This window comes from Polaribacter sp. Z022 (assembly GCF_023555495.1).
GTDB lineage: Bacteria > Bacteroidota > Bacteroidia > Flavobacteriales > Flavobacteriaceae > Polaribacter.
In genome coordinates, this window is the sequence record NZ_JALCZO010000001.1 from 346,028 (window position 1) to 403,698 (window position 57,671).

The following is a 57,671-nucleotide window of genomic DNA, read 5'->3' on the forward strand; positions in this document are numbered from 1 at the left end:
AATATTGCTCCAAAAAACTGTAATAAAGTTAATTGCTCATTTAAAAAAAATGAAGCTAAAACTATGGTAGATATTGGACCAATACCTGCAACTATTGCAAAATTTGATGAGCTAATTATTTTTATGGAAGCACTTACTAAAAAAGAAGGAATTACTGTAGCAAAAAAAGCTATTAAGAAACCTAATCCATAAACTTGCCAAGGTAAATTAAATAATTCTGTGTGACCAATAATACTAAAGTGTACAAATACACAAAAACAAGACACCAACATTGCATAAGCAGTAAATTTTACTACTCCAAACTTTGGTATTAACCAGCCACTACCAACTAAATAAGATGCATATGTAATTGCACTTAAGAGTATAAAAAAACCTCCTAAATAAACATTGTTTCCAGAAATATCTACTTCATCAGAAAAAGCAATTACAATTCCTAAATAAGATAATAAAATTGCTGTAGTTTGAATTTTGGTAATTGCTTGTTTAAAAAACAATCTATTTAAAATAATAACTATGGTTGGATATACAAATAAAATTATGCGTTCTAAACTTGCTTTAATATATGTTAAACCAACAAAATCAAAATAACTTGCTAAATAATACCCAACAAAACCAAATATTACAACCCAAGCATAATCTTTTTTTGTAGTAACAATTTCTTGCTTTTTGTTTCTATACAAATACGCAATAACAACATAAAAAGGAAAAGAAAACAACATTCTTAATAATAACATAGTAATAGCATCTACATTGTATTTATAAGCTATTTTTACCATAACTGCTTTAGAGGAAAAAAGTACAATTCCTAAAACACCTAAAAAAATACCAAACCAAAATTTTTTTGCTTTCATAAAGCCAAAGTAGGTTTTATGATTTCAATTAGTAAAAATAAGAATTCGCAATTACGATGTTCAGCAAGGAAAAAAATTATTAAAAATGAAGAAAAGCATCTTTTAAATGTTCTATTGTAATTTCTTTTTTATGAATTATTGCAATAATATCAAAACGAACTTCTACATCTAAATCTTTTTCAACTACATAATTATCTATTGCAGAAATTAAGAGTTTAATTTTCTTAGGATTCACAAATTCTTCTGGATTTCCAAAATAATCTGTAGAACGTGTTTTAACTTCTACAACTGCTAAAACATCAGCTTTTTGAGCAATAATATCTACCTCAGCTTTTAAATAACGATAGTTTTTTTCGAGAATAGAATACCCTTTTTCAATTAAAAATTCAATTGCAATTTGTTCTCCTTTTTTTCCTAACTCATTATGTTGTGCCATTGCATTAAATTACAAATTATTAATTACTTTTATTAAAAATTAAAGAAATGAATTTTTTAAAAAATCAACTGTTTTTTTTACTACTCTTTTTCTCATTTTTAAGAAGTTTTGGACAAACCAATTCTAACACTTTTGAACCTTTTTTAAGTCAAGGAAAAAGGAGTTTTCCTTTTTTATTATTTAGTCCAACAAATAATAGCAGTGCTTTTAAAGCTAGCCCTATAACTGCAAAAAATGCAAATGGATTCCAATTTAATTCTTATAAAGTATTGGTAAATTTAAAAGCCAATGTTTTTAAAAAAATCTATGCTAAAAATAATTATCAATTGGCTATTAGTGGTCATATAGACAATCAATTTGTGTTTAAAAAAGAAACTTCTAATCGTTTTAATGGTATTACACATTCGCTTTTTAATACAGATTATTTTATCTATGTACATAATGATTTTGTGTTAAGTGAAAACAAATTTTTAAGAATTAACCTATTTCACAGATCTTCTCATTTGGGTGATGATTATCTTTTAAAAAATGATATTTCTAGAACCACAAATCCAGATTATTGGGCAGAAGACCCTGCAAACTTTGAAACTTTAGAGGTTTTATATGCTTATAACAAAAAGAAAATAGGTTTGTATGCAGGTGCATCTTATATTATTAGAACTGATAGCAATCGAAAAAAATTAACTTTTCAAACGGGTGGCGTTTTTAAAAATTTTGAAACTAAAAATGATTTTCTAAATAGACTTTTTATTGGTTATGATGTTCGTCTTTTAGAAAACAATAATTACAATTTCGATTTTAATGGCGGAATTGGATATGCTTTTAAAAACAACAATAGTTTACGATTGGAATATTACAATGGTTATTTGCCTTATAGTAGATTAGAAAACGGAGTAAAAACGAGTTGGTTGTCTTTGGCTTTTTATTATAATTTGGAGTTGTAAAACAAAAACTATTCTATTGTTTTTTTAATTGTATTGTTAATGTTGTGCTATCTTCATTTTTTTAACATAAACAACATATTGTGAGTAGCTGTTGTATAGGACACTTTTTTAATTTCAGAGTTTAATTCAGTTACATTTGAGAGTAATCAACTCTTAAAGTAATTTTATGAAATTATATTCAAAATCAATTCTTAAAAAAACACTCTTTTTTTTATTATTAATTACTTTTTTTAATACCTCTTCTCAAACAACTGTTGGAAGTGGGAGTTATACAACTAATTATCCAGGAGCAGACTCAGCAGGAAGAAATGGTTTCCCTTCTGGAACTCCACAAACATCAGGAAAAGCAGCTACAAAACCTGTACCAACTAATGATTGGTGGTCTACTCTTATAAAATCTAATCACGCAGATAATTTGTTTAATTATCCTATGACAATGAAAACCACAAATAATGGTTTAATTGTTACTTATATTCCCTGGGGACCAATTGGAGATTCTTCTCCTATTGAAATTGGTTTAGAAAACTTGTCTACAACTAAAACCACAGTTTCCAATTTTTCTGATTGGACTGTTACAATGAATTGGAATGATGGAACTAATGAAATGGAAGCTACTTCTGGTATTGGAATGCCGTTTCTTTATTTTTCTAAAAACACAAATGCAACCGTTAAAATTAATATCAAATCTGGAAATGTATCAATTTCTAATGAAATGATAACGATTGAAAACGCTGTAAATGGAGCTGATTTTGTTATTTATGCGCCAACTGGAAGTACTTGGTCTAAATCTGGAACAATTTATTCATCGATTTTAAACGGAAAAAATTATTGGTCTATGGCAATGTTGCCTCAGTCTACAACCAATGTTAATTCAGTTGCTCAAGAATATAAAAAATACGCTTATGTTTTTCCTACTGAAACAACTACAAATTGGTCTTACAATGCTTCAACATCAAAAGTTACCTCAACATTTGCAGTAACCACAGATGTTAAAGAAGGAAGCAATACTAACGTATTGTTAGGTTTATTACCTCATCAATGGGCAAATTTAGCGCCTATTTCTGCTAATCCTTCAGGATATAGCTATCAAAATGTAAGAGGAGAAATTAAAACTTTAAATGGTAATGGGTTTATCGTTGAAAATACTTTTAGAGGTATTTTACCAACATTACCTAATTTATCTCAATATAGTAACTCTTTTAAACCTCATGAACTAAATGCTAAAATAGCATCTATAGAAAATGATGGTTTAGCAACATGGACAGATTCTTACAATGAAGGTCAGGTTATGAATAGATTGATTCAAACCGCAAGAATTGCAAATCAGAAAGGAAATATAGCAGCAAGAGATAAAATAATAGCCACGATTAAAGAACGATTAGAAGATTGGTTGAGCTATGAAAATGGAGAAGTTGCATTTTTATTCTATTACAATAATTCATGGTCTACAATGTTGGGGTATCCTGCTGGTCATGGGCAAGATAATAATATTAACGACCATCATTTTCATTGGGGATATTTTATTCATGCAGCAGCTTTTTTAGAACAATTTGAACCTGGTTGGGCTTCTCAATGGGGAGGTATGATAAATTTACTTATTAGAGACGCAGGATCACCAAATAGAAATGATGACACCTTTCCCTTTTTAAGAAATTTTAGTCCTTATGCAGGTCATAGTTGGGCTAATGGTTTTGCAACTTTCCCTCAAGGAAATGACCAAGAATCTACGTCAGAAAGCATGCAATTTGCATCGTCTTTAATTCACTGGGGAACCATTACAGAGAATGATGAAATTAGGGATTTAGGAATCTACATTTATACCACAGAACAAACTGCTATTGAAGAATATTGGTTTGATATGTACAAACGTAATTTTCAATCAAATCAACAATATAGTTTAGTTTCTCGTGTTTGGGGAAATTCTTACGATAATGGTACTTTTTGGACCTCAGATATTACAGCTTCTTACGTTATAGAATTGTATCCTATGCATGCTGGTTCATTATATTTAGGGCATAATACCAATTATGTACAAACTATTTGGGACGAATTAAAACAATATACAGGAATTTTAAACCCTAATGATACCAATCCTAATTTATGGCACGATACGATCTGGAAATACCTATCCTTTTTAGAACCAGATGAAGCTCTTAATTTATATGACTTGAGCCCAAACAGAACGCTAAAATTTGGAATTTCTGATGCGCAAACTTATCATTGGTTACACACAATGAAAGCTTTAGGTAGAATAGATGCAACCATAACTGCAGATTATCCTATTGCAGCTGTTTTTTCTGATAATGGTACCAAAACCTATGTTGCTCATAATTATTCAGACAATCAAATTATAGTAACCTATTCAGATGGATTTCAACTTACAGTGCCAGCAAATCAAATGGCAACTAATAGAGGAAATGCTATTTCTGGAATAATGGAAGCTGATAAAACGCAAACTAGTATTGGTGGAACTATAAACTTAACTCTAAATACATCTACAAACGGAATTTCAAAAGTAGAATTTTACAATAATGATGTATTGTTAGGTGAAGATACTGCTGCTCCATACAATTATTCTGCTGCGAATCTAACTGCTGGTATTTATGGTATGTATGCTAAAATTTATACTTCATCTGGTTTTAATTATACTAATGTTATTAATATTCAAGTTGGAGATCAAAAACCATATAATAATATTGTTCACTCAATTCCAGGGATTATTGAAGCAGGTCATTATGATGAGTTTGAAGGTGGTGTTGGTCAAAACATCTCCTATTTTGATGCTTCTGTAAATAATGAAGGTGATTTTAGAACCACAGAATATGTAGATGCTATAACTGTAGCTAATGAAGGAGCTACTGTAGGTTGGATTTCTGCTGATGAGTGGTTAGAATATACTATTAACGTGCAATCTTCTGGTTGTTATGCTTTAAAAATGCGATATGCTTCTGGCAACTCAAATGGAGGTGGCCCAATTCATTTTGAAATTGATAGTCAAAAAGTAAGTGATGACATCCATTTTAATGCAACAGGTGGTTGGAATAATTGGAACTCGAAAACTGTTAATGTAGAACTTCCTCAAGGAACTCATATTTTAAAAATGGTAGTAGATCAGGGTGAATTTAATATTGGTAAAATGGAATTTACCTCAAATGGCCCAAGTTGTCCTGTAGCACAAGAAAACAGTTTACCTTTTAATTTTGAAACGTTTCCAATCACATCAGATTTTAATAATTTTGATGGTGGAACAGCAACTGTAGAAACAGTAACTTCTCCTCAAAACAATGGAAACTCAAGTACAAATTTGGCTAAAATTGTAAGAAATGGTGGACAACCTTGGGCGGGTTCTTATGTAAATCTAACAAATCCATTAAATTTTAGTACTAATAAATATATAACACTTAGAGTTTGGACAGAAGCACCTATAGGTACTAAAATTCAAATAAAATTAGAGCAACAAAATGGAAATAGTGCATTTGCTTTAGTAACAAATACAACCGTTTCTGGAAATTGGGAAACACTATTTTGGGATTTTTCTCAATTAGGAGCAAGCCCTTATGACAAACTAGTTTTTATGTTTGATATTGATAAAATTGGAAACGGCTCTAATACTTCAACTTTTTACTTTGATGATGTACAACAAACCAACACCTTAAACACAGCTGTTTTTTCTATTGATGATACTCGTATTTATCCCAATCCAGTAAAAAACAGATTAGTTATACAGTCTAATAAAAATGAAATTCAAAAAGTTGAAATTTATTCGTTATTAGGGAAAAAACTAAAAGTGATAAAACAAAACTTTAAAGAAATTACTGTTGAAGATTTATCTAGTGGATTGTATTTGTTAAAAGTATATTCAGAAAATCAAAGCTTTACAACGAAGATTTTAAAAGAGTAATTTTTTATTTATCCAATATTTAAAAAATTAGTAAATTTAAATTTATGGATAATGAAACACTCATTAAATATTTAGAGTTTCTTAAAACAGAATGTTTAAGGCATTCTAATGATAAATCAGTTAAAGAAAATGAGTTGCAGCTTTTTAAGTTAGAAATTGAGAAGTTTAAAAAAATATTATCCAAGTCTGAACTTGATACTGAGATAAAAGAAAAAGTAAACTCAATCAATCTCGATTTATCTCTGCCTAATTTTAAGGGTTTTAACCTTATTGCTTATATCGTTGGTGATCATTGGAATAATGATCGCAATATGGAAGAAATAATGTCAAAAAGATTACTTGAAATTTCAGAAGAAATAGAAAATACAGTCTTTGAAATCAAAACTATTCTCTAAAAACAACTTTTGACTGTTTACTGCTACTGCTAACTGTCAACTTTACATTTCTCCCCAAAATTAAGGCTCTATTATCTGCTTCATGACCAGCAGGAAAGTCAAACAAAACAGGAAAATTGTATTCTTTAATGACATCTAAAACCAATTCTTCTATAGTACTTCCCCATTTGGTAGAATTTGTTTTTATTTTAGAAATATCACCAATAATTACACCTGCACAATTTTCAAAATAACCAGCTCTTTTTAAACTTTGTAACATTCTATCAATAGAGTATTTATACTCTCCTATTTCTTCAATAAAAATAATTTTTCCTTTCGTGTTTGTTTCACTTTTAGAACCTAACATAGATGCTAATAAAGCAAGATTTCCTCCAACAATTTGTCCTTCTACTTTACCTGTTCTATTATATTTAGAAGAAGCTATGTTATATTTTAATAGCTCTCCAAAAATTGCTTTTTTAAAACTTGCTAAAGTTTCTATTATTTCTTCGGGTTTATCATCTACACTTGTGCCCATCATTGCATGCATAGTTTCTATGCCTAAATTATGAAAATGACTGTGAAAAGCAGTAATATCAGAATATCCAATAACCCATTTTGGGTTTTCTAAAAACTTGGTGTAATCTAAATTATCTAAAAGTCTTACAGATCCATAACCTCCACGTCCAGACCAAATTGCTTTAATGTTTGGGTTATCTAAAGCTTCTTGAAAATCTGCAGCCCTTTCAATATCTGAGCCTGCAAAATGACCACTTTTATTAAAAATATGTTTTCCTAATCTTACTTTTAATCCCCAAGATTCAGCTAACTCTTTCGCTTTTTTAATAGTTTCTTGTCTGTTTTTTAAAATTCCTGCAGGAGCAAGAATAACAATAGAATCTCCAGGTATTAAATATGGAGGTGTAATTAATGTAGTTGTTTTTACTTTAATTGAATCTACTTTAGTTTGCCCAATAGCTTTACAATTCATCATTAATAATGATAAAAATAGTAAACCAAAAATTTTCTTAGTACTCATAAAACATGTTTTTGTAAATGTATCAAAATTCAATGGTTTTTAAAACTCCCTTTTTTGTACTTTTGCACTTCAAAAATCAGTCCAAAAAAAATACGAGAAACTCATGAGTGCTCCAAAAAGATATACAATTACAGCAGCTTTACCTTATACAAATGGTCCTATTCATATTGGTCATTTAGCAGGTGTTTACGTTCCAGCAGATATTTATGCACGTTATTTACGTTTAACGGGTAATGATGTTGCTTACATTTCTGGTTCTGATGAACATGGAGCTGCAATACCAATGAGAGCTAAAAAAGAAGGAGTTTCTCCTCAAGTTATTATAGATAAATATCATGGAATTATCAAACAATCTTTTGCGGATTTTGGTATTTCTTTTGATAATTACTCAAGAACTTCAGCTAAAATTCATCATGAAACTGCCTCTGATTTTTTTACAAAAATGTATAATGATGGTGAGTTTGTAGAAGAAGTTTCTGCGCAATTATATGACGCTGAAGCAAATCAGTTTTTAGCAGATAGGTTTGTAATTGGTACTTGCCCTAAATGTGGATTTGAAGAAAGTTATGGAGATCAGTGTGAAAACTGTGGAACTAGCCATAATGCAACAGATTTAATAAATCCAAAATCTTCAATTACAGGAAATACACCAAGCTTAAAAGAAACTAAACACTGGTTTTTGCCTTTAGATAAACACGAAGCTTTTTTACGTGAATGGATTTTAGAAGGTCATAAAAACGACTGGAAACCTAATGTTTACGGACAAGTAAAAAGTTGGGTAGAAGATGGATTAAGACCAAGAGCTGTAACTAGAGATTTAGATTGGGGAATTCCTGTTCCTGTAGAAGGAGCAGAAGGAAAAGTATTGTATGTTTGGTTTGATGCGCCTATTGGATATATTTCTTCTACCAAAGAATGGGCAGCAAGAGAAGGAAAAAATTGGGAAGATTATTGGAAAAAAGACGATACTAAAATGGTTCATTTTATAGGGAAAGACAATATTGTTTTTCACTGTATAATTTTTCCAGCAATGTTAAAAGCGCATGGAGATTATATTTTACCAGAAAATGTACCAGCAAACGAATTTTTAAATTTAGAAGGAAATAAATTATCAACTTCTAAAAATTGGGCAGTTTGGTTGCATGAGTATTTAGAAGAATTTCCAAATCAGCAAGATGTTTTACGTTATACATTAACTGCAAACGCACCAGAAAGTAAAGACAACGATTTTACTTGGAAAGATTTTCAGACAAAAAATAATAGCGAATTGGTTGCCATTTTTGGTAACTTTATTAATAGAGTTGTAGTTTTAACCAACAAATACTATTCAGGAATTATACCAACTCCAAATGACTTTACAGAAGTTGATGAAGATGTTTTAGCGGCTGTAAAAGAGTTTCCGAATATTATTGGTAAATCAATTGAAAGATATCGTTTTAGAGAAGCATCTCAAGAATTAATGAATTTAGCAAGACTTGGAAACAAGTATTTAGCTGATGAAGAGCCATGGAAAGTAATTAAAGTAGATGCAGAACGTGTACAAACAATTATGTATGTTGCTTTGCAAATTTCTGCAGCTTTAGCAGTTGTTTCTGAACCTTTCTTACCTTTTACATCAACTAAATTAAAAGGAATTTTAAATTTAAATGTCAATTCGAACGAGGTTGAGAAATCTCTTTCTTGGGAAGATATTACAGAAAAAGATGTTTTAATTGCTGCGCAACATCAAATAAATAAAGCTGAGTTATTATTTTCTAAAATTGAAGATAAAACCATTGAAATTCAGTTAGAAAAATTACAAGCTACAAAGCTTGCAAACGAACAAGAAAACAAAGTTGTAGAACCTCAAAAAGAAACGATTGAATTTGATGATTTCACCAAACTAGATATTAGAATTGGTACTATTTTAGAAGCAGAAAAAGTTGCTAAAACGAAGAAGCTTTTAAAATTAAAAGTTGATGTGGGTATAGATACAAGAACCATAGTTTCTGGTATTGCTGAGAGCTTTTCTCCAGAAGAAATTATAGGTCAGCAAGTTTCTGTTTTGGTAAATTTAGCGCCAAGAAAAATTAGAGGAGTAGAAAGCCAAGGAATGATTTTAATGACTGATACTCCAGATGGTAAACTTGCTTTTGTAGAACCAACCAAAGACGTTAAAAACGGACAACAAGTGAGTTAACTATTATAAATATTAACTAAAAAAGGCCCGCTAAATAACGGGCCTTTTTTTATTTAATTTAGTTAAATTTTATTAAAATATTTAATATTCTTCAATAAAAATACAAAATTCATACATTTATATAATACATTGGCATTGTTTTTGAAGATTTTTATCAAAATAAAATTTTAAAGCTATGTTAAATAATTACAAAAAAGTTATAAAAAATATTTCTTTTATAACACTATTACTTTTCTTACAAAACAGTTTAATTAGTCAAGAACTATATCAACACAAAAAAATTGATTCAGTCTTTGATAATTACACAAAACCTTTTCAAGAAGTTATTTATACACATATAAATAAGTCTAAATTTATAAAAGGAGAAACATTAGGTTTTACTTCTTATGCTTTTAATGAGCAAAAAAAACAATTAACTACATTAACCACTAACTTGTATTGTATTATAACAGATGTCAACAACAAAGTGGTTAAAAAGAAACTTATAAAAGTAGAAAATGGTATTGCTAACGGCTCTTTTAATATAGATTCTAAATTTAAAAGCGGAACATATACTTTTAAAGCGTATACAAATTGGATGCTCAATTTTTCTAAAAACAATTACTTTGTAGACACTTTTAATGTTATAGATCCAGAAACTACAAAGTTTGCTCAAAAAACACTAAAAAACACTAAAATTGATGTACAAATTTTACCAGAAAGTGGTCATTTATTAAACAATGTAATAAATACAATGGGTGTTGTTGTTAAAGATAATAAAGGTTATGGAGTAGCAGATTTAGAAGGGAATATTTACGATTCAAATAACAATCAAATTACTTCATTTACTCTTAATCCACTTGGTATAGGTAGGTTTTCATTTATCCCTAAAAAAGACAAAAGTTACTATGCTGTATTAAATTATGAAGGTAAAGAGAAAAAAATTAATTTAACAGAAGAAATAAAACTATCTGGAGTAATTTTAAAAATTACAGAAAATAAAAATAATGCTTTAATATCTGTTGTTACTAATAAAAATACGTTGCCAAAAATTAAAGAAAAAAAATACAAACTTACTTTTCATAATGGTAATATTTTAAATACTATAAACATAAATTTTAATAACAAATTAAATATTGTAAATAAAGTTCCTCTAAAAAACTTATCAAGAGGTGTTAATATTTTTACTCTTTTTGATGAAAAAAATAGACCAATTGCAGAAAGAATGTTTTTTAACTACAGTAAGTTAAACGTTATAAAAAGTAAAGGTTTAACTAAAAGAATTATTAACGACTCTATAATAAGTACAACTTTAAATTTTGAAGACGCTAAAAGAAGAGGTTTTAATAATCTAAGTGTTTCAATACTACCTAAAGGAACAAAATCATATCAAAAAAACTCAAATATCATTTCTCAAGTTTTAGTACAGCCTTATATAAAGGGAGTTATTGAAAATGGTGGTTACTATTTTACAAATATTAATAAAGAAAAAAAATATCAATTAGATAATTTATTACTAACACAAGGGTGGAGTAGTTTTAATTGGGAAGAAATATTTAATTACGATAATAATCATCCTTATTTATTTGAAAAAGGGATATCATTAAAAGCAAATATTCCTAATTCTAAAAAAACAAATACTTTTTATATACATAATTTAACTAATAGAACTCCTGAAGTAATAAGTTTTGATAAAAAAATAAACTCATTTTCTTCAGATAATTATTTTCCTTTAGATAATGAAAGCTTATATATTTCTAGAGTAGATAAAAAAGGAAAATTAAAACCACTTGGTTCTTATCTACAATTCTACCCAAACGAAATTCCTGTTAGTACATCTATAATTGAAAGACTAAACCCTAAACAAGATTTTTATGCTTCAGAAAACTTATCTGAAGTATATGATTTTCAAAGTTTAAACAAAAAAGAAATGTTAGATGAAGTTGTAATTAAAACAAATCTAGAAAAAAAGCGAATGGAAAAAATTAAAAATAAATCTCATGGCGATGTTTATTTTGTTAATAAAGACAAAATACATTTAACATTGGCTCGCTTTCTAAATGGAAAATCTGGGCTCTTTGCTAGAGATTACTTCACTACCAGTACTTTTAATGTGAGTATTGTAGCAAATACTCCAAATATTGGACTAAAAAACCCAGGACGTACCTTAATTTCTTCACCTGCTATATTTATTGATGATATACAAATAATGGATAGTCAAATGTTATTTAATTACTCTCTATTTGATGTAGATTACATAGAGATAAATATAACAGAACATTTTACTGGTTTTAATAGAGGTATTGGTACTATTAGAATTATTACAGATCCTTCAAAATTTGATTTAAATATTCCTTCTGTAAGTAAGTTTAAATTTCCTATAACATTTGCTAAAGCAAAAAGGTTTTATGTCCCTAAATATCAAAATTATAATAATTCATTTTATAAAAATTACGGAGTTATAGACTGGTTACCTATAAATCAAATAAATAGAAATGGAAATCTAAATATTGAATTTATTAACAAACAACCTAATGACGTAAAATTGTTTATTGAAGGTGTAACAGAAGATGGAGATTATATTTTTGAAGAAAAAACAATTACAGTAAAGCCAAATAAAAACATATAACTATCATTATAAAAAAGTAAAGCTCCTAATTAAATATTAGGAGCTTTTTTTATGATCAATTAAATTTTCTAACCTAAAACTGTTTTCTTTTTTAATTCATTTACAAAAGGTTGACTATATATTCTTTTACCTAAAGCTGCATTAATTGCATTTGCAACAGCACCACCTGCTGGTGGTAAACCTGGTTCTCCTAAACCAGTTGGAGATAATTCATTTTCTACGAAATGAACCTCAACTTTTGGAGTTTCTTGCATTCTAATTAATTTATAAGTATCAAAGTTTTTAGAACTTGGTTTTCCATCTTCAAAAGAAAAATCGGCATACATTGCATGCCCTATTCCATCTAAAACACCACCTTCTACTTGGTTTCTAGCACCTGTAGGGTTAACAACTACACCACAATCTACAGCTACTGTTACTTTTTTAATTATAGGAAATCCATCTTTTAAAACAATATCTGCTATTTCTGCAACATGTGTATTATGACTATAATAAGCAGAAAAACCTTGAAAAACGCCTTCTTTAGTATTTCCCCAATTTGCTTTTTCTCTCACTAATTTAATAGTGTCTTCCATTCTTTGACCCGAATATTGAATTTGCTTGTCTTTTGTTCCTTTTACATTTTGTAATAAGTCTAAACGTAATTGAATCGTATCAATATTCATTTCTGTAGCTAATTCATCAAAGAAACTTTGTTCTGCAAATGCTAAAAAGTTGGTATAAGGTGCTCTCCAAGCTCCTGTTGTAATGTTACTTTTATAATTAGCTGTTTCAATTTTTAAATTTGGAATACATCCTGCTGGAAAAAAATGTGGAATTACACCAAACATATTCGAATTTATAGCAGCTTCTTTTAAATGATAACCTGTTACTTTTCCATCTTTTAAAGCTGCAGCAATTCTATATTTAATTGCAGGCCTGTAAACTCCTGTAGTCATATCATCTTCTCTGGTAGAGACTAATTTTACAGGTTTTTTAATTTTATGTGATATTTCTGCAACTTCATACACAAAATCTCCATACAAACGTCTACCAAAACCACCACCCATTCTTGTCATTTCTACATGGATTTTTTCTTTATCTACACCAAACATATCAGAAACTACACTTTCTGCAGCTTGTGGTGTTTGTACTGGCCCAACTAAATGTATTTTTTCTGAAGTAACATCAGCATAAAAATTCATAGGCTCCATACAATTGTGTGGTAAAAATGGAGAGTGATATGTTTTTTCCAACACTTTATCTGCTTTTGCAAAAGCATCTTTTACATTACCATCTTCTCTTCTACTATTTAGTTGATTACCATCTAAAATTTTGGTTAAAATTTTATCGTGATTTTCTGTACTTTCAACTTTAGAATCTATTTCCCATTTAGCAGAAAGTGCTTTTTTACCTTTAATAGCTGCCCAAGTATTTTCTGCAATAACCACAACTTTATCAGAATCAGAAATTTGAAAAGTCCAACTTCTTTTTCCAGACTTCTTAAATTCTCTTACTTTTTCGCCAATAGTAATTACATCAATAACACCTTTTACTTTTTTTGCTTCATCTGCATTAAAAGACACTAACTTCTGACCAAAAGCTGGTGGTCTTAACACTGAAGCAATTACCATGTTTTTAGCCTTAAAATCTAGACCAAATAATGGTTTACCAGTAATAATTTTATCAATATCTACATTTACAATCTCTTGCCCAATAATGGTGTAATCTTTAACTTTTTTTAGTTTTACATTTTCTGGAACTTCTAAAACAGCAGCTTCTTTTACAACATCTCCATAACCTAGTTTATCTCCATTTGCATTTGTTATAATTCCTTTTGATGCTTTACAAGTAGATGCTTCTACTTTCCATTTTGCAGCTGCTGCATTTACTAACATTTGTTTAGTAGTTGCACCTGTTTGTCTTAATGCATCCCAACCAAAACGAATAGACTGACTTCCACCTGCAATTTGTCTTTTAAAATTTTTGGTATCTAAAGCACCTTGTACAACATTAACTTTACTCCATTCTACATCTAACTCTTCTGCAATAATCATTGGCATAGATGTTTTTACACCCTGACCTATTTCTGGATTTGGAGAAAAAATTGTCACATAACCTTCATCAGAAATTTTAATAAAGGCATTAAAATCGTTAAAGTTTAAACTTTCTATATCTACAGGCATTACTGCCTCTTTAGTACAAGCTGTAAGTAAATTAAAGCCAACTAACATTCCTCCACTGGCTAAAATTGAGGTTTTTAAAAAATTTCTTCTACTAAAATTATGGGTTTTATGGGTTTTCATTTTCTAAATTTTAGTGATTAAGACATTTTTGCTGCAGCAACTTTTACTGCTTTTTCTATTCTATTATATGAAGCACATCTGCAAATATTACCATGCATTGCTTCTCTTATTTCTTCTTCTGAAGGGTTTTTATTCTCTTCTAAAAATGAAGAAGCTGTCATTATTTGTCCTGCTTGACAATAGCCACATTGAGGCACATCAATCTCTTTCCAAGCTTCTTGTACTGGATGATTTCCGTCTTTAGAAAGACCTTCTATAGTGGTTATTTTTACATCGTCTAAAATAGAAACTTGCATTTGACAACTTTTTGTTGCAACACCATCTATATGTACAGTACATGCACCACATTGTGCAATTCCGCAACCAAATTTTGTACCTACTAAATTTAATTCATCTCTTAAAATCCATAATAATGGTGTATCTGCATCTGCAGTAACAGAACGTTCTTTTCCGTTAATATGTAGTGTATAATTTGGCATACAATTTAGCTTTATAATGAACTTGGAAGTTACAAAAAATAGTTTTTGATATTATGTAACCAAATTAAAAGAAAGAATTTTAAGATGTTTTTAACAATAAAGCTTGAAATATCTTATAAAAAAGAAGAAAATGTTAAATCTAATTAAGACTCATGTAAAACTAAAAAAGGAATATCTGTATGGTAGCTAATTTCTTCTACTTTATTATGAAATAATATTTGTTGAAAATAATTTAGGTTTTTTGCAACCATTGCAATCATATCTATACTTCTACTTTTTACAAAGCATTGTAAAGCGTCTTTAGCTTTTTTATTTGTTAAAAAATGTAAGCTATATCTATTATTATAAAGGTAATCTTCTAATAGCTCTTTATTTTTTTGTTCTTGTGGGTTTAGTGTAGAAGGTTTTCTTCCAATATTTAAAACTCTTAGAGAAGCTCTATTTTTATCTAATATTTCAGATAGAGGTTGTAACAATTGCAAACCACTAGACAAAGAAAAATCTGTTGGAAAAGCAACCTCATCTATTCTATTAAATTTTGCATTTTCTGGTACAACTAGGGTTGTACATTTAACTTTAGTAATTACATCTCCAGTATTAGCTCCAATAATAAATTTATCTAAACCACTTGCTCCTTTGGTTCCCATAACAATAACATCTACTTTTTTTTCTTCTATATGTTGTCTTATAGATTCTAAAAAGAAATTGGTATCTGTTAATGTATAGAATTGGTGTTTTGTATTGTTAGAAAATTTTTCTAAAATTTTTTTTAATACTAATTTTAATTGTGTTTTAGCTTGTTCTATAGTATTATCTGCAACTAGGTTTTGAGAAGAAGAATGTAAATAATCATCTGTCACATCATTATTTAATTCATTTACATGTAATAGGTAAAAATTACATTCTGAATCTTTATAAAAATTCAATGCATACACAATAGCATTCCAAGAATTATCTGAAAAATCTGTTGGTAATAATATTGTTTTCATTAAAAATTCACCTTAGTAAAAAGGCAAATTTATTGTTATAGTACTTTTCAAAAAATGATATTGGTCATACTTAAATTTAACCCACTCATTATCAGCACATTTCTTGCAATCTATTTATATCTAAAATTCTTATTGTTCTACCTTCTATTTCAATTATACCTTGCTTTTTAAAGTTAGACATTGTTCTAATTAAAGTTTCTGTAGCTATACCTGCAACACTTGCTAAATCTATTCTAGATATTTTTATTTGTTCTTCTGGTTTACGATTTAATTTTTCTGCAAATTTTAAAATAGTACTTGCAGTCTTTTTACTTACAGAGCTATAAGCCATTTGCAAAAGTTGGTCTTTAACAACAGCTAAATCTCCTGTTAATAATTCTATTAATTCTAAGGTTACTTTATGATTTTTATTTAAAACACTAGTTAAGGCTTTTTTAGAAAGACCTACTAATTCTGTTTTTTGAATTGCTGTTGCAGATTCTTGATAAGCTAAATTTTGGGTAAATGAAGTATATCCAAACAAATCATCTTCTTTGTATAAAGCTGTTGTAAGCTGTTTACCTTGTTCATCTAATTTGTGACATTTTATAAGACCACTAATTATTAAATAGATGTAATTTGAGTTATTACCTTCTTTATAGATTATAGCATCTTTAGGAAAATGAAACGTTTCTCCATTATCATCAAAATAATTTTTTAAATCATTTAAACTTCTAATTTCTTCTTCTACTTCAGTTTCATTTTTTTCTTCTCTTCTCTCTTTTAATATAGATGCTTTAGCTATTCTACTTTCTATTGCACTAATTAACTCGTCTTCTGTAAATGGTTTTGTTATATAATCATCTGCACCTAAATCCATTCCTTTTCTCACATCTTTTCTTTCTGTTTTAGCAGATAAAAAAATAAAAGGTATGTGTTTGGTTATATCATTATTTGTTAAAGCTTCTAATACACCATAGCCATCTAACTCTGGCATCATAATATCGCAAACTATAATGTCTGGTATAATTTCTTTAGCTACTTTAATTCCAACTTTACCATTTTCTGCATTATAAACCTGGTAATTAGACAATTCTAAAAGTTCTGTAGTATTTTCTCTTAAAACTTCATCGTCTTCAATTAATAATATTTTTTTCATTTTGCTGAGTTAATAATCTTCATTTTAAATATAGAACCTACATTTTCTGTACTCTCAAAACTGATTTCTCCTCCAAGGCTTTCAATATGGTTTTTAATAATATTTAAACCTATTCCAGTTCCTTGAGTTAATAGTGCATTTTCTGCTCTAAAATAACGATTAAATATGTTTTTCTGATCTTTTTTAGGGATACCAATTCCATTATCAATAATTTTAAAAATAGTAAATTTTTTGTTTTGTTTAACTTTAATATCTATTTCTGTGTTTTCTGGCGAGTATTTAATAGCATTATTTACTAGGTTAGATAATGCAAGTTCAATTATTTTTTCATCTTGCATTAGAGATAATTCTCCAATATCTTCTGGGTATTTAATTCTTTGACCACCTTTTAAAAGCATATTTGCGTTGTAAATTACTTCATCTACAACTTTACTTACTTTAAATGTATGAAATTTGTAATTTATTTTTCCTGTCTCTAATTTTTCAATAGATAAAAAGTCATTTAAAATATTATTTAAGTAATGTATTTTACTTGTAATAGTTTCTAAATGTTTATCTCTTTTTGCTTGTTGTTCTGTTAATTTGTATTTACCTAACAACATTGTAGAAGTTAAGATACCGCTTAAAGGTGTTTTAAACTCATGAGAAACTAAAGACAAAAATTTTGTTTTTAATTCATTAAGTTCCTTTTCTTTTTTTAAGGCATCTTTTATCTTATTTTCAGCTTCAGTTCTTTTTTGGTTTTCTTCATCTAACTCAATGTTTACAACCTTTAATTCATTAACTGTTTTTCTTAATTCTTTGGTTCTTTCTTCTACCTTTTTTTCTAGTTCTTCGTTTAATTTATATATTTCTTGTTCTTGTTGTTTTCTTACAGAAATATCTATAACCAAAGCCATAACAAAAGTTTGCCCGTAAATTTCAAATGGATTTAAACCTGCTTCTAAAGGAAAAATGTCTCCGTTTTTTTTGGCTCCATATAAATCCCTTCCATTTCCCATTTGTCTTTTTTCTTTCTGAGTCATAAAACTGTTAAAATGAGCTCCATGACCAGCATGATAATTTGTAGGAATTAAAACATTAAGCTTTTTGTTTAAAAGTTCTCCTGGGTTATACCCAAACATTTTTTCTACAGAAGAGTTTACAGATACTATTTTTTGTTTTTCATCAACTACCACAACTCCTTCAGAAACAGCTTCAAAAAGTACATTAAAAATATCTTGTTCTTTATTTAGCATTTTAGCTATAACTTTTTTAATTAGATGATGAAAATACTACTTTTTAGGCAAGTGTATAGATTAAAATATGATTATTGTCATATTTTTTTAAACCTTGTTTTTTTAAATTTATCTGTATTCATAAACTCCTTAAATATGAAACATTCAAAAAAAACAATTATTGATTTTTACGAAAATCTTGGTAAACTATTTTACGCAATAGCTGCTGCAGATAATATTGTAGAAGAGATTGAGTTTAAGGTTTTAAAGGATACTGTAAAACACAAATGGACAAAAGTTGACCCCGTAAATGATGATTTTCAAACTGATGCAGCCTATCAAATAGAAACTGTTTTTGATTGGTTGAATTCTGAAGGTTTTTCTAATTCTAAATCTTGTTATAATGAATTTTTAGAATTTAAAAATGCTCACCCTTCTTTATTTACAAATGATATTAAACGACTTATTTTAAGAACAGCAATGAAAATAGCTTCATCTGTTACCAATTTAAATAAGTCTGAATATTTATTAGTTGAAAAACTTGGTTTTGATTTAAAAAGATAAAAAAAAGCACTCATAAGGTATGAGTGCTTTTTTGATTGTTTTATTTACCACCCAACATTAATAACTCATTACAAACAATCTCTGTAATGTATCTTTTTTCTCCTTCTTTTGTTTCATAATTTCTAGAAGTTAATTTACCTTCTACAGCAACTTCATTTCCTTTTTCTAAATATCTTTCTATTATATCTGCTGTTTTATTCCATGCTACAACATTATGCCACGTTGTTGCCCACTAGGGCTCAATTCCAGAAAAGATAGCGGAGCTATCTGTTTTAGTTTAAATAGAATGGTTTTGTTATCAAAAATAATTTCATTTGTAATCATTTCTACAATATCTCTTTTTTGTCCTCTATCTAAATTTTGCCAATTATTATAAAAATCAATAGACTTATTTGCTATGATTTGAAACGAAGATTTAGCTTGTTCTAACTGTTCCAACTCTAGTTCTAAACTTTTAATATTAGCTTCTAAATTTTCTTTTCTAACAAAAACTGGGTCATAATGTTTTTTGAATCCTTTGGTTGGTATTTCTCCTTTGATGTTTAAATCAATTAGTTTATCCAATTTAGCTTCTAGTTTATCAAGTTCTGATTTTGCAAATTCTATTTCATCCGTTTTTAAATTTAATTCCTGAATATTTGATTTATTGTACTCAGATAACTCTTCATCAGAAATTAAAAATTGCTTTATTCTAGATAAGAATACTTCTTCTAAATCTTCTTTATGAATTCCATATTTACATTCTTTACAAGTATATCTATCACTTTTAGATTTAATACTCATTTTATGACCTTGCTCGCATTTTAAATAACTTGTAAATAAATGGACTCTTTTATTTAGAGGTTGTCTAAACGATTTACTCATTTTTTCCTGTTCTAAAATAATTGCGTTTGCTTCTTCCCAAATTTCTTCAGTTACTAAAGTAGGACAAGGAAGATATTCCCATTCAGATTGCGGTTTCATACCTGTGGGATTATCTTTTGTTTTTTGACCTCTATAGTTAAACTTGCGCATTCCCTTAGCATCAGTATTTTTCAGTAATCTTTTAATGGTAACATCACTCCAAGGTCTTCCTTTTCTTGTTTGATATCCTTTATCATTTAATATTTTGGCAACAGTTTTTGTTCTTTGGTGTTTGATAAACAAATCATATATCAATCTTCTAACAGGTGCTTCTTCATCATTTATTTCTAGTTGAGCATTCACAATTTTAAAACCATAGCTTGCTTGACCTCCAGTAAATTTTCCTTGACTTCTTCTGTAGTTGAGACTTGCAATCTGACGTTCATAAGTAATTTCTCTTTCATAAGTAGTTAAGGCTGAAAGTAGGGTGTAAAAGAATTTTCCACCACTTGTAGAAGTATCTAAAGATTCATTAATAGAAATGAGACTTGCATTATGTGTCTCAAAAAATTTGCTGTATTCTAAAAGCTCTGATGTATTTCTTGCCAATCTACTTAAAGAACTAATGATAATTCCTTGCACCTTAGAAGTTTTCACATCTTCAAACATTTCAAGAGTCTGTTTATGTTTGATGGTACTTTTACCAGAAACTCCAGCTAAATTATATATTTTAACAACTTTCCATCCTTTTGATTTTGCATACATTTTACCTCTCTCTATATGCGTTTCTACAGAATCCGTATTATTTTTTTGGTCTAGAGTACTTACTCTTACAAATATTGCAACATTCATATTTACAGTGTTTTATATCTAAAATAACTCCTTAAAAAACCAATTCAAAGACAATACAAAACTTTATTTTTTCTTCTTAAATATCTTAGCGAGCCTAGATTTAATATTCTTCATTTGAGAACTATCATCATTTTCAAATTCTGTAACTATTCTAAACCCTTTAATAACTTCTTCTTGTTTTTGTGGAAGAACAGCAAATTCATCTAACAAATTTGATATTTCATTAGGTTGTATAAATTGAACTAAATTTCTATCCTTTTTTGATAATTCCTTATCTGCTAGTTTTTGTATTGCATTCAAATGATTTCGGTTTTTGGAAACCATAATTACAGGGATACAACCATCTTTTAAACACTTTTTGATGTTTTGTACTTCATATACAGGCTTGTTGGTTTCAGAAATTTCAAACCCAATTTTCATTCCATTTTGCTCTAAGACAACATCTATTCTTCCACCATCTTTGGTTAGATATTCAGTTGTTGCTTTATAGTTTCTATCCTGACCTAATTTTTTAATTATTGATTGAAGATAGGTGTGTGCTCTAACTTCTATAGATTCATTTTCTTCAGCAATTATTTTCTCTCTTTTTTTTTCTGAAATTGCTTTAGATTCCTTTATTACCTTTTTTTCAATTTCCTTTTCTTCGGGTTTAGAAATAATTATATTTTCTTTTGATTTAGCTTCTTTATTCTCATGTCGAGTAACTTTCTCTTTTTTATAAGTTTTATTTTGAGAGGGAAGCATTGCTATTAAAAGTTCTTCAACTGCTGCTTTTGAAGTTGCATATTTTTCTCTAACTGTCTGAATAATTTTATAGGAATAATCTAAGCTGACATCAGAAAGTTTTTCAGTGATAAGATTAAAATCATTAGTACTAGATCCAATTCGCATAATTACTTCACCTCTATTTAAACTTTGTAAATCTGATTGCTCAAAATACGAGAAACCTGCTTCTAGTTTTTTTGCATCATTATCTCCTAGTCTAAAACAAATTCTTGTTTTAGGGTTTGATAAAACTGAATTTAACAGGGAAGTATCTTGTATCTGTCCCAATTCTTGATGAGCAACTGTAATTCCTAATTTATACTTCCTTGCACCACTTAATATTCTCTCAATACTTGGTGTAATAAAATTCTGAAATTCATCCAAATACAACATATAAGGTGTACGTTCACCTCTACTTTGATTTTGTCTTGCCAAAGCAGATTGATTAAACTTAGCCAAAAACAAAGACCCTAATAAATACGAATTTTCTTCACCAATTAAACCTTGAGAAAGTTTTAGTAAAACAATTTTATTTTCTGCCAAACAATCAGAAATCTCAACTCCTTTTTTTTGAGCCAACATATACCTCACTAATTTTGGTCTTAAAAATGTATCAATTCTTGTTAAAAGTGGAGCAATTCTTTTTTTAACCATTGGATACTCATTATTCCAATAATAATGTAATGAAGGATCATTTACATTTTGGAGAAAAGCGTTTCTAAATTTATCTTCAATTAAAAATCTTTTTAACTCGATTAATGTTCCTCCAGATTCATTTTCTAAGATGGTATTTACAGCATTTTGTAGCACTGATGTCATAGTATCTCCCCATGCAGTTGCGTGTCTTTTAAAGGCAGAAACAATATCTGAAGACAATACAATTTTTTGCGCTTCAGTTTTGGCTTCAAGCAGATTAAATCCAATAGGGAAGTCAATGTCTGATGGATCAATAAGCACCACATCATTAATACGATTCTCTGGAATTCGTTTTAAAACATCATCACAAATATCTCCATGTGGATCGAAAAGTGCGCATCCTAAACCCTGCTGAATATCCTCAAGCATCATATTTGCTATCAATGTACTTTTCCCTACACCTGTAGCACCTAGAATATGAGTGTGTGAAAGACGTGATTCTATTTCAAGATGCACAGGGAGTGATTCTTCTTGATGAATATTTTCTCCCAGATAAACTCCTTTTCTTCTTGGGTTATTTTGTCTTTTGGTTTTTGCACCTGTTAAACCTAACTTTTCATTGATTATCGTTTTATTTGGATAATGCACAAAATGTGTCAATTCTTTGGTATTTAAAATACATCCAAATCGATTTGAAGTGCGATAAAAAATATTCCGTAAATGATCGTTATACTCATATCCTTCATTAGACAAAGGAATTAATCTATTGCACTGAGAACTAGAAACACTTGTGATACTTTTTACTAATTCTTGAACAATAACTTTACTATCTTCATCAAATTCAGCTTGAGCACCAACTCTAACAACAACCGAAAAAAGGGGATTACTGACTTTGTTTTTTGTTTCTAATATAAATTCAGGATGCCCTTCAAAAAAACTTCCTCCTCTTCCATCTGAAACTGCATATTGCATTTGAGCAGACCAAGGTGCTGTTACTCCTTTAAAAATTACTTGGAAAATTGCTGTTTCATTTTTATTTAATGTTCCTAAAACTGCTATGATTGATGTTAATGGGTCAATATTTAAATTATCAGATTGAGCAATAGGTAACATAAACTCATTATCCAAACCAAAATCTGCAATGGCAACTGATTTCTCGAAATCAAACTCTATATCTAGAGCTTCTTTGGTTTTTAAAATTGCAGAAGGATAAAATGCTTTGATATGAGAATATAAGCGTTGATAATCATTTTTTCGAGCTGTAAATTGAACTTCAATACTTCCTCTTTGCGCTAGTATTTCAAATGAAAAAGAGTCTTCTGAAAAACTCAAAAGACTTACCAATTCTTGCATATAAGAAATTGTAATATCTGTTCCTTTAGGGAAAATAATACCAATGCATTCAAGTTTTGGTTGTGGATTTACAGGAACTGAATCAATTTCAGAAAACGTTAATTCTTCCTCTACTGTTTTTTCTTTAATAGGTAGAAACCATTTTTTAATTCCACCAAAAATTGATATTTCTCCATCATCCTTAAATTTTTCTTTTGTGTATGTTAAAGGTTTAAATGGAACAAATGGTGGTTCAATATCTATAGGCTCATCAAAATGATAATAACCACGACCTCTAGCTTCCCAAGAATAGAAATTGATCGTGGCTTGTTCTGTTAATGAATTCATCGCTTAAAAACATCATTCAAAATTGGTTTTTTATCGGCATCAGAAATTCGGATTCCTTTATCTTTGGTAATTTCTTCTATTACTTTTAATACGGATGCTTGTGCATAGCTTCTGAACATACTTGCTGTATCCATAGAGTAATAGGTAACAGGGAAGAATGCTTTAACAAAATAATTACCAACAAAAGGTATTTTAGAAATTAATAATTCAAATCCAGTTTTTTCAGTAAACATCCACCAAGACACAAATGTGCCATTCCCATAAGGAGCCAAACAGCAATCGTAAGTGTAATTTTTCCATTTTACTCTTAGGTACAAACGTTTAACTGACAGCTTGTTGCCAGTACTAATATATTTTTCTTCAATTTTGATTTTGTTTATTCTATGAGATTTTAATTCTTCTGTAAGGAGTTTGTAGAAATCTTTAGTAGAATATTCAAAATTATCCAACAGGGTGTTCCAACTAGCATTAAGGGTTGGAACTCCTTTTTTTAAGAATGAAATGATTGCGATGATGAATAGAATTGCTAAAATAATTACCATAGTTATTGTTTTTAAGATTATTAAAAAACAATAAAAGTAGAAGCTGAACCAATAAAAATATATGACTTTTGGCTATGTGGATGTTTTGATTTTCTAAGAGGTCTTTTTGATAATCTGAAAAACAAAAAAACCGCCATCTGGCGGTTTGATTACAAAACAAAAGATTCAAACTTTTGTTGTAAATTTTTTCTAAAATGACGTGATACTTTCAACTTGTGGTCTCCTATCCATAGGTAGAGCCATTCACACCTTTTGTCTACAAGTGATACATTAACGATTGTATCTTTTTTAATAAAAATAAAATTATCATTTGCGTTAACAATTTCTATTAATGATAATCTCTTATAATATTCTATTCCTTTACTGCTGATAAATTTTATATAACCTTTTTTTGAGTTGCTACTGGTTATATACAGTATGCTATTAAGTGGAACCTTGAATATATTTGCGGTTATTTTTCCGCTTTGCTTATCTAGCAAGCAAGTTGTCTGTGTTGGTTCTTTATAAACCCAACAATCATCTTTTTTAGATGTTTCTGTGAACATATATTTCTTTAACATTCAGAACTACTGGATTATTAAATACTATACATCTTACAGTTTTTAGCATAGGCAATGTGGTTTAAAAATTAATATATATAAAATCAACTCTTTTGAGTTGTATAATATTTTCTGTCAAAGAACTTGTTTTTCAATTGTAAAAGTAATAAAAGATACTGACTTATTTTTTACTAAAAAAAAATTTGCAAATAAAAAATAATCTTTATATTTATGAAAAAATAGCTAATGCCAAATTTAATTCAAATATTGAGTCATTTTTTGATATTATATATTGAAAACTAAAACAGATGAAAAAGAAATTAATAATTCTACTAGTAATTTCAATTTACTTTAATAGTTTTTCTCAAAACATTTCTAGAGAAGGAGTCGCATCAGTGATTTCCGCTCTTTTATTTGGAAATGGGTATGATTTTAATGATAATCCAGCAATTAATTATCCAAACCCATTTATTGATTTAAATATAAATTCAACCAATGGAAAGAAAATTAATATCATTAGTAGATTAGATTATGGAGATGGTAGAAGCCCTTTTCCTTTTTTAAATGAAGGCTCAAGTAGCTTTCATCCTTCTGGTTTAATGCCAAGAATTGGTGCTGTAATTGCAGTTGTTGAAGCATGGAATATACCAGTTACAGAAGATTATTCTTCACCCTTTAACGATGTTCCTGACGATTATTATTTAAATCCTTGGTTAAATGCTGCATATAATGCTGGTATCATTAGCGGAAATAATTTTAATCCTTTTAGTCCTGTTCAAGATGATGATATCTTAATTTGGGCAAGAGAAGCAAATAATTCACCCTATGGAAATGTAAGTAAAAGTATTCTCAATGATTCAAAAAATTACTTTTTACCTCATTTATACTTACCAGAAAATTTAGGAATGTTTAAGGGGCTTGAACAAGGCGTTTTTAGTCATTACGCAAAAAATAGTTTTGTAATTCCAGATATTCAAATGAGCTTAAACTTTAGCCATTTTTATAGTACTTCTATGGTTGAATTACCAGAATCTTTTTTTCTAAACCAACCTTTAGGAAGGGGATGGAGTCATACATATAACATTTTTGCTCAGCGTCAATTAGTATTTCTTAATGGAAGCAATATTGGAACTGAATTGTTTCATATTACTTGGGCAGATGGGACAATACATACTTATAATGATGAGGAGGAGGAATGGGTAACAAAAGGAGTATATAATAATACTAGAGATTACTCTAGAAATGGCAGACATTATCTTGAGGTAACCACTAAAAACCACTCAACATATCTTTTTGAAAACCTTAATGATAGCTATGAAAATTATTATTTAGTCAAAATAATTGATAAAAACTCTAATACTGTTGAGATAGAATATGAATTTGCAGATGAAAAACCTTGGCTTCGAAGAATTGAAAAAGTTATCGCTCCCTCAGGAAAAGAGCTGTTATTTAGATACTATTCAAATTCGGACAGATTACGTGAGGTTGAAGATCCCATAGGAAGAGAAATTAGATTTTCTTACTCAAGTGCTAGACTCAAAAAATTTACTGATGCAAAAGAAAATGAAACTAAATATTTCTATGTAACCGATAATTTTGATAAACGTTTTGAGAGATTTTTATTAGAAGAAATAGAGTTGCCAAGAGGAAATAAAATCGAGGCTACTTATGAAAAAAATAAAGATGGATACTTAAGCACCTATAAAATAAATAATAATGACCCGATAAAATATGATATTGATGTAGATTTTGATTCTTCAATGCCAATTACTGTAAAAATGGATGTACCAATGCCTGATGGCAATACAGATGAGCACACATCAGAATATAACAGTTTAGGTTTATTGGAGACTTTTCAAAGCGGTACTGATGATATGGTAATCACCTATCCAAGTCCAAGTAGTTCTAATCCCTTTTTACCAAATCAAGTATCTAATCACAACATAGACATAGCTTACTTGTATGATAGCAGAGGTAACGTTGAAAAAATAGATTATGAAAGTGGCGAACGTATATTTGAATTTGATTGGAGTGGTCAGAATAATTTGAATTGGACTGAAGATCCTAGAGGTAAAAGAACTTATTACTCTTATGATGATAATCATAATCTTACCCAAATCACAGATCCATTAAGTAAGGATATAAATCTTGAATATTTTAATAATGGAAATCTTAAAAAAATCACCAATCAAGAAGGTATATCCATAGATTTTACTTACCATTCTGATGGGCCTTTAAAAACCTTTGTAGCACCTGAAAACATAAGTGGTTCATTTTTATACGATGGTATCAATCGTTTATTATCAAAAACCGTCAATGGTTTAACGTCTAGTTATACCTATGACGACAATGATAATATATTAACCTTTACTAATAGCGGTCAGAACACAACAGTTTTCAGTTATGATTCTAATGATAACGTTGCTACAATTAAAAATGCTAATCAAGTAAATACTATATTTACTTACCATGATGACAAAGACCATCTCATTCAAAAGAAATTTGATCAGCTAGAGACCAATTATAGTTACAACGACGATGATACAATTGATGAGGTAGTAAAACCTAGCGGACAAACTATAGGTGTCAACTATACTAGTGATGGTCAGTATGATGGTTCAGGTACGGTTTTAGATTTACAATATGATAGCAATGAAAGAGTCATAAGAATTGAAACAGATGATATAGAATATCAATTTGAGTATGACAAACTTAATCAAATTGACCTTGTTAAAATTACTGGTAAAACTCGAGATGTAGAATATTTATATGACTCGGCTGGGAACATTAGCAGAATCTATTATCCAAACGTAGGTGCAAATGCTTATGTTCATTACACGTATGATGATAAAAACAGATTAGAACGTTTACGTGCTATCAATTTTAACAACTTACCAAATACAGATATTGCTGAATACACGTACCTCAATGACGACCGTATATCGCAAATAGAATATGGCAACGGTTTCATTACCACTTATGCCTATGACGAAGCTGGACGACCAACTGGTATTAAGCACGAAATTAATGGAGAAGTCTATTATGATGAGTTGCGAACCCTCAATAACCGAGGTAATGTACTCGATTTAAAATTAGGATATCGTGCAACCGATACCCCAATTTATCAACCTACCGAAGATATACAGAATTTTCAATACAATAATAACAACCATATAAACTCATCTGGTTTTACAGTAAATAATGATGGAAATACAACAGCCAGTCCAATTGGAACATTTACCTATGATGTAGACGATCAACCACGAGAACGTATAGCTAATGGCGTAACCTCACAATACCAGTACGATGCCTTTGGTAACCGTACTAAACGAACAGAAAGTAATAATATAGACAAAGAATACCTCTGGGATATTATAGGAAAAAACACCATCCAAGAATACAATGTAGGTAGTAATGATGACCCAAGAAGTTACGTTTATGGTCTAGGTTTAGAAGCAAGAATATTTAATGGTATTGTAACCTATTATCACGGTGATTTACGAGGTAATGTGGTTCTTATTACAGACCCTGACGGTAACCGTGGTAGAGATTATCAATACAGCCCTTTTGGTAAACCAACAGGTGTTAATCCAGCGTATATTCCAGACCACAACGAATTTACTTTTTTAGGTAAATTAGGTATAATAGAAGACGATAGAGACGCAGGTCTTTATTACATACGTGCACGTTATTACGATGCCTCTATTGGACGTTTTATTACCGAAGACCCAATGGCAAGTTCTAATTTGTATGTCTATGGAGGTAACAATCCCATAAAAAACATTGACAGAAATGGGCAATTTGTTGAAACTGCAGCAGATGTTGTTTCATTAGGTGCTAGTATTTATGACTTTAGTAGTGACCCATCATTAACCAATGGTTTATTCTTGGCTTGGGATATTGTGGGCTTGGTGCCTGGTGTACCAGGTAGTTGGTCTGCTAAAGTTCTTAAAAAAGGTGTGGGTTATGCTGATGAGGCAATTCAAGGAGGCGCTGCTGTTGGTAAGAGGGTTAATACAGTTTCTACTACAGCTAGTTTTTCTAGCTTAAAGAAAGCTAAAGAACATTATATGAAACATGTTAAGGGACAAATTTATAAAAATGGTAAATGGACTAGAAAGCAAGGAGGAGCTGATATGCCTGAATTCAATAGTTTCGAAGAGTATTTAACAGCTGCTAAACAATTTTTTAATAATGGGAGTGGAGATGTTTTAACAAAAATTAGAAGTAATGGTGATATATTAAAGTTTGATATATCTAATGGTTATTTTGGAGTCCAAAATGCGAATGGAACTATGAAGACCTTTTTTAGACCAAAAAATGGTTTAAAATATTTTAATGCACAATAATATGTTTAACCAAGAAATAAATGAAGAGTTGATTAAAATTCAAGAAAGTTTTTTTTGTAACACATTAAAATCTAGATATGGTTATAGCGATTTAATTAATATGTGGGAGCAATTCACTGAAGAATGTATTGAAGGTTATGGTTGGAACATCTACGAATACGATAACGATGTTTCTATTCGTGAATTGATAGAATTAGTAATTAGTAATGAAAAATTGAAGCTCAGTAAAGAACACAAATATTTTAAAAAGAAAATACACAATATTGATGATAAATTAAAGCTGTTATTTTTTGATGAAGTAAAAAGAAATACTGGCAAATTTTGGTGGAATAGAGGTATATTAAAAGAAGCTGGAGAAGAATATATGAATGATTTACAGGACGAGTATAATGTTAAAATCAAATTAAAATGATAAAAAATTTCAAGACATATATTATTATTATAATTGGTTTTTTGCCTTACCTTACTTTTTCCCAACAACTCAAATACCAATCACATACAATGGAGTATGATGACATAAATCGCCTTACCAAGGTGTTTTTTTCTAATGGAATTGTGCACGAATATGTATATGATAATCTAGGAAACAGATTAGAAAGAAAAGTATACGAAGCACCAAAAACCTACGTACCAGATGATGCGTTTGAGCAAAAACTAATAGACTTAGGTTACGACACTGTTATGGATGATTATGTATATAATCATAAAATCGACAAGGTTGAAACATTATATATTAATGATTTAGGTATTAATGATTTAACAGGTATTGAAGGTTTTATCTCATTAAAAAACCTCGAAAGTGCAGATAATAATCTTTCATCAATTGATGTATCTCTAAATTCAAACCTTGAGAGGCTTTTTTGTGCTAGAAACAAATTAACTTCTATTGATATTTCTAAAAATGCAAACCTCAAATACCTTTATTGTCATAACAATCAAATTAGTTCTATTAACTTAAAAGAAAATAAAAATCTAGTTATTCTTTTCATTGAATTAAACCAACTAAATGACTTAGATGTTTCCAATAATTTATTATTAGAAAATCTAATTTGTGGTAACAATTTATTACAAGAAATTAATGTCTCAAAAAATACTAATTTAGAGTTCTTGGATTGTAGTAACCTAAATCTAACGGAATTAGATATTTCTAAGAACTTAAAACTTGACGATATCAGATGTAATAACAACCAAATAAAAACCTTAGACTTATCAAGCCACAATAAAATAGAATATCTGAGATGTCAGTCAAATGATCTAGAATCTCTTAATTTAAAAAATAGCAATAACAATATACTTGAAGAAATGAATGCCTCAGATAACCCAAACTTATTTTGTATTCAAGTAGCTGATTATAATAATGCAAATAATGGTAATGGTGTTTATAAAGATTGGAATATTGATACTCACGTTCAATACAGTTACAACTGTCAATCTTTAACCTATGTACCAGACGATGCTTTTGAACAACGTCTTATAGACCTTGGCTATGATGTGGTATTGAATGATTATGTGGTGACAGCTGAGATTGATGATGTTACTTTTTTATCTGCATCAGATTTAGGAATCCAAGATGTTACGGGAATTGAAGATTTTATATCCATTGAAAATCTTTCTTTAAATACTAATAGTATTGAGTTCATTGACTTATCTCAAAATACGCAATTGAAATTCTTTAAAATAGCAAAGAACAATCTTACCTCAATAGATGTTACTAACAACCCTTTATTAGAAAGTCTTTCTGTTAGTGATAATCAACTAACTAGCCTAGATCTTAGTAATAATCCTGAATTATTTTTCTTAAGTTGTAATTATAACCAGCTTACAGACTTGGATATTAGCAATAATAAAAATCTTGGGTTACTTAATGCACATTACAATAATATCTCTAATTTAGATGTAAGCCAAAACAGTAATTTGACTTACATCTGGATTACAAATAATCCGATAGAATCATTAGATTTTAGCAATAATCCAAAACTAGATGAATTAAACGCAAGAAATTGTGAGCAACTTTCTACGATAAATGTGAAGAATGGTAATAATAATTTATTAACTAGTTTTCAATCCCAAAACTCACCAAAGCTTTATTGTATCCAAGTAGATGATGAAAATGCAGCCAACAATGCAACTGGTGTTTATAGCAATTGGAATACCGATAATCAAATTGTGTTTAGTGAAGATTGTGAGGCTTTAGGACTCAATGAGTTTGGTTTACCTCCAGACAACTATACTATTTCAACTGTAGGTTTAACTTGTATTAATTCAAATGATGGGGTAATTAGAATTGAAGCAAAAAAAGAGCGTATATATAATGTTAATATTGTAAATCAAGAAAATAATTTTGATAGTAATTTTCAATTAAGACAAGGTAACAACTGGACTTTGAATTTAGATTATTTTGATGGAGGAGAATATTATATTTATATAACACTTGACGGTGTTGACGAAAATCTTTACAAAAAAACGTTTATACTCAATCTAGATGAACCAGAACCACTTGAAGCTGTCAGTAGTAAGTCTTCTGTTGATGGGAAATATGCAGTTACCATGACAAAAGGAACTGCTCCTTATACTATTAAAGTAAACAATGAAGTTATTAAAATTACTCACGAATCACAATATAGTTTTGATGTACTACATGGTGATGTGGTAGAAGTGTCTTCATCAAAATCCTGTGAGGGAAAATTTACTGAAATCATTAATATTTTAGATGCCATTACCCTCTATCCAAGCCCAACAGATGATATTGTATTTTTTGCGATTCCTATTTCAGAAAAATTAAAAAATTTAGACATACAACTTTTTGATATGAATGGACAGTTAGTTGAAACTTTTAACATGAGAGTTAAAAATAGTAAAATAGAATTATCCGTCAAACATTTATCTAATGGAGTGTATTTAGCAAAATTTCCTGCATTAGGAGATAAAACTTTCAAAGTAGTTAAGAAATGAAAAAGATAATTTTGGTATTCGTTTTTTTAAGTATTTCTTTTGCATGTAGTAAGGATGATGGATTTATAAATACTAATACTCCACCAAGCAAACCACAACTCATAACACCAAGAAATAATTCAACTATAACTCAATACGATATTAAAGAACCTATTTATTTTGAGTGGACTAAATCTACCGATCCAGATAATGATTTAAGGGGCTATAAATTTTATTATGATGATAATCCTAATTTTAATTCACCATCTTTTTTTGGGTTAACTGAAAATTTTACTCATACAAATACAGAACAATATAGTACCCCTAGACCAGAATTAACTCCAAATACAACTTATTATTGGTATGTTGAAGCAAGTGATAGTAATAACAATATTAGCTCTAGTGAAGTAGGTTCTTTTTATATTGAAGATGCTAATAAACCATCAGTACCTACTTTAATATTTCCATTACACGAAACAGAATGTTCTAATGATAATTTAACTTTTGATTGGGAGGACTCAACAGTTTTATCAAATGATGATGTAAGTTATAAATTGCATATTTCCACTTCCTCAACATTTGATAACAATATCGATATATACGAAACAGATATATCTAAATACAATATTGTTTTACCTCAGAGTACAGCTCTTTACTGGAAAGTTGAAGCGATAAATAATATTAACCCTCAATCAACATTTAGTACAACTCGAAGTCTTTATACTCAAGGAGATGGAGTAACTAATACCATTCCTCAAATAAAATATCTTTCACCTGATGAAGGAAGTACTCTCTCAACTCAAACTGTTGAATTGAAATGGGAAGCTGAGGACAATGAAACAAGTAATAGTGATTTAAGTTATAAAGTCTATTTTTCTGAAGCTGGTCAAGATTTAGAACTAAAAACAGAAACTACAAACATTTTAAGCTACCAAATAAACGGGTTAGAAGTTGGTAAAACATATCAATGGTCTATTTGGGTAACGGACGGAGATGGTGCTACTAATGTTGGTGATGTTTTCACTTTTACCATCAACTAAAAGAATTAAGAACTCCAAACTCCAACATTTCGTTGGAGTTTTTTTATTTAGTACATTTAACAAAAAAAGCTACTTCTATAAATTTCATTTCAAAACTACTCAATTAAAGGTTTGTCCTCTGACAAAACCTTTATATTTGGTAAACTATAAACATACTAGTAGCATCAAGATAACCTATGGCAAAAAAAGCAACCACCAAAAAACAAAAATCTATTGAAGAAACACTATGGGATTCCGCAAATAAGTTACGTGGAACTGTAGAATCTTCAGAATACAAACACGTAGTTTTAAGTTTAATTTTTTTAAAGTTCGCAAGCGATAAATTTGAAGAACGCAAGCAAGAACTGATTTCAGAAGGCAAAGAAAAGTATTTAGAAATGAAGGAATTCTACAATATGAAGAATGTCTTTTTCTTGCCTAAAATATCACGTTGGAGCTACATTATAGAAAATGCCAAACAAGACGATATTGCACTAAAAATAGACACAGCTTTACATACCGTAGAAAAAAACAATCCTGCATTAAAAGGTGCGTTGCCAGATAATTATTTCTCTCGTTTAAATATGGACGTGAGCAAATTAGCAGCATTACTAGACACCATAAACAACATAGATACGCTTAAAGACAAAGAGCAAGATATTGTTGGTCGAGTGTACGAATATTTCTTAAGCAAGTTTGCATTAGCTGAAGGAAAAGGGAAGGGAGAATTCTACACACCAAAAAGCATTGTAAACCTCATTGCAGAAATGATAGAACCTTACAAAGGCATCATTTACGACCCTGCTTGTGGTTCTGGTGGTATGTTTGTGCAGTCTATAAAATTTATTGAAGCGCATAATGGCGACAAAAAAGCCATTTCTATTTACGGACAAGAATATACGTCTACTACTTACAAACTGGCAAAAATGAACTTGGCAATACGTGGTATTGCAGCAAATTTGGGTGATGTACCTGCTGATACTTTTGCCAAAGACCAACACAAAGATTTAAAAGCCGACTTTATTATGGCAAACCCACCATTTAACCAAAAGGATTGGCGAGCTAGTGATGAATTGGTAGACGACCCACGTTGGAAAGGTTATGATACACCACCAAAAAGCAACGCCAATTATGGGTGGATTTTAAACATGGCATCTAAACTTTCACAAAATGGAGTTGCTGGTTTTATTTTGGCAAATGGCGCACTTTCTGGTGGTGGAGAAGAATATAAAATACGTAAAAAACTCATTGAAAATAAGTTGGTAGAAGCCATTGTTATTTTGCCTCAAAATATGTTTTATACAACCAATATTTCTGTGACACTCTGGATTTTAAATAACAATAAAAAAGAAAGAACTGTAAAATTACCAGATACAACCCGTAATTACAGAGAAAGAGAAAAAGAAATCTTATTTATGGACTTACGTGAAGTTGGTGTTCCTTTTGAGAAAAAATTCATCCAATTTTCTGCTGATAATATTAAAAAGGTAACTGAAACCTATCACAATTGGCAAACAAACGTCATTGTAAACGGAGAGAAGCAATCTGTTTATAAAGACGTTCCAGAATTTTGTAAATCAGCAACTATTGAAGATATTAAAGCCAAAGATTATTCTTTAGTGCCAAGTAAATACATAGAATTTGTAAACAGAGATGAAAACATCAATTTTGAGGAAAAGATGGAAACACTTCAAAATGAGATGAAAGATTTACTAAAACAAGAAGCAGATTCTAAAGAAGATTTATTAGCTGTGTTTAAAAAATTAGGCTATGAAATCTAATTATAAAAAAATAGGAGATTTCATAGAGTTAGTTGATAAGCGTAATAAAGATTTAGCAATCAATCTTCTTTTAGGATTAAGTGTTTCTAAAGAGTTTATTCCATCAGTTGCCAATACTATTGGCACGAATATGAAAAACTACAAAATTATAAGAAAAGGACAATTTGCTTGTAGTGTAATGCAAGTTAGACGTGATAAAAAAATGCCTGTTGCTTTATTACAAGATTTTGAGGAGGCAATTATTTCTCAAGCATATCCTGTTTTTCAAATTAAAGATGAAACAATATTGTTGCCAGAGTATTTAATGATGTGGTTTACACGTTCTGAGTTTGATAGAGAAGCTTGTTTTCATGCAGTTGGTGGAGTAAGAGGTAGTTTAGACTGGGAAGATTTTTTAAATATGGAATTGCCTGTTCCTTCTATAGAAAAACAAAACGAAATTGTAAAAGAATACAACACAGTTGTAAATCGTATAAAACTAAATGAGCAAATCAATCAAAAATTAGAAGAAACTGCACGAGCCCATTATAAAAATTTAGTGAAAGAAAATCAATGTAAAGAATACTTATTAAAAGATTTATGCTCATTTCAAGAAGGCTATGTTAATCCTTCTCAAAAAATTCCCAATTATTTTAATGGAAATGTAAAATGGCTTCGTGCGAATGACGTTAATGGAGGTTTTATTCTAGATTCAAGTAGAACTTTGACTAAGGAGGGTTTTGAAAGTGCTGGTGCAAGTGCATTACTTTTCGCACCACAAACTATTGTTATTACAAAATCGGGAACTATAGGAAGACTTGGGATTCTGGGTGATTATATGTGTGGAAATAGAGCTGTTATAAATATTAAGCCAAAAGAAAACCATAATTTACCTTTTATATTTTTCTCATTAAAATTTAACTATAATAACTTAGTTGATTTAGCTGTTGGTAGTGCCCAAAAGAATTTATACGTTCCTATTTTAGCAACAATGAGAATACAAGTGCCAAGCAAAGAAAAATTGACTAGTTTTTATCTGATTGCCAAAAATATTCTTAAAGCAATGGAATTACAAACTAAAGAAATCCAAAAGCTAAACGAGCTGAAAGATTTGCTACTCTCAAAAATGACAAAAGTAGAAGCTTAAAAATAATGAAAAAGAAAAAGCTATGATTACAAAAATAAAAAACATAAAGAACCTAGCAGTTTTTAAAGATTTTAACTGGGATGCTTCTGTTAGAGATAAAGGAAACAACATAATTAATTTTAAGAAAATAAATATTTTATATGGTCGTAATTATTCAGGTAAAACAACCTTATCAAGAATAATAAGAGCCCTTGAGACTGGAGAGATTTCTGATAAATATGAAAACCCTGAGTGCGCAGTTTGCATAACAGATAATACAGATGTAACTCAATCTAATTTTAGTAATCACAGTAAAGTTATCAGAGTTTTTAATGAAGATTTTATTGAAGATAACTTAAAGTTTATTGTTAACTCTAACGAAAGTGTGGAGTCATTTGCTATTCTTGGTGAAGGAAACAACGAAATAGAAGAAGAAATAGAAGCTCTAAAAACTACATTAGGTTCTAATGAAAATGATAATGAAAGCGGATTATATCTACAGTTAAAATCTCTAAAAGGAGTATCTAACACCTCTAAAACAGCTCATTCAACAGCAAAATCAAGTCTTAATGCTAAGTTGGCAAAAAAGGCTACTGGAAATCCTACTGGTATAAAATATCAATCAAAGTATGGAGAGGTTAATTATGATATTAGAAAACTCAAAGCTGATATATTAACGGTAAAAGCTTCTGGATATGTACCGCTTTCAGAAGAAGAGAAATTAGCATCTGAAAATATTTTAGTGGAACAAACTAAAAATGAAATTCCAAGTTTATCTGATTTGACTCTTAATTTTACTGATTTTTATACTAGAACAAAAGAGATTGTTGGTCGTGAGATAGGTCAATCGAATAAAATTGATTTACTATTAAAAGATGCAATTCTAAATAAATGGGTTAAAGAAGGAAGAAAACTACATGAGGATAAAAAGGATACTTGTTCGTTTTGTAATAATCAAATTAGCGAAAATAGATGGAGTGAATTAGAAAAACATTTTGATGAAGAATCTGACCAATTAGAAAAGGATTTAAACACGTTACTAGTTGAAATAGAAAATGAGAAAAAAACTATTTCTCAATATAAAATATTCCAAAAAGAACTTATCTACTCTAAATTCAATAGTGAATATGATAAAGAAAAAAATTCTTTAGATACTGAAATTAAAAATTATCAAAATGCGATAGCTAGTCTTAAAAAGCAATTAGAAACTAGGAAAAAAGATGTCCTTAATAAAAAAGAATTTTTAGAGACTGAAGATTTCTCTGATAAGATATCAGATGCTAAAAATAGAATAGATACACTTAGAGTTAAGTCCAATGAGTATTCAGAAAAATTATCTTCAGACCAAACTAAAGCAAGAAAAAACCTTAGGCTAAAAGATGTCTCTGATTTTATTATTGATATAAATTACGATGTTACATTGTCTGCAATTGCTAGTTTAAAAGCAACAGAAGAAGCTGACGCTTTAACTAAAAAAAACAAGCAAGATGAAATAGACACTATCCTTTCTCAAATATCAGAAAAACAAAAACAACTGAAAGATGAGAGCAAAGGAGCTGAAAAAGTTAATGAGTATTTAAATAATCATTTTGGACATGACTTTTTAAAGCTAGTAGCTGTAGAGTTTGAAGATGAACAAACTGGCAATAAATTCTATCGTTTTGAAATTCATAGAGAAGGTAGAAAAGCTTATCATCTAAGTGAAGGTGAAAAGAGCTTAATAGCATTTTGTTATTTCGTAGCTAAGTTAAGTGACGTAGATACAAAAACTAAAGAACCTATAATTTGGATTGATGACCCTATCTCAAGTCTTGATAGTAATCATATTTTCTTTATTTACTCTTTAATAAAAACTAAAATTTATAACAATAGAGATTTCGAACAAATTTTTATTTCAACTCATAACTTAAACTTTTTAAAATACTTACAACGTTTACCTAGTCATAATGATAAAAAAAATGACAGGGTTAGACATTTTATGATTGAGAGAATTGATCAAGATTCAACAATAAGTGAAATGCCAAATTATATTAAAAAAAATATTTCAGAGTTTAATCATCTTTTTAAACATATTTTCGAATGTTCAACTATAGAAAATATAACAGACGAAAATTATACAGTATTTTATAATTTCGGAAACAATGCAAGAAAATTTTTAGAAATATATCTTTTTTACAGATACCCAGATGCCACTGGAGATTTGGATAAAATGAAAAAATTCTTTGGGGATGAAGATATTCCTGCTGTGTTAACTGAAAGAATTAATAATGAATATTCTCATTTAGCAGGTGTTTTTGAAAGAGGGCAGTTACCAGTTGAGGTTCCTGAAATGAAAAAAGCAGCAACACTTATAATTGATAAGATAAAAGAACATGATGAAAATCAATTTAATTCTTTTGTAAGTAGTACAGGTATCCAAAATCAATAAACTCTAATGGAAAAAAAGAAAGCTTTTCTAGTTGAAGAAATATGGCTACTCACTTTTGGAGGTGCGTTTCAGCATAGTGGCATCTACAAAACAAATACCAAAGAAAAAGACCGTACAAATTTTAGAAATATGTTACAAGCTTATATAGAGCAGACTATTTTAAAACAATACAAACAGTTAGTTTCAGATGAAGAACATATAGAAAACATTATGAATATTTCTAGTTATACTTCATCTTTTAAAAAAATACTTAAAGCGCCAATAAATATTGGTATCAGTCAAAAACTACTGAATTTAGTTCTAAAATACTATTGGTGCTTAGAGATATTGCCAGAGCCACCACATTTTCCTGTAGATAGAATTATTCAACAAAAAATATACAAACAACCTTTAGTTAATTGGACGCAGTTAAATGATATCGATACATATATACAAATCATAAATGATGCTCGAGATTTGGCTAAAAAACAGAGTTTAAGTTTGGCACAATGGGAACTAGAAAATTTTAATAGACGTTAAGTAAAAAAAGTATACCTAAAAACCAAAGAAACAAAATGGAATACAGTGATTTATCAAATTTTTTCAATGAGAATGAAATTCCAATCGAAGAGCAAAAGCTTGGTTTTTTAGAAATCATAAAAAAAGCGCATAACGAAACTATCAATAGTAATATTTATGCTCACTTTTTATCTTGTGAAGATGATGAAATAAAGTATGTCTTTCTTAGGGCATTACTCGAAATTATTGAAACCAAATCAGAAAAAGAATTACGTTTCTCAAATCACTATGTTTTAACAGAATTCTCTACTGATAAAGGGCGTGTTGATATTGTTGTTAAGGATTTAATACAACCATCTACAATTATCATAGAAAATAAATTATATCATTGGTTACACAATGATTTAGAAGAATATTGGACTTTTTTTAATATACCAGACGCTAACAAAGTTGGTGTTTTATTAACCTTAGAACCAAATGAAATACCTAGCAATGTAAAAGGTAATTTTATTAATATTACCCATTGGGAATGGATTGAAAAAATAAAAGACCAATTAAACTTTGATTTGATTAGCAACAATGCCTACAAAATTTACGTAACTGATTTTTTTAATTCTATAGAAAGACTATCAACAACATATAAAATGAACGACTCCGCAAAATTCTATTTTGAGCATGCTTCTCAAGTTAAAAAAGCAAACCATACATTAAATGAAGGACATAAGTTTATGGCAGAACAATATGCCTTAATTGCTTCAAAACTTGGACTTGAAACGTATGGAAATGATGTGAATTGGGTTAATATTTGGGATGAAGATAATGTGCTAGATACTTATTTCACAATAACGAATTATGATATAATGTCAGGAAGTGGTCATAAGTATAAAATAATTCTTGAACTTAATAGAAAGGATAAAGATAGGTTAGATGAAGTGAATGAAAATTTTAAAAACCATCTACAATACAAAGACAAGTTTAGAGGTGAATCAGTAGGTACTTATTGTCATTTTCTTGTTAAAGAATACGATATTTCATTAGAAGATTTAAATTCTTTTGCAAATCATGTTGTAGACAATATTGTAAGTGATTTTGGAGAGATTTTTATAGCAATCATTAATCATCTATACCCTGAAAAAAATATTGAAAATTGGAAGTATAATTTTCTTAAAAATTAATTTCAGATATTTACAAAACCAACCAACAACCTGTACAATAAATAGATGACAGAAACCAACAGAATAGAATATAAAGAAATCCTTACCAAAGCTTTAGACATAGAAAAGGAAGTCATTGCTTTTTTAAACTATGCTTCTGGTGGTGCAGTTATTTTTGGTGTCAATAAAAGAGGCAAAGTAGTTGGTATAGCAGATGTAGATGATACGATGTTGCGTATTAAAGACCGCTTAAAAACAAATATTCATCCATCTTGTATGGGCTTGTTTGATATTTCTGTTGTAGAGCAAGAAGGTAATCAATTGGTAAAAGTTACCATTGCTAGTGGTAGCGAAAAACCCTATTTTAAAAAGAAATATGGGATGAGCGAAAAAGGTTGTTATATGCGAGTTGGTACCGCATCAGAACCTATGCCACAGAAAACTATAGATAGACTCTACGCATCAAGAACTAGAGATACTATTAGTAAAATTGTGTCGCCAAAACAAAAGTTATCTTTTGAGCAATTGCATATTTATTATCAAGAAAAAGGGAAGTCTTTAAATTCGCAATTTGCTACTAATTTAGAATTGGTAACAGAAGAAAGTGTTTGGAATTATGCAGGCTATTTACTGTCAGATATTAATAATATTTCCATTAAAGTTGCTAAATATTCAGGCGCAAATCGTGTAGACTTAATAGAAACTAATGAGTATGGTTACACATCACTAATTAAAGCCTGTAAGCAAGTATTAGATAAGTTAGATGTAGAAAACAGAACCCTTGCCACAATTACATCAAAAACACGACAAGAAAAACGCCTATGGAATGCAAAAGCCTTACGTGAGGCTGTAATTAATGCTTTTGTACATAATGATTTTAGCAGAGAAGTACCACCAAAATTTGAAATTTTTAACGACCGAATTGAAATTACCTCAGCAGGAAGTTTAGTAGATGGTTTAAGCGAAAAAGAATTTTTTAGAGGATTTTCTATTCCTAGAAACAAAGAACTCATTCGTATATTTAAAGACTTAGATTTAGTAGAGCAGTTAGGTTCTGGAGTACCAAGAATTCTTGAAGCTTATAAAGAAGATTGTTTCGAGTTTTCTGAAAACTTTATTCGACTTGTTCTACCTGCAACCGAACAAGTTGACCCCACAAGTACCCCACAAGTACCCCACAAGTTATCACCTACTACCGACCTAGTTAGCGACCCAGTTAACGACCTAGTTAGCGACCCAGTTGAGAAGCTAATATTGGTAATGGATAAAGAATATAGTATTAGCGAATTAATGAATTTTCTAAAACTGTCTCATAAACCTAATTTTAGAAAAAATTACTTACAACCAGCTGTTGAATCGGGTATAATAGAATTAACAATACCTGAAAAACCTAGTAGTAGTAAACAAAAATACCGATTAACACAGAAAGGAAAAAGTATAAAAAAGCAATGAAATTTACAGAATATCAATTAGAAAAAGCATTTATAGAATTATTACAATCGGAAGAAATTCCGCATGTTAATGGTGCAACAATTTCAAGGGATATTCAAGAGGTGCTAATCGAAGAAGATTTAAAAACATTTCTACTTTCAAAGTATCAGAAAGAAAAGTTAACACCAACAGAAGTAGAAAGAATTGTAAGACAATTAAAAACCTATTCAGCATCAGATTTGTACGAAAGTAACAAATCAATTATGAAATTAGTGGCAGATGGATTTTCTTTTAAAAGGGAAGACAGAAGTCAAAAAGATATTTGGATTTACCTCATTGATTTTTCAGAAGAAAACAAAAACACTTACAAATTTGTAAATCAATTAGAAATTGTTGGTTACGAAAAAAGAATACCTGATGGTATTTTATACATCAACGGTTTGCCTTTGGTAGTTTTTGAATTTAAAACAGCCATTAGAGAACAAACCACTATTAACGATGCGTATGTACAAATAACCACACGTTACAAACGAGATATTCCAGAATTATTTAAGTACAACGCTTTTTGTGTAATTAGTGATGGTGTAAACACCAAAGCAGGCTCATTTTTTGCCCCTTATGAGTTCTTTTACGCTTGGAGAAGAGTATCAGACTTAAACAAAGATCTGCCTGTGCCGAGACCAAATATTGATAATTATTGTACCTATGTCTTAGAGTGTTCTGATGGTTCTTTCTATAAAGGGCAAACAAATGATTTAAAAAGAAGAATTGAAGAACATAAAAAAGGAAATGTTAATTGGACTTCAAAACATTTACCTATAAAATTAATTCATTGGGAATATTTTAAAACAAGAGAAGAATCTGTAAAACGAGAAAAGGAACTGAAATCTGGCTTTGGAAGAAAGTGGTTAAAAGAAAAATATAACAAAAAAGAATTACTATTTTGGACACGGCAGACAGGTGTAGATGGCATAGACGCGATGTTTACTTTAATTCACGGAATGTTTAATCAGGTAGATTTAAGAAATATTATTCGTAATTTCATTTATATACCAGATGCCTCAAAAAAAGATGAAAAAATAGTTTGTCGCTACCCACAATATTATGCAGCTACCAAGTTGTACGAAAACATAAAAGCACACCAAAAACCAAAAGGAGATGGTAAGGGTGGAACCTATTTTGGAGCAACAGGATGTGGTAAAAGTTTTACGATGCTATTTTTAACACGCTTGTTAATGAAGAGCGTGTATTTTAGCAGTCCAACCATTGTATTAATTACAGATAGAACCGATTTAGACGATCAACTTTCAGGGCAATTTACCAATGCAAAAGGATATATTGGCGATAATAATATTATTAGTGTAGAAAGCAGAGAACACTTGCGAAAAGAAATTCAAGGAAGACAAAGTGGAGGTGTTTTTTTAACAACCATTCACAAGTTTACTGAAGATACAGAACTACTAACAGACAGAACCAATGTAATTTGTATTTCTGATGAAGCACATAGAAGTCAGACCAATTTAGACCAAAAAGTTACACTAACAGAAAAAGGAGTGACTAAAACCTTTGGTTTTGCAAAATATTTACACGACTCTTTACCAAATGCAACCTATGTAGGATTTACAGGAACACCTATTGATGCAACTTTAGATGTTTTTGGAGAAATTGTAGACAGTTATACAATGACAGAATCTGTTACAGACGAAATTACAGTGCGATTAGTTTATGAAGGAAGAGCTGCAAAAGTGTTACTACAAAGTGAAAAGCTACAAGAAATTGAAAGCTATTACAGCCAATGTGTAGCAGAAGGCGCAAGTGAATATCAGGTAGAAGAAAGTAAAAAAGCGACTACCAATATGAACGTTATTATTGGTGATCCAGATCGAATAAAAGCAGTTGCATCAGACTTTGTAAATCACTATGAAAAAAGAGTTTCAGAAGGAGCTACAGTGAAAGGGAAAGCAATGTTTGTAGCAAGTAGCAGAACCATTGCATACAATTTATACAAAGAAATTATTGCCTTACGTCCAGATTGGGCAGAAATAAAAACTCACGAAGAGGGAAGTGAACTAACAGACAAAGAGAAAAAGGAAATCAAACCTATGGAGCGTATCAAAATGATTATGACTCGAGGTAAAGATGACCCAAAAGAGTTGTACAATATGTTAGGCAACAAAGACTATCGAAAAGAATTGGATAGGCAGTTTAAAAATGCAAAATCTAATTTTAAAATAGCCATTGTAGTAGATATGTGGTTGACTGGTTTTGATGTTCCTTTCTTAGACACCATTTATATTGATAAACCAATTCAACGTCATAATTTAATTCAAACAATTTCTCGTGTAAACCGAAAATTTAAAGGGAAAAATAAAGGTTTAGTAGTTGATTATATTGGAATTAAAAAACAAATGAATTTGGCATTGGCTGAATTCGGAAAAAAGGACGGACAAAACATTGAAGAAGTAGAAAAATCTATCATAGTAGTTAAAGACCATCTGAATTTATTGGGTAAAATATTTCACAAATTTGATGCACAAGGATATTTCAAAGGAAGTCCTTTAGAACAATTAAAAACCTTAAATAACGGAGCAGAATTTGTACAACTTACCCAAGAGTTAGAACGTCGTTTTATGGATTTGGTAAAACGATTAAAAGCAGCTTATGATATTTGTGCTGGTACAGATGCTTTTACGGATAAAGAAAGAGATGAAATTCACTTTTATTTAGCGATTCGTTCAATCGTATTCAAATTAACCAAAGGAAATGCTCCAGACTCAGCACAGATGAATGCTAGAGTTCGCGAAATGATTAAGGAGGCTATACAGAGTGATGGGGTAGAAGAAATCTTTAAAATGGGTGATGCTGATGAAACAGAAGTAGATATTTTTAGTGAAGATTATCTGGCTAAAATTCAGAAAATAAAATTGCCAAATACCAAGATAAAACTGCTACAACAATTATTAGCAAAAGCAATTGGAGAACTCAAAAAAGTAAACAAGATTAAGGGAATAGACTTCTCTAAAAAAATGCAGGATCTTGTTGAAAAATACAATGAACGTAAAGAAAGTGACGTATTACGAAGTGAAGTCTTAGAAGATTTTACAGATGAGATTATTGACCTTTTCTATGAATTAAAAAAAGAAAAAGATTCCTTTCAAGACTTAGGAATTGATTTTGAAGAAAAAGCATTTTACGATATTTTAAAAGCATTAGCTACCAAATATGATTTTGAATATCCTGAAGATAAACTAGTTCATTTAGCCAAAGAGGTTAAAACAGTAGTTGATGATAAGGCAAAATATACAGATTGGAGTAAAAGAGCAGACTTAAAGGCAGAACTAAAAGTAGATTTGATTATTCTTCTTGCTGAAAATGGCTATCCTCCAGTAGATAGAGATGAAGTATATAAAGAAATTTTTGAGCAAGCTGAGAATTTTAAGAAGTATAGTAAGTAAAAAACACTCAAACCAATGAGTGTTTTGTGTTATTTAATTTCATAAACAATTACAACTGTTTTCTTTTTAAGGAAATTAACAGAAATAATAGTATGGTTTTCATCAAAAAGTAATCCTAGTTCAAGGTTAATATACTCTTGAAAACTTTTAGGTTCTTCACCAAAATCCTTCAAATAATAATCATGGTCTTTTTTTGTGATAATTCTAACATGTTTTAGATTTTTCATTTTAACCAAGTTTCAAAAGATTTAGAAAACCCACACCAGCGATGGTTTTTATCAAAACCACGTTCTGCAAGTATAAATCGTATTATCTTTTCAATGGGAATTTTACTATGCAAAATAAATCGTAAGATTTCTCCATCTATAGTTGAAAAATCTCCAAACAATTCCTCTAAATGAGGTAAAGGCTCTTTATCCATTCTAATTAAACGAATATCATCATAATTCATATTCGAATAATCTTTAGGCAGAATATCCAGAAAAGACATTTCCATTTCTTTGGCTGTAGCTTCTTCAACAACTGCAAAATTATTATCTGGACCATTTATAATTCCAAAAGTAATTTTAGCAATTCTATATTTAAAGTTGAGCCAAAGACAATGATGAATCGCTTTCTCTTGTGAAGAGAAAATATCTAAATAGAAATTATCCATTTTTATTTTCTTCTTTAGGGATAACTCTACCATTCAAAGAAATAATATCCTCTCTAGATGATTTAGAATCTTTTCCTTTTTTGCGAAGTAAGCGCTGTGTATTAAATAAAGAGCGACATTTAATGTTGAACTCTGTATAATTAAAAGCATCTTCTTTTTTCTTGAACGTTTTTACATAAGCTTCATACAAATCAGCATTGGTAAGCTGATTGTCTTTTGCTTTCATAATAATATCCATTACCAAAGAAGCTACAGGATTTAAACCTCTTTCTGATTCCGAAAAATCAAAACCTAGTTCTTCAATACGTTTACGTTGTTCATCATCTGCATATTTTAAGAGCACTGTAACATCACGTCTATAATCTTTTAAACGATCTACGACATTTTTCTTGTTTTCTTTAGCAGTTTCAATTTGCGCTTCTGTTTGTTCCAGAAGACTTTGGTCTGTTTTGATGTTTTCTATTAAAACATCTACAATAGTTGCATTCATAAGTATTCAATTTTAAAATTAATATTTAGTTTTAAGTAAGTAGCCAAAGGCTATGTACCACAAGGTCTTCTTGGGTAAATTTTCCCTCAGCAATAATGTTTTTGATTTCAGTTTCTGCTTCTTCCTTGGTGTCAAAAAAGTAAGACGGTTTGGTAGTTACAGCGTAAACATCTTCAGCTAAAACATCACTTGTAAAAATGGCATATACTTTTTTAGCTCTACCAGTTTTTAAGAGTAAACTTCTATAGTTTGAAGTATCATATTCGTCCCATTTTTCGACTGGTTTTGAAGCTAAATAATGGATTTCGTTTTGTATTTTTTTAAAAAAAGCATCCACTTCTTCTTGAGAAGAATCAGAAATAGCTGTCATTTGATGTTCTAGTTCGTGAATAGTCCAATCCAGTACTACAGTATCTCCATTAATTAGTTCAAGAAGTTTATCTCGTTCCATAAATCCTAAGGCATTTTTACTCCACACATCTTTATACAACCAATAAATAATTTTACGCAGTTCACTGTCTGTAAAATTCTTCATCAGTTCTTTAGAAAGTTTTGTATTGCCAGGAGTTTCTATAAACTTGGATAAGTCATTCAGAAAAAAAAGGATTCGTTTATACATTTTTAAATTCATTCTTCTTCGTTTTTAGGTTCACAATGATTTTCTATAGTTGCGAGTAAGTGATTATAATCTTTACTCTTTGCTTCTTCTAAGACAGCTTCAATTTCTGTAGCAGTCCAACCTTCTTTTTTTGCTTGTCTTTTAAAGACACCCATAATCATAAAGGAATTTCCATTCACACCAACCAAATCGAGGTTGACGGTTTTTTCAATTACTTTTTTCATTTGTTTTTTGATTAAAATTAGTATTTACAGTATTCAATAATCGTTGCTATCAAATGATCTTCATCATCGTGTTTGGTAGCTTCAGTAATTACATTTTGTATCTCTTCAGGCGTCCAACCTTCTTCTTTGGCTAGATGCTGAAAGAGTTCTAAAATGGCTTGTGTAGTTCCTTTAAAACCTCGAAAATCGAAGTCAATCATTTTGTTGTGTGTTGTATTCATTGGTCTGTTTTTTGTTTTTATAATTCCAAAGGAAAGTTTGCAGTAAGCACCTCAGTTTTCGTTTTATTTTTTTTAGATTTAGTTTGATTTACAGATACTAATTGTTCAATAGATTGCGTGTGCCAACCATTACGATTGGTAAACTCAGTAAGAATTTCAGAAGGGTAACTACTCAATATGAATTTTCCTTTGAGTGTTTCTAAAACTTTTAATAAGGCTTTAAAATCCTCCAAAGTGTAATTCCCATAATGTCCCATATTCGAATTGAAATAAGGAGGATCTATATAATTGAAGGTAGAAATACTATCTCGCAACTTTAAAATTTTTAACGCATCAGAACACTCAATTTGAGTTCCTTTCAGGCGATCTTTTAAAGCTGGAGTGAACAATTCTTTTTTCTTTTCCCATCCCATGGCTTTAGTGCCTTTGGTATAGCAACCAAAAGAACCAATTCGTCCAGAAAAGCCCATATTTGTGAGTACATAAAATGCCCAAGCACGCTGTAAATCGTTAAAGAAAACTGGGTGCTTGTACATATTTAAAGCTACATTGTAAACCACTCTAGAATAGGCTGTCACTCTAATTTTTGATTGCAATGCTTCAAAATCTTCATGTAACACTTTGTAGAAAACTGTTACAAAAGAATCGATATCATTGATAATTTCATTTTGAACTTTTGGTTTTAGGAAGAAAACAGCGCCACCACCAGCAAATACTTCTGTATAAGTGGTATGCTTTGGAATTAAGCTCACAATTTTTTTTGCTAAATTCTGTTTTCCACCATAATATGTGATGGGCGTCTTAATCATAAAAAGGGAAGTGAATTACATCCATCCACTATCAGAAAAGGAAACAAAGCCCTCTGAAGTAAGAATAAGATGATCGAGTAAAGTAATGTCGAGTAATTTAAAAGCTTCTTTAAGCTTTTGGGTTAAGTTTTTATCAGCAGTTGAAGGTGTCAATTTTCCTGAAGGATGATTGTGTGCGACAACAATTGCTGATGCATTGGAAAGTAAAGCAAGTTGATAAAGTTCTTTGGAGTTTACTGCAACACCAGTTGTGTTACCAATACCAATTTCACTAATACCTAATACTTGGTTTGCATTTGTGAGCAATAAAACCCAAAAGAATTCCTTATAATCAATACGTTTGTTATCTAAAAACTCACGAAGAATTCTTTCTGAATCTTCGGAGCATTTTACTACTCGATTCGTATTAAAAATAGGTCGTTCATAATGAATTTGTACTTCATTAAAGGTTGAAATCTCAGATAGAGATTTCAATAATTTAGTTTTCATTTATAAAATATTTAAAAGTTAGAGAATGGTATCTGCACTAAAAGGAATGGATGGTTTCCCATCAATCATTAGTTTTAGATAAATAGAATAGTTAGCCAAAGAGATAAAATCTTCAATCTTAAAAATTGGGTAGAATTCTTTAGCCATTAATTTGGCATCTGTAATTCCTAAACGAAAGGCAACAATAGTACCTACATTACCCAAAACACTTGCACGAACATTAGGGTCTAGTTGATATAGAAATTGATTAGCTAAAATCAATCCTACTTTGAATTTTCGAACTTGTGCTAATAATTCTGCAATCAATTCTGTTCCAGAAATTGTCTGAAACTCATCAATGTATAAGAAATAAGGAACTCTGTCTTTTTCCAATATATCAATTCGAGAAAAAGAAGCAGAAGCTAAAGAAGTAAGCAACAAACCTCCAAGAATATTAGAGACATCTGCTCCTACCTGTCCTTTAGCCAAATTGATAATAAGAATATGTCTTTTATCAATTATAGAACGTAAAGACAATTGTTTTTTGTTTTCAATGAGAATTTTCCGAACAATAGAATGACTTAGAAAACCTCCTAATTTGTTCATAATAGGTAATATATCGTTGGGTTTATATTTAGGAAACTCTTTAGTCCAAAAGGTTTTTATGTCTTGGTTTTGAATATGGATTAAACATTCTTCTCGATATGATTTCTGATGTAAAAGTTTTAGGATGTCCGAAAGCTGTGCTTTAGGCTGATCCAATAATGTGAGCAAAATCATTCTAAGAATGTGTTCCATTTTCATACCCCAAGCCGATTTCCAATTGCGTTGAAAAATTTCTAAAATATTAGAAGCTACTAAAGATCGTTTAGAAGAGGATACAGAACGCAAAGGGTTGTATCCAAATTCAAGTTCAGAGTTTGTAACATCAAAATAAATGATGGTACGATTTAGAAAACGGTCTTTTAGCTTTTCGTTAATCTCGCGAGAGGCGTCTCCATGTACATCAACAAAAGCAAATCCACGATTGGCTTCTGCATCTTGCATCATAAGACTTTTAAGGAGTGACGTTTTACCAGCACCAGATTTTCCAAAACAATAAAAATGAAACATTCGGTCTGCTTGTTTGATGCCAAATATTTTTCTGTTGTTTCTAAAATTAGTGCGAGCAAAGTAACTGACGTCATACAAATTTGAATGATGCCAATACATAACAGGGAATTGAGTAAGAAGGAATAATTATTTAGTTTTGAAGTCAGTTATAAAAACTGTGGAAAGAACTATTGCTTTATTTTTTATCTGTGGTACTTTTTAAACTTCTTAATAAGGTCTTTTTTACGTTCAACTTACTACTATTATAACATATTTGTAGAAGGGAAACCATTAGGTTTTGTAGGAGTGTCGAACTCTTGCATATTTTTATATTATGAAATATACTATTAACAGTAACTTAAATACAAAGAAACCTCGTTGGGCGAAAGCCTCGTCTTTTTTGTATGCTAGAATATTTAGTATATAAAATAGATTAAAGGAAACAGCGCGTGTTTATTTATCTACCTCTAGCTTTTTAAGTGACGTTGGGGTATATAAAAGACCCGCTAGATTTCCTTTTAGCGGGTCTTTTATGATTATGACTATTAAAAATGCTATACAGATTTATTTAGAATGGAAACAGACACATACAAGTTCTGCCTACACAACCTATAAGGTTAGGCTAGAACAATTTGAAAACTTTATTTCAAAGAAAGTAAAGTTAAATGAAATTAATGGTGATGATATTATCGCCTTTCATCGAAAACTAGAAGGTAATTACAGCTTAAATACCATTGCATATTCGGCAAGAGTTTTAAAAAATTTCTTTTGGTTTTGGCACGGAAGAGGAAAGACAACATTCAATCCAAAAGAAATTATTCCAATTCGTTACATAAGTGCAGATAAGGATATCGTTACATCAGAAGATTTAAGCGATATGACTGATTTATTAGAAGTAAACAACCTCCAGGAACTACAAAAGAAACTAATTATTCACTTGCTTTGGGATACAGGAATGCGTTTAAGCGAGTTGTTAGACATCAAGATTGAAGATATTAATGAACAGGGGATTGATGGCTTAAGAACAGCAAAAGTAAGAACTCGAAAAAGTATGCGATATAATCTTGTTATTTGGGGTTCAGATACCAATGATTTAATGAATCGTTATTTAGGAATGCGTTTGTGTATGGACTGCGATTCAAAGAAACTATTGGTGAACCCAAAAACAGGTAAAGTATTTACACCAAGAAGTGTACAACGTTGGATTACAGAATTATCTGAAATGGCAATGTTGGATAAAAAAATAACACCTCATAGCTTCAGACACGGAAAAGCAAACTATATCTTAGATCAAGGAGGAAGTGTAAGAGATGTCAGTGCATTATTAAGACATGTAAAACCTGAATCTAGTTTCCAATATATGCAATTGTCTAAGAAAAGGTATGAAGATGTTGCAAGACGTTATTTAACAACTTTTTCTAACAATAGACTACAAACAGCTTAAAACAACTTTAACAGGTTGTTTTTTATTTTGATTAAGTATATAATTACCGTCAGTACCTTCAGCTATAAATAGATTCAAGACTCTCTTAGTGATTTATAAAGTTTATACTTTGTATTTAAGTTACTATTAAGTTTATTAAAGGTTGTGTTAAATCTCTCTAGGGCATATTGCCCTTTAAAAAATAGATATTTAACGTCGTAAAATACCCTTTATGCGACATCAATTAAGATCAGTCAAAAATCTATTGGGCTAGCCCCTAAGGTTGATTGTACGTAAAATTGAATTTTAGTATGACTAAATTTTACAATGTTGTTACTCGAAAAACTATTCATAAAGAGAATAACGACAAACACATTTATCATAAGGTAGGAGTTGTAAAGGTAACCGAAAATGGAGGTTGGTTTTTACAGTTGTATCATCAACCAGATACAGACTATATGATTTTTGCAAATCATAATGAGAATTTACCAGTAATAGATTTTGGAACTCATGAGATTGAATAATACAACCCCAGTTCCTAATTTATTTTTTGACAAGCATATTGGAAACTTAAGTGGTTCTGCAATGCGAGTATATTTAAAAATAGTTCGAAATCTTTTAGGCTGGCGAGATGAAAATGGAAACGTAAAACAAAAAGATTGGATTGCACATTCTCAATTTGAGAAAACAGGACTCTCCAACAGAAGTGTTACCAATGGAATTCAGGAACTACTTGACCAGAACCTTATTCAAGTATCTGATTACTTAAATAACGATTTAACAGACCCTTTTAAACGCAAAAAAGCAAAAAGAGTCTACTATTCATTACTACTGGAAAAACAAGAAAAAACTACGTTTTACAACGAAAAAACAAAAGAAATACCAACGCAAGAACTACGTTCTACAAAAGAAATTTCTTTACCAAAGTACAACGCAAACCAAAAAATTCCAGATAACATAAGAATTGAACAAATTAAGCAAGAACAACAACGTAAACAAATGCAAAGAGACAACTGGTTATAGTTGTCTCTTTGTTTTTTATGGAAATAAAAGCTGACGCTTTTAAAGATTATTTATGACCAACATCAAAAATTCATTCATAACTACTTCTAAAACGTATCTATTTTCACCCTGTTTAGTTTTGTAAGAATGAGAAGTTATTTCAACTTCAATAGTCACCTTTTACCTCTAGTTACATATTTTTAAATAATTTCAAAAATCTTATTTCAATCCAACAGATTATGCCATTGTACATTATCAAACTTTTAATCTGAAATATGTTTATAACTTTCATTTATAGCTACATAAAACTTTATTAGCTTTTTCAAATTCTAATGTAGAGTATTCTATATTTTAAATATCCTTATTTAAAAATATATGTATTAGATTTAATCAATTATAGTCAATTGTATTATAGAGTTTCAAATTTTTTTATTGATTTCTAGCAATACTATCGGCCATAATTAAAGCATTATAGGCATTTAAAACTTTACCTGATTTTGAAATTTGATTAAAAGGGGTAGTTTTATTTTTATCTTTTTTTGTAGGTGTATTAACTTTTATAGTATATTCTATACCAGTATTCATTAAAATGTTTTTTACTTGAGATACTGTTAAATCTGGATAATAAGAATATAATAAAGCAGCTACTCCAGAAGTAATTGCAGTAGAACTAGAAGTTCCTCCATAAACTAAATCAAAATTATTGGAAGGAAAAGTTGTAAAAATGTACTCTCCAGGTGCAAAAACATCAACTTCTGATTTACCAAAATTACTAAAAGATGATCTTAAACTATTGTCTAAATATAAACCAGAAGAACCTACTCTTAAAAAGTTATCAGCAACTTCAACGTTATTAAAATAATTATGATCATTTGGAAAACGATTATTAAATTTAATATCTATATTTTCACTATCATTAGCAGCTCCATTAACAATTAACACATTTTTAGAATTCGCATATTCAATTGCATCTAAAACCAATTTTGGTTCTAACGAAAACTGTTTTGAAAAACTCATATTAATCACTTTAGCTCCATTATCTACAGCATACCTAATTGCTAAAGCTATATCTTTATCATATTCATCTCCGTAAGAAGAAATAGCTAAAGGCATAATAAAAAGCTCGTCTTTTTTACCCACATTTGCAATAATACCAGCCATTTTTGTTCCATGATCTAGTAATTGAAAATTAACTTCAAAATTTGGACTTCCATATTTAACATCCTTAGTTAATTTTGAATTAATTTTATAAATTTGCCTATCATCATATTCTAAATTTAATAATTTATTGACTCTTTCTTCTGCTTTTAATTTATAATCTTTTATGTAGCTATCGGTAAACTGCCATTGAATAAAATTAGATTTTTGAACTATAGCTTCTTGTAATTCTTTATTTTTAGGAAATGCTTTTTTTAAACTATCCAGTTCTTTTAAACCATAATTATTATTTTTAATAAATTTTGAGATTATTTCCTCAGCCTCTTTTTTCCATTTTGAAATATTATTAATATATTCTACCTCTTCTTCAGCGAAAGAAAAACGTTGAGCATATTTTAATTTAGCTCTTTTGTAGATATTAAATGAAGTGGAATCTTTCTTATTAATTTCATTTATTGTTTTGCCTTTAAATTTACTACTATATTCCTTTATAATTCTAGTATATTCATAATTCACAAAATAATTAGTCTCTCCTTTTTTATTTGTTAAAAAATTCCAGCCATTTTTATCATCTATATATCCATTTTTATCATCATCAAGATAATTGTTGGCTATCTCATTTTTATTTATCCAAATATTATTTTTAAGACCTGAATGATTAATTTCAATTGGCATATCAATAACAGCAACAACTACTTTTTTAGGTTTTTTATTAAACAATAAAGTATTATAAGCTCTATTCAAACTTATCCCTACTAATGTATCTATAATTACATCTTTAAAGTGCCAGTTTTTCAACTCTTTTAATGACTGTAATTTGTTCTTTTTTAAATGAATTACACCACCTACATTAATAGGTTTGTGAGAGGCTTTATTACAGCAAAGAAAGGAAGAACATATGGAGAGTATAATAAAGAAACTCTTGATAATTTTCATACAAAAGGTTTATAAATAAATAAAAATACCTAAAAAACATATAAGAAAAAAATGCTCTTTAGGTATTTTTGAAATAAATAATTGTTAGACAATAATTATTTCTCTTTAATAACTTCTAATTTTTTAGATTTATCTACGCATTTTGGTCTAGTAGGTCTTCGAATTATTGTTCCATCATCGTCTCCATTTCCACCAAAAATTGCTGAAGTGTTTGTTAATTTAGAAACTGTAAATTTTTCTAATTTTAATTTTGATTTGCTCATAATTTTAGATTTTAATTTTTTGAAATTTAATACATATTAGATATTTAAATTACACAAAAAATCAAAAATTACTCGACATTTATAAATATCGAGTAATTTTTAATAATTTTCTTCTAATTGTTTCATAAAAAATGAAGGTTTTACATTTGTGATTTTATAAAAAGCTTTAGAGAATGATTCTGAATTATTAAACCCTGCTTCTTCCGCTATAGCTTTGATTGTGAATTTTCGATAAAGACTATTTACTTTCAATTCACTGACGATAAAATTAATCCTTAAAGTATTTAAGTAATTTGAAAATGACAGCCCCTTATAATGATTAATAATTTTAGAAAGATAGTTTGTATTACTATTTATTTCTTTTGCTAAAGAATTAAGTGTTACCTTTTTTGAAAGATATTTTTTATCTTGTTCAAACTTTTCTAATTTTTTAAGAACCTCATCAACAATATCTTTAGGAATATTAATATCTTTATTATTATTATTATTATTAGTAGTAGTAGTAGTAGTAGTAGTAGCCATTATAGCTTCAACTTTTCTCTTATAAATTTTTCTTTTCTTATATTGATAACTTAAAATGATTGAGATTGACAGTAAGACAATACATAAAGTGATTAAAATTATAAATGATTTCTGCTCTTTGATTTGCATTGTTGCAATAATATTCTTTTTTTCTGCATTTAATTTAGGTATATCATATTCCTTATAAATTCTCTTATTTAGAAATAAATTATTAACATTAACAACACTATCAAAAGCAATAAATCTATTAACATACTTCAATTGATTTTTTAGATCCTCTGATTTTTTATAATAATTAATTAAAAAAGAATAGGCATCTTTTACAAACGGCGAAATACTTTTTTCCAACTGATAAATAGAATCAACTTTTTTAAAATATTCTAAAGCTTTCTTTTCATTGCCATCTATTGCATTTGCATTTGCCAAATAGAAATAAGGATAAAGCAAAAGTTTGTTTTCTTTTTTACTTTCAAAAAATTCTTTTTCTTTTTCTAATTTTATTATTGATCCTTGAATATCTTCTTCATTATAGCTCGAAATTGCTTCATTTGTTAAAAAATGATGATAGGATATTGTATCTTTTAATACTAATGATAACTCTTTTCCTTGTTCAGAATAAAACTTTAAAGAATCTATATTTTTAGTTTCTGTATAAATATTTGAAATTTCAATAAGAGATAGTAATTTATGAACACTATTATTTTCATTTACAGCATATTTTAAATTTTCTTTTAAAAGTTTTAAGGCTCCACTAAATTCTTTTATTTTTCTTTTTAAACAACCAATACTATAATTTGCTAAAAGTGTTAATTCAGAGTTATTCGTTTTTTTCGCATACTCATTTACAATTAAATAATTATCAATAGCGTTTATGTAATCATATCTATCTTGAAAAAAATAAGCTTTAGTTAGAAAATCATACGCTGGATGATAATTAGTGGGTTTGTTTGAAGTCAGACTTATAATACTATCACTGTATTTCAAAACATTAGTATTATTATAAAGACCCGCAAGTACATAATAACCAGCAATTATTTCATCTTTTGAATTATTAGCTTTTGCTTTTCTAACAAAGGCTTTAATTATTAATATTTTATCTTCTGCTTTTTTAGTGTTTTCATACAAATTGAATAACTCATCTGTTGATTTTATTTTTAAAGAATCAACGTTTTGAGTGTAATAAACTAAAGAATAAAAAAAACTTAAAAATATAATTAAGTCCTTTTTAAAGTTATTTATTTTCATACCTTATATATATTGATTTGTACTTTCTATACAAAAAATCATAAAGCATCATTTCATACATACGCTGTTTTGATCGAAAACACCTGTTAATACTCATATGTATGAAACTAGCTAATAAATTAGTTACTGAAATTTCTAATTTTTTATCTTTATTCAGTATCAAAAACCTTTCCACAATCTTTTCTAAATCTTTCTTGTAGATAAAATTTTTATGCTCTTCATCAAGAATTTGAAATTCCAACTTCCTATATTTATTACTTAACTGTTTCCTTGTTGTTCTATTTACTTCAAATTCCTTTTGAAATTGCTTTTGAAGTTTTTCTAAAAAAGTCAGAACCTCTGCGTTTTTAAGATGGAATGAAAAAATCAAAAGTTCTAACCAGTGAAACATATTTAAAAATCGTATTTCATCATTTTGAGACATTTCTACAATAGAAATTATTTGACAACTATCATAATAGAAAAATAATTCTGTATTAACTATACTATTTGCTCCATATCTTTCTAATTCTCTATTGTAACTTGAAATTTGAACATCCCAAATCTCATAACTATTTATATGAGGATCTAATAAATTTTTTATTATTTGAATAACTTCTTCAATTTTTCCAATATCAATTAGTTTTAATCGAAATCTTATATGTGGTTTTGGGTCAGCATATCTTATAAAAAACCATTTATCAATGAACCCTTTTTCTAACAAATGTCTAGTTAACGGTTTTATTATTTCAACTAGTAAGGTATCTGCTGTTTTTACTCCACAATATATTTTGTAGTACAACCATTTACTCCCAATAACAAAAGTTCTATTTATAGCATTAATCATTACCAGCTGCAATTAATTTTTCATTGTTGTAAAAAGAAACAATAAATTGATTACAATAAGAATGACCTTTATCCTCTTTTGTAATTCCCTCATCAGAGAATAAAAACTCTTCTAGAATAAACTCCTTTCGATTTTTTATGGTATCTAATAGCATATATAAACAAAACTTATTTTTAAAATAGATTAATAACTTGTTATCACCTTCAACTAATTCAACCAAATCAGGTATTTTGTTTTTCTTTTTCCAAATATCAAAATTATTGTTTTCAAGTAACTTTTTAAAATCATTTACATTAACCTTCCATCTTGCTTTTGAAAAGATTATATTATTAAATTCCACTCTAGGTAAAAATGAATGTTGCTTAAAAATTGGATTCCACCCAAATCCAATAACCTCTCTTTTATTTTGTGTTTGTAGATCACAAAGAAAATGATAAATAGGTAAAGAGTTTGAACCAAAATTATGTGCATTTCCTAACCTTGGTAATATTTCTTTTCCCAATTTTTTAGATTTTAAAATAATTATATCATTTTTTACTGTTACTAAAATATCTTCTATTGGAATTTGATTTCCTAATGGAACACTTGCTTTTCCTAGATAAGGTATTTCATAATCTCTAAATGCAGGTCTGTGTAATATATTTCCTAATCTTGCTTCTGGTAAATGAACAATTTCAGCTAAAATTTTATCATTATTAATTGCACT

At 29.2% G+C, this 57,671-nt stretch carries 46 protein-coding genes and 1 pseudogene (2 of these 47 running past the window's edge); 20 read left to right on the forward strand and 27 right to left on the reverse strand.

The window, feature by feature from the left end; all coding sequences use genetic code 11:
- Both MPF13_RS01525 and MPF13_RS01530 read right to left on the reverse strand, forming a co-directional pair.
- On the reverse strand, positions 1-851 hold the 5' portion of the coding sequence (locus MPF13_RS01525; protein ID WP_249980542.1) for a DMT family transporter. 52 nt of this gene lie to the left of the window's left edge; 851 of the gene's 903 nt are visible here — the first part of the coding sequence; it begins with the start codon at positions 849-851; the stop codon falls past the left edge of the window.
- 79 nt (positions 852-930) lie between these two features.
- Positions 931-1,287: a YraN family protein gene (locus tag MPF13_RS01530; protein WP_249980544.1), complete on the reverse strand. Its 357-nt coding sequence runs from the start codon at positions 1,285-1,287 to the stop codon at positions 931-933.
- A 47-nt stretch (positions 1,288-1,334) separates the two neighbouring features.
- Between MPF13_RS01530 and MPF13_RS01535 the strand changes: the two genes are divergently transcribed.
- From MPF13_RS01535 to MPF13_RS01545, 3 genes are all read left to right on the forward strand, one after another.
- On the forward strand, positions 1,335-2,231 hold the full coding sequence (locus MPF13_RS01535) for a DUF1207 domain-containing protein (RefSeq protein ID WP_249980546.1): 897 nt from the start codon (positions 1,335-1,337) through the stop codon (positions 2,229-2,231).
- 166 nt (positions 2,232-2,397) lie between these two features.
- On the forward strand, positions 2,398-6,132 hold the full coding sequence (locus MPF13_RS01540) for a glycosyl hydrolase (RefSeq protein ID WP_249980548.1): 3,735 nt from the start codon (positions 2,398-2,400) through the stop codon (positions 6,130-6,132).
- A 44-nt stretch (positions 6,133-6,176) separates the two neighbouring features.
- The gene (locus MPF13_RS01545; protein WP_249980550.1) at positions 6,177-6,527 is read left to right on the forward strand and encodes a hypothetical protein; all 351 of its coding nucleotides are present in this window, start codon (positions 6,177-6,179) and stop codon (positions 6,525-6,527) included.
- On the opposite strand, the gene MPF13_RS01550 is transcribed toward MPF13_RS01545, so the two are convergent.
- Positions 6,517-7,545 (reverse strand): S66 peptidase family protein, encoded by a 1,029-nt coding sequence (locus MPF13_RS01550; protein WP_249980552.1) that lies wholly within the window; start codon positions 7,543-7,545, stop codon positions 6,517-6,519. The genes MPF13_RS01545 and MPF13_RS01550 overlap by 11 nt on opposite strands.
- 103 nt (positions 7,546-7,648) lie before the next feature.
- Between MPF13_RS01550 and metG the strand changes: the two genes are divergently transcribed.
- On the forward strand, positions 7,649-9,724 hold the full coding sequence (gene metG / locus MPF13_RS01555; RefSeq protein WP_249980554.1) for a methionine--tRNA ligase: 2,076 nt from the start codon (positions 7,649-7,651) through the stop codon (positions 9,722-9,724).
- A 175-nt stretch (positions 9,725-9,899) separates the two neighbouring features.
- Positions 9,900-12,332 carry a hypothetical protein gene (locus tag MPF13_RS01560; RefSeq protein ID WP_249980556.1) on the forward strand — a complete coding sequence of 811 codons (2,433 nt, stop codon included), beginning with the start codon at positions 9,900-9,902 and terminating at the stop codon, positions 12,330-12,332.
- A 68-nt stretch (positions 12,333-12,400) separates the two neighbouring features.
- Here the strand turns inward: MPF13_RS01560 and MPF13_RS01565 are convergent, their stop codons facing one another.
- The 5 genes from MPF13_RS01565 to MPF13_RS01585 form a co-directional block, all read right to left on the reverse strand.
- A complete protein-coding gene (locus MPF13_RS01565; protein WP_249980557.1) occupies positions 12,401-14,617 on the reverse strand; it encodes a xanthine dehydrogenase family protein molybdopterin-binding subunit in 2,217 nt (738 codons plus the stop codon).
- A 17-nt stretch (positions 14,618-14,634) separates the two neighbouring features.
- The gene (locus MPF13_RS01570; RefSeq protein ID WP_249980558.1) at positions 14,635-15,096 is read right to left on the reverse strand and encodes a (2Fe-2S)-binding protein; all 462 of its coding nucleotides are present in this window, start codon (positions 15,094-15,096) and stop codon (positions 14,635-14,637) included.
- A gap of 143 nt (positions 15,097-15,239) precedes the next feature.
- A complete protein-coding gene (locus tag MPF13_RS01575) occupies positions 15,240-16,085 on the reverse strand; it encodes a universal stress protein (protein ID WP_249980559.1) in 846 nt (281 codons plus the stop codon).
- A 91-nt stretch (positions 16,086-16,176) separates the two neighbouring features.
- Positions 16,177-17,223: a response regulator gene (locus tag MPF13_RS01580; RefSeq protein WP_249980560.1), complete on the reverse strand. Its 1,047-nt coding sequence runs from the start codon at positions 17,221-17,223 to the stop codon at positions 16,177-16,179.
- Positions 17,220-18,461, reverse strand: coding sequence for a PAS domain-containing sensor histidine kinase (locus MPF13_RS01585; protein WP_249980561.1), 1,242 nt, complete (start codon positions 18,459-18,461; stop codon positions 17,220-17,222). Before MPF13_RS01585 ends, MPF13_RS01580 begins: the two co-directional genes overlap by 4 nt.
- Before the next feature lie 135 nt (positions 18,462-18,596).
- Here MPF13_RS01585 and MPF13_RS01590 point away from each other — a divergent pair, with 135 nt between their 5' ends.
- A complete protein-coding gene (locus MPF13_RS01590; protein WP_249980562.1) occupies positions 18,597-19,004 on the forward strand; it encodes a hypothetical protein in 408 nt (135 codons plus the stop codon).
- Positions 19,005-19,044: 40 nt separating this feature from the next.
- Here MPF13_RS01590 and MPF13_RS01595 read toward each other — a convergent pair.
- From MPF13_RS01595 to MPF13_RS01615, 5 genes and pseudogenes are all read right to left on the reverse strand, one after another.
- Positions 19,045-19,230 (reverse strand): annotated as a pseudogene (locus MPF13_RS01595) (single-stranded DNA-binding protein); the annotation flags it as partial.
- The gene (locus MPF13_RS01600; RefSeq protein ID WP_249980563.1) at positions 19,209-20,699 is read right to left on the reverse strand and encodes a recombinase family protein; all 1,491 of its coding nucleotides are present in this window, start codon (positions 20,697-20,699) and stop codon (positions 19,209-19,211) included. The pseudogene MPF13_RS01595 and the gene MPF13_RS01600, both read right to left, overlap by 22 nt.
- 63 nt (positions 20,700-20,762) lie before the next feature.
- The gene (locus tag MPF13_RS01605; RefSeq protein WP_249980564.1) at positions 20,763-23,780 is read right to left on the reverse strand and encodes a type IV secretory system conjugative DNA transfer family protein; all 3,018 of its coding nucleotides are present in this window, start codon (positions 23,778-23,780) and stop codon (positions 20,763-20,765) included.
- On the reverse strand, positions 23,777-24,322 hold the full coding sequence (locus MPF13_RS01610) for a hypothetical protein (RefSeq protein WP_249980565.1): 546 nt from the start codon (positions 24,320-24,322) through the stop codon (positions 23,777-23,779). The genes MPF13_RS01605 and MPF13_RS01610 overlap by 4 nt, the downstream gene beginning before the upstream one ends.
- A gap of 149 nt (positions 24,323-24,471) precedes the next feature.
- Positions 24,472-24,867 carry a LytTR family DNA-binding domain-containing protein gene (locus tag MPF13_RS01615; RefSeq protein ID WP_249980566.1) on the reverse strand — a complete coding sequence of 132 codons (396 nt, stop codon included), beginning with the start codon at positions 24,865-24,867 and terminating at the stop codon, positions 24,472-24,474.
- 302 nt (positions 24,868-25,169) lie between these two features.
- Here MPF13_RS01615 and MPF13_RS01620 point away from each other — a divergent pair, with 302 nt between their 5' ends.
- From MPF13_RS01620 to MPF13_RS01670, 11 genes are all read left to right on the forward strand, one after another.
- Positions 25,170-29,210, forward strand: coding sequence for an RHS repeat-associated core domain-containing protein (locus MPF13_RS01620; protein ID WP_249980567.1), 4,041 nt, complete (start codon positions 25,170-25,172; stop codon positions 29,208-29,210).
- Positions 29,200-29,622 (forward strand): hypothetical protein, encoded by a 423-nt coding sequence (locus tag MPF13_RS01625; protein ID WP_249980568.1) that lies wholly within the window; start codon positions 29,200-29,202, stop codon positions 29,620-29,622. The genes MPF13_RS01620 and MPF13_RS01625 overlap by 11 nt, the downstream gene beginning before the upstream one ends.
- Positions 29,619-32,162, forward strand: coding sequence for a leucine-rich repeat domain-containing protein (locus MPF13_RS01630; protein WP_249980569.1), 2,544 nt, complete (start codon positions 29,619-29,621; stop codon positions 32,160-32,162). The genes MPF13_RS01625 and MPF13_RS01630 overlap by 4 nt, the downstream gene beginning before the upstream one ends.
- The gene (locus tag MPF13_RS01635; protein ID WP_249980570.1) at positions 32,159-33,181 is read left to right on the forward strand and encodes a hypothetical protein; all 1,023 of its coding nucleotides are present in this window, start codon (positions 32,159-32,161) and stop codon (positions 33,179-33,181) included. The genes MPF13_RS01630 and MPF13_RS01635 overlap by 4 nt, the downstream gene beginning before the upstream one ends.
- Before the next feature lie 176 nt (positions 33,182-33,357).
- Positions 33,358-34,941, forward strand: a complete 1,584-nt coding sequence (locus MPF13_RS01640) for a type I restriction-modification system subunit M (RefSeq protein WP_249980571.1) — start codon at positions 33,358-33,360, stop codon at positions 34,939-34,941.
- Complete coding sequence (locus MPF13_RS01645) at positions 34,931-36,067, forward strand: restriction endonuclease subunit S (RefSeq protein ID WP_249980572.1); 1,137 nt, start codon at positions 34,931-34,933, stop codon at positions 36,065-36,067. Before MPF13_RS01640 ends, MPF13_RS01645 begins: the two co-directional genes overlap by 11 nt.
- Before the next feature lie 22 nt (positions 36,068-36,089).
- Positions 36,090-38,474 (forward strand): AAA family ATPase, encoded by a 2,385-nt coding sequence (locus tag MPF13_RS01650; protein ID WP_249980573.1) that lies wholly within the window; start codon positions 36,090-36,092, stop codon positions 38,472-38,474.
- 6 nt (positions 38,475-38,480) lie between these two features.
- Entirely contained in the window at positions 38,481-38,993 is a 513-nt protein-coding gene (locus MPF13_RS01655) for a hypothetical protein (protein ID WP_249980574.1), read from the forward strand.
- A 35-nt stretch (positions 38,994-39,028) separates the two neighbouring features.
- Positions 39,029-40,147 carry a PD-(D/E)XK nuclease family protein gene (locus MPF13_RS01660; RefSeq protein WP_249980575.1) on the forward strand — a complete coding sequence of 373 codons (1,119 nt, stop codon included), beginning with the start codon at positions 39,029-39,031 and terminating at the stop codon, positions 40,145-40,147.
- A gap of 45 nt (positions 40,148-40,192) precedes the next feature.
- Positions 40,193-41,578, forward strand: coding sequence for an RNA/DNA-binding domain-containing protein (locus MPF13_RS01665; protein WP_249980576.1), 1,386 nt, complete (start codon positions 40,193-40,195; stop codon positions 41,576-41,578).
- Positions 41,575-45,012 carry an HsdR family type I site-specific deoxyribonuclease gene (locus MPF13_RS01670; protein ID WP_249980577.1) on the forward strand — a complete coding sequence of 1,146 codons (3,438 nt, stop codon included), beginning with the start codon at positions 41,575-41,577 and terminating at the stop codon, positions 45,010-45,012. The genes MPF13_RS01665 and MPF13_RS01670 overlap by 4 nt, the downstream gene beginning before the upstream one ends.
- Positions 45,013-45,041: 29 nt before the next feature.
- Here MPF13_RS01670 and MPF13_RS01675 read toward each other — a convergent pair whose 3' ends face one another.
- From MPF13_RS01675 to MPF13_RS01715, 9 genes are all read right to left on the reverse strand, one after another.
- A complete protein-coding gene (locus tag MPF13_RS01675; RefSeq protein ID WP_249980578.1) occupies positions 45,042-45,239 on the reverse strand; it encodes a hypothetical protein in 198 nt (65 codons plus the stop codon).
- Positions 45,236-45,667 (reverse strand): hypothetical protein, encoded by a 432-nt coding sequence (locus MPF13_RS01680; RefSeq protein WP_249980579.1) that lies wholly within the window; start codon positions 45,665-45,667, stop codon positions 45,236-45,238. The genes MPF13_RS01675 and MPF13_RS01680 overlap by 4 nt, the downstream gene beginning before the upstream one ends.
- Positions 45,660-46,157 (reverse strand): hypothetical protein, encoded by a 498-nt coding sequence (locus MPF13_RS01685; protein WP_249980580.1) that lies wholly within the window; start codon positions 46,155-46,157, stop codon positions 45,660-45,662. The genes MPF13_RS01680 and MPF13_RS01685 overlap by 8 nt, the downstream gene beginning before the upstream one ends.
- Positions 46,158-46,188: 31 nt before the next feature.
- Positions 46,189-46,608 carry a hypothetical protein gene (locus MPF13_RS01690; RefSeq protein ID WP_249980581.1) on the reverse strand — a complete coding sequence of 140 codons (420 nt, stop codon included), beginning with the start codon at positions 46,606-46,608 and terminating at the stop codon, positions 46,189-46,191.
- 176 nt (positions 46,609-46,784) lie between these two features.
- A complete protein-coding gene (locus MPF13_RS01695; protein WP_249980582.1) occupies positions 46,785-47,000 on the reverse strand; it encodes a hypothetical protein in 216 nt (71 codons plus the stop codon).
- 17 nt (positions 47,001-47,017) lie between these two features.
- Positions 47,018-47,221 carry a hypothetical protein gene (locus MPF13_RS01700; RefSeq protein ID WP_249980583.1) on the reverse strand — a complete coding sequence of 68 codons (204 nt, stop codon included), beginning with the start codon at positions 47,219-47,221 and terminating at the stop codon, positions 47,018-47,020.
- A gap of 17 nt (positions 47,222-47,238) precedes the next feature.
- Positions 47,239-48,030, reverse strand: a complete 792-nt coding sequence (locus MPF13_RS01705) for a DNA adenine methylase (protein WP_249980584.1) — start codon at positions 48,028-48,030, stop codon at positions 47,239-47,241.
- 15 nt (positions 48,031-48,045) lie between these two features.
- Positions 48,046-48,519 (reverse strand): JAB domain-containing protein, encoded by a 474-nt coding sequence (locus tag MPF13_RS01710; RefSeq protein WP_249980585.1) that lies wholly within the window; start codon positions 48,517-48,519, stop codon positions 48,046-48,048.
- 18 nt (positions 48,520-48,537) lie between these two features.
- Positions 48,538-49,710, reverse strand: a complete 1,173-nt coding sequence (locus MPF13_RS01715; RefSeq protein WP_249980586.1) for a type IV secretory system conjugative DNA transfer family protein — start codon at positions 49,708-49,710, stop codon at positions 48,538-48,540.
- Positions 49,711-50,122: 412 nt separating this feature from the next.
- On the opposite strand from MPF13_RS01715, the gene MPF13_RS01720 reads away from it, so the two are divergent.
- From MPF13_RS01720 to MPF13_RS01730, 3 genes are all read left to right on the forward strand, one after another.
- Positions 50,123-51,034 (forward strand): tyrosine-type recombinase/integrase, encoded by a 912-nt coding sequence (locus MPF13_RS01720; protein WP_249980587.1) that lies wholly within the window; start codon positions 50,123-50,125, stop codon positions 51,032-51,034.
- A 290-nt stretch (positions 51,035-51,324) separates the two neighbouring features.
- Complete coding sequence (locus tag MPF13_RS01725) at positions 51,325-51,537, forward strand: hypothetical protein (RefSeq protein WP_249980588.1); 213 nt, start codon at positions 51,325-51,327, stop codon at positions 51,535-51,537.
- Entirely contained in the window at positions 51,530-52,036 is a 507-nt protein-coding gene (locus MPF13_RS01730; RefSeq protein WP_249980589.1) for a replication protein, read from the forward strand. Before MPF13_RS01725 ends, MPF13_RS01730 begins: the two co-directional genes overlap by 8 nt.
- A 408-nt stretch (positions 52,037-52,444) precedes the next feature.
- Here the strand turns inward: MPF13_RS01730 and MPF13_RS01735 are convergent, their stop codons facing one another.
- The 5 genes from MPF13_RS01735 to MPF13_RS01755 form a co-directional block, all read right to left on the reverse strand.
- Positions 52,445-54,109, reverse strand: coding sequence for a S8 family serine peptidase (locus tag MPF13_RS01735; protein WP_249980590.1), 1,665 nt, complete (start codon positions 54,107-54,109; stop codon positions 52,445-52,447).
- A 95-nt stretch (positions 54,110-54,204) separates the two neighbouring features.
- Positions 54,205-54,372 (reverse strand): hypothetical protein, encoded by a 168-nt coding sequence (locus MPF13_RS01740; RefSeq protein ID WP_249980591.1) that lies wholly within the window; start codon positions 54,370-54,372, stop codon positions 54,205-54,207.
- A 99-nt stretch (positions 54,373-54,471) separates the two neighbouring features.
- Positions 54,472-56,139: a helix-turn-helix domain-containing protein gene (locus MPF13_RS01745; RefSeq protein ID WP_249980592.1), complete on the reverse strand. Its 1,668-nt coding sequence runs from the start codon at positions 56,137-56,139 to the stop codon at positions 54,472-54,474.
- Positions 56,126-56,965 (reverse strand): thiopeptide-type bacteriocin biosynthesis protein, encoded by an 840-nt coding sequence (locus tag MPF13_RS01750; RefSeq protein WP_249980593.1) that lies wholly within the window; start codon positions 56,963-56,965, stop codon positions 56,126-56,128. The genes MPF13_RS01745 and MPF13_RS01750 overlap by 14 nt, the downstream gene beginning before the upstream one ends.
- Positions 56,958-57,671, reverse strand: partial view of a lantibiotic dehydratase family protein gene (locus MPF13_RS01755; protein ID WP_249980594.1) — the end only. Its footprint extends 1,509 nt past the window's final position; 714 of the gene's 2,223 nt are visible here — the last part of the coding sequence; its start codon lies off the right edge, out of view; the stop codon is at positions 56,958-56,960. The genes MPF13_RS01750 and MPF13_RS01755 overlap by 8 nt, the downstream gene beginning before the upstream one ends.

Excerpts from the sequence above, each read along its gene's own strand:
- MPF13_RS01625 (WP_249980568.1), top strand. The coding sequence starts at position 29,200 with ATGCACAATAATATGTTTAACCAAGAAATAAATGAAGAGTTGATTAAA.
- MPF13_RS01575 (WP_249980559.1), bottom strand. The coding sequence starts at position 16,085 with ATGAAAACAATATTATTACCAACAGATTTTTCAGATAATTCTTGGAAT.
- MPF13_RS01690 (WP_249980581.1), bottom strand. The coding sequence starts at position 46,608 with ATGGAACGAGATAAACTTCTTGAACTAATTAATGGAGATACTGTAGTA.
- MPF13_RS01590 (WP_249980562.1), top strand. The coding sequence starts at position 18,597 with ATGAAACATTCAAAAAAAACAATTATTGATTTTTACGAAAATCTTGGT.
- MPF13_RS01710 (WP_249980585.1), bottom strand. The coding sequence starts at position 48,519 with ATGAAAACTAAATTATTGAAATCTCTATCTGAGATTTCAACCTTTAAT.
- MPF13_RS01640 (WP_249980571.1), top strand. The coding sequence starts at position 33,358 with ATGGCAAAAAAAGCAACCACCAAAAAACAAAAATCTATTGAAGAAACA.
- MPF13_RS01635 (WP_249980570.1), top strand. The coding sequence starts at position 32,159 with ATGAAAAAGATAATTTTGGTATTCGTTTTTTTAAGTATTTCTTTTGCA.
- MPF13_RS01585 (WP_249980561.1), bottom strand. The coding sequence starts at position 18,461 with ATGCTAAATAAAGAACAAGATATTTTTAATGTACTTTTTGAAGCTGTT.
- MPF13_RS01725 (WP_249980588.1), top strand. The coding sequence starts at position 51,325 with ATGACTAAATTTTACAATGTTGTTACTCGAAAAACTATTCATAAAGAG.
- MPF13_RS01745 (WP_249980592.1), bottom strand. The coding sequence starts at position 56,139 with ATGAAAATAAATAACTTTAAAAAGGACTTAATTATATTTTTAAGTTTT.
- MPF13_RS01720 (WP_249980587.1), top strand. The coding sequence starts at position 50,123 with ATGATTATGACTATTAAAAATGCTATACAGATTTATTTAGAATGGAAA.
- MPF13_RS01600 (WP_249980563.1), bottom strand. The coding sequence starts at position 20,699 with ATGAATGTTGCAATATTTGTAAGAGTAAGTACTCTAGACCAAAAAAAT.
- MPF13_RS01715 (WP_249980586.1), bottom strand. The coding sequence starts at position 49,710 with ATGTATTGGCATCATTCAAATTTGTATGACGTCAGTTACTTTGCTCGC.
- MPF13_RS01580 (WP_249980560.1), bottom strand. The coding sequence starts at position 17,223 with ATGAAAAAAATATTATTAATTGAAGACGATGAAGTTTTAAGAGAAAAT.
- MPF13_RS01560 (WP_249980556.1), top strand. The coding sequence starts at position 9,900 with ATGTTAAATAATTACAAAAAAGTTATAAAAAATATTTCTTTTATAACA.
- MPF13_RS01645 (WP_249980572.1), top strand. The coding sequence starts at position 34,931 with ATGAAATCTAATTATAAAAAAATAGGAGATTTCATAGAGTTAGTTGAT.
- MPF13_RS01740 (WP_249980591.1), bottom strand. The coding sequence starts at position 54,372 with ATGAGCAAATCAAAATTAAAATTAGAAAAATTTACAGTTTCTAAATTA.
- MPF13_RS01670 (WP_249980577.1), top strand. The coding sequence starts at position 41,575 with ATGAAATTTACAGAATATCAATTAGAAAAAGCATTTATAGAATTATTA.
- MPF13_RS01610 (WP_249980565.1), bottom strand. The coding sequence starts at position 24,322 with ATGGTAATTATTTTAGCAATTCTATTCATCATCGCAATCATTTCATTC.
- MPF13_RS01605 (WP_249980564.1), bottom strand. The coding sequence starts at position 23,780 with ATGAATTCATTAACAGAACAAGCCACGATCAATTTCTATTCTTGGGAA.
- MPF13_RS01655 (WP_249980574.1), top strand. The coding sequence starts at position 38,481 with ATGGAAAAAAAGAAAGCTTTTCTAGTTGAAGAAATATGGCTACTCACT.
- MPF13_RS01660 (WP_249980575.1), top strand. The coding sequence starts at position 39,029 with ATGGAATACAGTGATTTATCAAATTTTTTCAATGAGAATGAAATTCCA.
- MPF13_RS01545 (WP_249980550.1), top strand. The coding sequence starts at position 6,177 with ATGGATAATGAAACACTCATTAAATATTTAGAGTTTCTTAAAACAGAA.
- MPF13_RS01700 (WP_249980583.1), bottom strand. The coding sequence starts at position 47,221 with ATGAATACAACACACAACAAAATGATTGACTTCGATTTTCGAGGTTTT.
- MPF13_RS01570 (WP_249980558.1), bottom strand. The coding sequence starts at position 15,096 with ATGCCAAATTATACACTACATATTAACGGAAAAGAACGTTCTGTTACT.
- MPF13_RS01565 (WP_249980557.1), bottom strand. The coding sequence starts at position 14,617 with ATGAAAACCCATAAAACCCATAATTTTAGTAGAAGAAATTTTTTAAAA.
- MPF13_RS01695 (WP_249980582.1), bottom strand. The coding sequence starts at position 47,000 with ATGAAAAAAGTAATTGAAAAAACCGTCAACCTCGATTTGGTTGGTGTG.
- metG (WP_249980554.1), top strand. The coding sequence starts at position 7,649 with ATGAGTGCTCCAAAAAGATATACAATTACAGCAGCTTTACCTTATACA.
- MPF13_RS01750 (WP_249980593.1), bottom strand. The coding sequence starts at position 56,965 with ATGATTAATGCTATAAATAGAACTTTTGTTATTGGGAGTAAATGGTTG.
- MPF13_RS01665 (WP_249980576.1), top strand. The coding sequence starts at position 40,193 with ATGACAGAAACCAACAGAATAGAATATAAAGAAATCCTTACCAAAGCT.
- MPF13_RS01705 (WP_249980584.1), bottom strand. The coding sequence starts at position 48,030 with ATGATTAAGACGCCCATCACATATTATGGTGGAAAACAGAATTTAGCA.
- MPF13_RS01630 (WP_249980569.1), top strand. The coding sequence starts at position 29,619 with ATGATAAAAAATTTCAAGACATATATTATTATTATAATTGGTTTTTTG.
- MPF13_RS01685 (WP_249980580.1), bottom strand. The coding sequence starts at position 46,157 with ATGAATGCAACTATTGTAGATGTTTTAATAGAAAACATCAAAACAGAC.
- MPF13_RS01680 (WP_249980579.1), bottom strand. The coding sequence starts at position 45,667 with ATGGATAATTTCTATTTAGATATTTTCTCTTCACAAGAGAAAGCGATT.
- MPF13_RS01675 (WP_249980578.1), bottom strand. The coding sequence starts at position 45,239 with ATGAAAAATCTAAAACATGTTAGAATTATCACAAAAAAAGACCATGAT.
- MPF13_RS01535 (WP_249980546.1), top strand. The coding sequence starts at position 1,335 with ATGAATTTTTTAAAAAATCAACTGTTTTTTTTACTACTCTTTTTCTCA.
- MPF13_RS01550 (WP_249980552.1), bottom strand. The coding sequence starts at position 7,545 with ATGAGTACTAAGAAAATTTTTGGTTTACTATTTTTATCATTATTAATG.
- MPF13_RS01735 (WP_249980590.1), bottom strand. The coding sequence starts at position 54,109 with ATGAAAATTATCAAGAGTTTCTTTATTATACTCTCCATATGTTCTTCC.
- MPF13_RS01650 (WP_249980573.1), top strand. The coding sequence starts at position 36,090 with ATGATTACAAAAATAAAAAACATAAAGAACCTAGCAGTTTTTAAAGAT.
- MPF13_RS01540 (WP_249980548.1), top strand. The coding sequence starts at position 2,398 with ATGAAATTATATTCAAAATCAATTCTTAAAAAAACACTCTTTTTTTTA.
- MPF13_RS01620 (WP_249980567.1), top strand. The coding sequence starts at position 25,170 with ATGAAAAAGAAATTAATAATTCTACTAGTAATTTCAATTTACTTTAAT.
- MPF13_RS01615 (WP_249980566.1), bottom strand. The coding sequence starts at position 24,867 with ATGTTCACAGAAACATCTAAAAAAGATGATTGTTGGGTTTATAAAGAA.
- MPF13_RS01530 (WP_249980544.1), bottom strand. The coding sequence starts at position 1,287 with ATGGCACAACATAATGAGTTAGGAAAAAAAGGAGAACAAATTGCAATT.